Genomic DNA, 57,671 nt, shown 5'->3' on the forward strand with positions numbered 1-57,671 from the left:
ACTTTCTTTCAATGCTTCAGTTGAGGCTGCACGTGCAGGTGAGCATGGGAAGGGATTTTCAGTTGTAGCTGAAGAAATTGGAAAACTAGCATCAACGAGTGGAGAGAGTGCTGAGGCCATCAATGCGACCCTTCACGAAGCACAATTAAAACTAAATTCTCTTATTTCTAATATTCAAGAAAATAGTAAGAGTCTAAATGAAAGACTTGATCAAACTGCTGATTCTTGTGACAGCACTCTACAAGAGTTTAGACATAGCTTTAATCAGACAAATGATGAAACAGTTAAGATGAACGAGCAAATTCAAGAAGTAACAATTGCGGCAAAAGAGCAAGAGAATGGTGTTATCGAATTACGTGATGCAATTCATGCCATTAATAACTCAACTCAAAGAAGTGCACTCGTTGTATCTCAAACGCTTAACTTAGCAAATACAATTAGCCAGTACCTTGGTGAGCTTTCTGGATCGATTAATCATACAAAAGAATCACAGAATATTAGAATCAATGAAAATATTGAGCTGATTCCTTGGGAAGACAAGTACAACATTGGTATTTCTAAAGTAGATAGTGAACACCAAGAACTTCTACGTAAGATCAATGGACTTATTAACTCAATGAACACTGGAAAGGGAATGAAAGAGGCTTTCCAAACACTAAAAGAATATACTGTTTTCCACTTTGATGAAGAAGAAGAGTACATGCAAAGTATCAACTACCCTTCTTATGAGTCACATAAGAGAGTTCACGAGAAGCTTTTATCTGCAGTTGCACGCTTTGAACAACAACTACATAACGGAACTCTTGAAAAAGATAAATTAGCAAGTTTCTTAAAGAACTGGTTATTTACGCATATTATGGGAATTGACACTAAGTATGCAGCTCATGCAAAGAAGCAGCGAACAACTAAGTTCGCTGCCTAAATAGAGTTAAAACTCGGGATAGAATACTTTTGCAAATCTTGAGTAATTTTCAAATTGAGGCATATGCCCTAAACCATCTAATTCAATTAGCTTAAGTTTAGGGTTTTCCTTTTTTAAGTCCTTACCTAAATTCTGATATTGACCTAACTTCCTCTTGATACCTTTTCTCTTCCAACCTCGTCCAGGACCAGTTCGATCACGAGTCCCTAAGATTAAAACCGTTTTTGCCTTAATCTTTGGAAATTTAACAACAATATTATCATTAAAAATTGGGCCATAAGTTAAGGCCGCATTCCATGCAACATCATCATAATCAGGGCCATTTAACCACCCTTTAAAAGGAGTCAGAAGTTCTTCATATGGTTCGGCCCAGGCACCATCATAGTAATTCTTCTTTTGATAATTTCTAGCACCATCTACTGTTTTATTCTTTTCAATATTATAAAAGAATTCAGGATCTTTATATTCTGCATAATCAAGATATGCTTCTAGGCCAATAGGGTTTACAAGAATTACTTTCTTAATATCTCGATACATTGAGCCCATATTTACAGCAAGCATTCCTCCCATAGAATGCCCGACAAGAGTATATTTTTTAATACCAATAGACTTTAGAAGATCATGTGTATTCTTTGCTAGTTGAGGAAAGCTATAACTATAGTTCTTAGGTTTAGAACTTTTTCCAAAGCCAATTTGATCAGGGATGATAACTCGATAGCCTTTTTTTACCAGATCATTTGCTACTCGCTCCCAGTAGAATCCTGCAAAGTTTTTACCGTGAAGAAGAACGGCCACCTTATGTTTTGATTTACCAATATCCATATAGCGCATTTTTAACTTCTGTCTTTGAGAAGAAAGCTCATATGTTTTTACAGGAAAGGGATATTTAAATTGTGATAATTCAGCATCAAAGCTTAGTTTATTTTCAGTGCTGGTTGCACAAGAAACGAGAAGTAGCGCTAGAATTAGCGTCGAGATAATTTTCATTTTACATCCTTTGTTAGCATGTAAAATTCTAAAAACGACTAGCGTGGTTGTAAAGCCAACTAACAAAGAGTTAACAAATCAAATGTTTAAGTCGGATACTTAGATACGAATTCCAAAGCCTAATGATGACTGATATTCATGTTCATCATCAGTGAAGATAACGTTCATTCCTGCATTTAGCGTAAATACATTCATAAGATTAATTGCAAGACCTGTTCCTGCATATGGATTAACGTATGTGGCAGGCTCAACAGTTGTTGTCACTCCTGCTTCAGTTCTTTCATACTTACTATCACGTGCGTGTGCTCCGGCCCTTAAATACCAATTTAGAGCTCGCCCAACATTGAATGAACTTCTAAGCCCAAGCATATAATTAGTTGAATTATCACTGATATCAACACCTGTATCAAATGACTCATCTTCTTTTGCCTGTGTCACCTCTGCTTCAAGTGATAAGTACTTTGGGCCATAGTTTGCTCTTAGGCCGTAAAAGAGACGACTAGACGTATGAGGAGTTGGAAGAATCTTTTGTACACGCTCATACCCTACTACAGGCTCAATTTCCAAATTACCGCTCTTAAAGCCACCAAAGCTTCGTCCTTGAGCAAAAGTTGAAAGAGAGATAATAATTGTAAGTGCAGCTAGTAGTAGTTGAGTTTTCATAAAACTATTATCGCACGTCTATAGGGGCAATGTATCTGAGAGGTAAATTTGGCCTAAGGTAAAATTTAGGTACAAAAAAAGACCGCTTTTGCGATCTGACATTTAATTGGGAATTTTAAAATGGCGGAGAAGGCGAGATTTGAACTCGCGGTACCCGGAGGTACGACACCTTAGCAAGGTGCTGGATTCGGCCACTCTCCCACTTCTCCACTAAGAAAAAAAGTGGCGGAGGACACAGGATTCGAACCTGCGGAGCTCGCGCTCAACGGTTTTCAAAACCGCCGCTTTCGACCACTCAGCCAATCCTCCGCAAAATACAAATATTTTGCATTCGTGAGATATATTATTAAGATTCTTACACACATTTGTCAACGCTTTAATGCATTTATTAATGCAAGAATATTTTGACGGTCACGAGCAGCTGGGCTGAGCGTCAAATATCTTTGAAATTTATCAATAGCAAGGTTAGGTTGACCAAGCTCTTTATACAGAAATCCCATCATCTTGTTTAAGTCCGGATCGTTCGGATTAAGCCTGTTAGCGCGTTGAAAGAACTGTAGAGATGGTACGAACTCTCTTGTTTGAAATGTTAATTTCCCCATTGAGAAAATAGCATCAAAATAGTTTTTATTAATCTGTATTGCCTTAGATAAATTCTTTTTGGCCTCTTGGACTTTTTTGCCTATTAAATAAATTTCACCTAGCATATAGTAACCAAATTCTGAATTTGGATGCTTTTCAATTTCAACAAGTGCGGCTTTTTCGGCATCTCTGAATTTTCTTTGGCTAAAAAGAATCTTAGAACGATAATAATTAATCCTAGGGTAAGTAGGTAATCTCTTTTCTAAGATGTCTATATGCTGGTTAGCAAGGCCGTAGTTATTCATGTGAATATAAGTGATAATTAGCTTCTCTCTCACCAGAAGGTTTCCTGGCTCGTATACAAGGAGTTTTATCGCGTTCTCTACTAACTCTTTATAATTTCTTTCAATCTCAGATACTTCAACTAAGTAAGAGTATAGAGCTCCGTCTTTTTTATTCAGGCGATCCAGAACCTCTTTCATCTCGCGATAAGCTTCGTAGTTCTGATCACGATAGTAAAAGACTGCAATTTGGCCATATAGCTTAGGATTGTCTCTGTGCTCTAAGAGCTCTTGACGAAGGTAACCAATAGCAGTTGTAACACCATCAGTTTCGTAAAGGACCTTACTGTTTAAGATTTTATAATCAATATTAGATGGATTCAGTCCCATCGCCTCATTAAGAAAAATCTTTGTTTGCTTAAATTTTTTATTTTTGAAGGCGATCTTGGCCATTTCAAATTGTGCAATATCACTAAGAGGATTTACTCTTGCTGCGGCCTTAAATTTATCAAAGGCCATCTTATCATTTGCAATTAAATTATAATAAAGTCCTAAGAGCATATGAAATTCAAAAGTCTCTCTAAATTTCTCACTTGTCGATAAGGCCGATAGTAAACGTTTGGCCTCATCTTTTTTGTAAGACATAATATTTGCTTTAATAAGCGCATAATTAATTCGAGGATTAACCGGATGCAGTGCTCTTAGTTTAGTTAGTGTTGTTATCGCAAAATCAAAATACCCTCTTTTGACTTGTAGCTCTGCTAAGTAAAGTTTTGCATCAATACTCGTCTCATCTAATGAAACTGCTCTTAAGGCCAATTCAAATGCCCTATCCCAGTTTAAAAGAGCAACTTCGTCTTTTGATTGTCTTATTAGTACTTTAATTTTACTTGTTGAAATAACTTTTTGAGTAAGATCACTTCCTGCTACATCTAAAGTTGCAAGCGTATCTCTAAGAGATTCATCATCATATATCTTAAGTGATTGTTGGAATAACTTTGTGGCACCTTGAATGTCCTTATTATAGGCCTTAACAAAACCCATGAACTTCAAACCTTGAGCAAAGTTATATGGTGATCCACCACCATATTTTGCAATTAAGATCGAGGCTATCTTATTTAGCTCCCCCATTTTCTCTAACTCTAAGAGGAGGTCTCCATATATAATCAAGAATCGGTAATCACTTTGAAACTTTGCCTTATTCTCAGTAATAAGCTTAAGGGCTTCAGTACTATTTTCATTTAGAAGTAAGTAGTTAACCATTGCATCAATAGATTCAACTGTTCTTAATTTTGCATTAAATAACTTGTCGTAAACAATCTTGGCCTTATCAAGCTCACCTGCTTTTAAAAGATAGTTTAAGTAAATTGAAAACATCTTAATTGAAGGCTTATTCGATTTTAAATAATTATATCTCTCGATTGTAAAAATCGCAGTCTCATACTTTTGAAAGTAGGCATAGAATTGGGCGGCACCGATAACGACATCAATATCAGAGAGAAGTTTCGACTCTTCAATTCTGATAAGTTTTGAGAGAACTTGTCCGGCTGCAAATTTATTTTGAGTATCAATTAGTAAATCACTATAGGCATGAATTAATTTGCTAATTGCAGGATTTCCTGAAAACTTATATCGAAGTGACAGATTAAATTTATTGGCCGCACTAATACGATTTACAAAACCTTCTTGTTTAAATAAGGCCATACCTTCTTTATAGGCCAATTGTGCTTTTTGTGGCTGAGCTACTTCAGTTGCTACAGGAAATGAAATTTTTGGAACAACAACTGTTTCAATTTCTTTTTTCTCTTCTGGCAATAAAAAGATAATTGTTACTACAAGAAATAGTACAACAGCTAAGTTTCTTTTCTTATTACTAGAAACGGCTTTCTTTTCGACCTTCTTTTGAACAACTTTTTTCTTAGGTTTCTTTTTAAGTCTGCGCTCTTCCTGCATAATCTGAAGTTCGATATCACTATAATCTTCAGTCTTTGTTGGAAGCTCTTCTTTCTTCAGTTCTGCTAGATTAAACATCTGAGTTGCAGCATCGGCGTCAACGATTTCTTCAGGCTCCGGTTCTGGCGCTTTATCTTTGCCCTCCCCTTCTTCATCACCTTCAGACTCTTCATCATCGCTATCGAGATCAAATTCTTCTCTAAAGTTATTTACAACGACAGTTTTAGCAACATCCTCGTCTTCTTCTTGATCAGTATTTTGCTTTTTAAAATTAGAAACATTAACAAGAACTGTTTTATCAATTGGAGGAGGCCCTACATCCTCAACCTCATCCTTTACTTCGTCTTCTAATTCCTTTTTGGCCTTAAACTTCTCTTCAATCTCTTGATAATCAATGTCTATTTCTCTGTCCTTAGAGAACTTGAATTCATTAAAGGCAGTCTTATCTTCACCAATTAAAGTGTGATGTTTTTGCTCACTATCAGTTTGAGCGTACTTTACTTCTTTTTCTGTTTTTTCTTTAACTTGTGTTGGCTCCTCTATTTTAGAAAAGAGCTCACTTAGTTCTGGAATTGCATTTACAGGGGCCCAATCCCCAGTTGGAAACTTTTGAAATAGACACGAGTCATCGATTGCATCTTTATGACCCAACTCGATTAATTCTGAAAATACAAAGGGGCCCAAAACCTTATTCGATTTGGTTTTGACACGAAACTTTATCATGTCTTCATTATCCTAAGTATTTGAATTTAAATCAAATCTAGGCTGTGCGTGGATTATTTTTCACAATACCAAATATATTCTGTCTGTATGCAAGTGAAATAATCAAGAATATCGTCGAAAGTAATTGTAAATTCGTTAAATAATCCATGTGTAAATAAACGATATGTCCTATTAAGAATAAGTAGGCCACATGTACAATCCCCATTAGTTTAGAAACAAGTGGAGAATAATCTACTTTAATAGCAAATATTAATAAATAGATGACTAAGAATAACTGATAAAAACTATCAATACCGAATGTTGGAAGGTAGATAACTGCACTAGTCAAACAAATCGACATTAATTGAATGGCCTGATATCGAGTATCGACTTTTATAAACGAGAATATCACCTGTACACATAAGAATAGAAGGTAGAAATAAGGACTTAACTCTATATTCAAACTAATAAATCTTTCTAAGACAGATAAGCAGAATATATATTGTAGGATTGAAAGATACGGGCGCTTCTTTTCCTTAGGCATCAATAATGCTGTCGTTACAACAATTAAAATTTCATAAAAGAAGTTCCCTAACTCAACACCCTGGAATTCTTTAACAAAGAAGTAAACTACTGCAATAACTATCCATGCGAGGATATAAAATAGGCTATGCTCACTCTTTTTATCAGTATCAAAAAAACAAAGCGCACCAAGAAGTAGCACAATATCCGTAACACCAGTAAAGTTCCATATATTAAAAAGTGAAAACCATAACAGTGTAAAACCTTTGAATAAAGACCTTAAGTCACCCTTACTATTAAAAAAGAAAAAAGAAAAAGTTACTGCTGTTACAGCAAAATAACTTCTCTCTGTTGAAGAGAAGACAAAATCTTTAAATAGATAATAAAACACACCTAAGAAAATTACTGAAAGAATAGATGTACGTTGTTTTTCATTTATCCCTGAATACTTCTCTAAGATAGAGTTTAGAAAATATGTCACAGGGTAGAATAGTAATAGTGAATAAAAGCTAGCTTGCATGGTTTAACTCCATACTCTTGTTGCAGAAGTCGACAAACACTGTAAGCAGAACCATCAAAGGTATCAGCTTTGCTAGACCCGAAACAAATGAAATCGATAAAATTATCGTCAGCATTGAGATATTAGCTGTCATAATAAATTGCATACGATTTTGAGATCCTTTAATGAACTCAGATAATCCAAGTAAACTAAGTCCCGTAAGTAAAAGTGGCAATGTATGCACTTGAGTTAATAGCAATAGAGAAAGAGCAAGAATATTAATCGAGCTAGTAACTCTTGATCTAAAATGAAGTCCTATTAAAAGAAGTACAATAAAAGGAACAATAATAATTGCAGAACTTGAAACATAATCAGCGTAATTGATAAGTGTTAAATACTTTAAGATCATAAGAGAAAGTAAGACACTATCTTCTTTAGAAAAGAAAATGAACAATAAAGACGACACTACTAATGAATAGAATAGATAGTAGAATTGATCTTTAAAAATTAATAGTCCAATTAAATTTACAAATAAGTAAGCTAGAAATTTAAAATTATGTAATTTTGCGATCGAAAGAAGTGACATCGTAGCAAGTACAAAAGTTGCTAGATTTGTAGCACCGAAGATTACAAAAGCAAGAGGGGCCATTAATGACAAGCTTAGTGAATCAGACTTTCTTAAAAGATATAATGTAAATAAAGCACCAACGGCCGCTAAGAAATCGAATTCTATTCCTAGGGTTAGTCCTGAGAACCCTGTTGGATACATGATGCCACTAGATACAAAGCACAAAATAGCTGAAATAAGTATAGAAGCTATAAGTATAAGATGCTCTTTATTAAAACTCATTTCATTACCACCTGGATAATTAGTACGAGAAAATACGAGGCCATAAGAATCATACTTAATGTTCGTACACTACGATAAGATAGAGCAAATACACCAATATGTGATCGTCTCAAACTTAATTGAGAATTTACTTTATCTTTGGACGCGAAAATTTCATCAAGGAATGCAAATCGTTTCATATTACCTAAGTTAACTTTAGTCCCTATCATTGTTGTAAGTTCAGGAAGCTTGAGAGCAAGGCCAAAAACTAAAAGGTTTAAAGTAACATAAGAGCCAATTGCATAGTAAATAGGCCCTCGGCTTATATCACCAATAAAACCTTGGAAATAAATTAGCCCAAAAGAAATCAAGCTGAACGTAATTAAACTATAGAGAAATTCAAACCATTGAAGATTATGGAGATTTTTTTGAGTTGATTCAGTATTTAATAGAAATACTATCATTGCTACAAAGAACGTTAAGACAAGAATAGCTGTATTTTCAATTGTAAAGGCCAATGTAAATAGGCCTAGTAACCAAACCTGCTCAAATAACTCATATGAAAAGTACTTATGTAGTACTTGTATCTCTTGCACTAAGATATTCTTTGTTGCGATCAAAGACTTCCCTACATAGTAGAAAACAAGAATCGACATTAATAACGTTTCTAAATTCAATAAGACAGCAATAATTGAAGTTAGTAGAAAAACCGCCTTAAAGATACTGTCCTTACTAATTACAGCTAAGAAAAACAGTATTGATAGAGAGATAAGAAATACGTTAAGAGTCGGTGAAATATGTTGGATATTTGATAATAACAAAAACGACATAATAACACCGTCAGTAATAGCGAAGTCATCATCATTTGAATGTAAAAAGCTTAAAAATAGATACGTGGAAAATAGGTATTTAAAAGAAGCAGACTTATCAACAAGTGTAAGAAAGCAAATAATAGCTATTTTTAAAATTGCTAAAGATCGAAACTTAAAATCAATCCTTGAGAAATTAAATAAACTACATGTACTAAAACCTATGATCTTTAGATTTATATCGATAGGTAAAAGTAAGATACCAAATGGTAAAACTTCATAAACCTTACGTTTAGTTTGATCGATAACTAAGTAAGAAAAAACAAAAGGGATAATAGTATTGAAGAAATCAAATTCAACACCAGCAAAGTAATAAATAAAATTTAAAACTATTGGGAAAATACTAATAAAGGCCTTAGCGTAAATATTTATACGACTACTGAAATGTAGGCCAATTAATACAAGGATGAATAATGAAATATTAATATAAATCATTTTAAACCCTGCCTTACTTTAAACTCTTTGAATACAGCATTAGTGATAAGAAAAATAGGAGCGGAATAGATAAAAATCATAACTCCATCACCTAAGCTAATAGACTCTTGTACCCTTAGATCAATTAGTAGCAGAAAAATAGCTATAATAGTGAAAAGGGAGAAAAGCTTCTTTGTAAATCTCTTAGTAAAAAGATAAACACCTATATTGATAACGAACAGAGTTGATAATAATGTAAATGGATCGATACTATGCATTCTTATCTCCATCCAAATTAACAATTGATAAAAATGCTATAAATACTAGCAATACACTAAACTTTAATAATATTGTCCAATCAACATGTGTATCTACATTAAAGTTGTTAATTGAACCAATTAGTCCACCACTACTTTTAAGGTGATAAATATTGACTGAAAATACACCTAGTACAATTGTCGTAAATAAGAAGTAAGGCAGATATTCAAAACGCTTGAACCTAACCTCAGAAGTTGGAAAACAATATTCCACCACGCTTAAAATAAGAATAAGTAGTGATAAGAAAATAAATAAGAAATACATCAGTACAGTTGATGATACACCGAGAAAATTTAAGAGAAGCATCGTTAATGATACCGGGTATAGGATCATCGTGTATCTCTTCTTAGAGAAAGCGGCCAATAAGAAGAATATAATAATTAAGATATTAAAATACATTGAATACCTTTGTGATACATAAAATCATAATAATGACTAAGCTAAAGACGGCCCTACTACGAGCACTACTAAGTATAGTTGAATAGTCTTTGAGTGGTTGAAACTTTAAGTAAGTGTTACTCAAAATAATTAAAATTGTTTGAAAAAATAAAACAAAAAGAGTTATGACAAAATAATATAGAGCTACGGATTCAAACTTACTTTTAAATAGTATTGACCAGTCAGTATTAGTAAAAGTTAAATTGATAAAGAATAGAGCGATAAAGCTCTGATATAAAAGTCTTACATAAGAACACTGAATACTTATATATTTCTTATCTGAATAAATAGATCCCGCTTTAATGACTTCAATCTCAGTCGTGTAAAAAAGAACTAAAATCGGAAAACCAAAAAGTAATTTAATTAAGAAGGCATTCGACTGAATCAACGAGTGAATAATAAAAAGAGTACTCAAGATAATAAGTTGGCAGATAATAATTTGAGTCTTCTCAATAATCTCCGAGCGAATAAGTGAGAGTCTAAATCTAAATATCCCAACAAATACTGTAGCAGCAACTACTAGAGCATAAAATGGTAAGATATATCTAATCTCATTTGTGAGTAAGAAAAATGCAGATAGTGTCTGTCCAAAGATGGCCAAGAACAAAATAACGATAAAAGAGTTAAAACTTAAAGCATCAACACTTTCAACACTGTGTGAAGCTGCTAAATATTTCTTCAAGCTCAAAGTTGGTAAGATTTCTTTTGAGTTAAGAAGAGAACCCATTAATTGAATAACGATTAGCCAAAGCGGCAAAGCAATAATTAGTTCCAAGAACTATCCTCTTTAATTTTAGATAATTACAAAATAAGTAGTATTAAAATTGTAGCAAGACCAATCAATATTGAATACGCTTCTTTGAAAAAATCTAGAGTTTGAGCACCAAGAATCACAACTGTAATCATGGCAATAACCTGAAAAACAATAAGAAGCTTAAATGTCGTCTTAAATGAAGTTAAGTTTGATTTGGCCAAGTGAGACTCACGATTAAGTTTCTTGAAAGGAGCCTGGGCCATTTTGGGTTTGAAAAACAAGGGGTAGCCTAAGACTACCCCAAGAATAATAAAGAAAATTAAAGATGTTAGTAGTACTAATTCCATACTACTTAATTAGGAGCAAGGCTCCGTTAGCAAGAGCGATAAGCTTTTGCCAGAAAATACCAAGAAGTACAACTGGAAGCGTATAAGCACCAATTACTAGTTGGTTGATGAATCCGAAACCACCGATTTGCTCATCAGACTCAGCATCTTTAAGAATCATTACACGAACAACTTTCATGTAGTAATAAAGAGAGATTACAGAGTTAAGAGCAGTAATAACCGCTAGTACATAGAATTTCTTATCAATAATTGCAGCAAGAATGTTGAACTTAGCAACGAATCCCGATAATGGAGGAAGACCTGCTAATGAGAACATTGTAATCGTCATAGCAATTGCCATAACTGGATGCTTTTTAATAAGACCAGAGAAACGATCGATATGATCATTACCGTAGTGATCTTGAATAAATGAAGCAACATAGAATGCTACAAGAGTCATAAATAAGTAAGTTACAGAATAGAACAGAATTGCAGTCCAACCTGATTTACCAAGTACAATCGCACCAAGCATCATGACACCAGCGTGTGAAATTGAAGAGAAAGCAAGCATTCTCTTAATTGAGCGCTGTCCAATAGCCGATACGTTACCAACAGTCATTGTAAGAGCAGCTACGATACTTAGAAGAACTAGCCAAGAGTCCTTAAGAACACCAACATCTCCACCAAAGAATACCTGAGTTAGGCGAGCAAATGCTACAATCCCTGCAAACTTAGGTACTAGAGAGAAGAAAGCTGTAACTGGCAGAGGTGAACCTTCATAAACATCTGGTGACCACATGTGGAAAGGAACACAAGAAATCTTATAACCAATCCCTACAAAGAAAAGTAGGAATGAAGGAATAAGAATTGCTGTTTGCTCAGTTGATAGAGTTGATAGCATTGGCATAAGTTCAGAGAAGTTAATTGTCCCTAGAACACCAAAGATATGACTCATACCAAATAACATCATACCAGCTGTTACACCACCGTATAGAACATACTTAAGACCTGCTTCAGTTGAACGTTCATCGTTCTTCTTAAGCGCGGCCATTGCATATGAAAGTAGTGAAAGTGTTTCGATCCCTAAATAGAATAGAAGCATATTGTTTGCAGAAGCTAGAAGCATCCCACCAACTAAAACACCCATTGCTAGAATTGTGTATTCAGCTTTTGTTCCTTCATAAAGATCCTTAGAGATCTTAGAAAGATAAATAACACCAGCTGTACTTAGGATCATTACGATCTTTGCAAAACCTGAGAAGTGATCAATAACTAAAGACTTAGTAAAGATATGTGTCGGCTCAATACCAAGACCTTTAACCTGGTAGATAAGCGCACATAGTAGTCCAAGCATTGAACCCCAGTAAAACATGTTTTTTGAGCTACCTTTTTCATCATTTCCGTAAGTAGACTCGATGAGGATTAAGGCACCCATCGTGAAGCATACTAAAAGCTCCGGAATATAATGTGAGATACTCGCTAAATAATTTAAAGCCATCACTTCACCTATTGACTATTAAAAAGTCGCTAATAATGAAACTAGTTTACCTACAGAAGCCTTCATCATATCTAGTAATGGAGATGGCCAAATACCAAATAGGATTACTGCAACACATAGTGGAACCATGTAGAAGATTTCTCTAGCATTCATATCTGTATAAGATTTGTTTTCTTCAATAACTTCACCAAAGAACATTCTCTTGAACATCCATAGTAGGTAAGCAGCACCAAGAAGAAGACCAACAACTGCAAGAACAGTGATTGTTGTAAATCTATTGTAGATCCCTAGGAAGATTAGAGCTTCAGAGATGAAACCTGATAGTCCAGGAAGACCCATTGATGCGAACATCGCGATGATGAAAACAATTGAGAACTTTGGAAGTTGTGTATAAAGACCACCAAAACCTTTTGTTCCATCTGGTCTAACGATCCATCTGTGGTGTGATCTTTCATAAAGAATACCGATAAGAAGGAACATCATAGCTGTTGAAGTACCGTGGTTGAACATCTGAAGAACAGCACCATTCATACCTTGAACTGTCATAGCAGCAAGACCTAGCATTACGAATCCCATGTGAGAAACTGAAGAGTATGCAACAAGTTTCTTAACATCTGTTTGTGCCATGGCACAAAATGCTCCGTAAATAACGTTAATTAAACCTAGCCATGCAATTGCGTCTGCAAAGTAAACAGATGCTGATGGAAAGATTGGGAATGCAATTCTTAAGAAACCATAAGTACCCATTTTAAGTAGTACACCGGCAAGGATAACTGAGATCGCTGTTGGTGCCTGAACGTGAGCGTGTGGTAGCCACGTGTGGAATGGGAAAACTGGAACTTTGATCGCGAAACCAATGAAAAGTGCTACAAAGAATACTTTTGCAAAAGGAAGTGCCATACCAAAGATATTTACAGTTTCATTTACAAATTTACCGCCTGAAAGCGCTAGAATATTGAATGAATCAACACCTTGTCCTGTTACGAAGTATAGTGCAACCATACCAACAAGCATTAGGATTGAACCGAAGAATGTATATAAGAAGAATTTAACAGCTGCGTACTCTCTATTCTCACCACCCCAAATACCGATTAGGAAGAACATTGGGATTAGCATTACTTCCCAGTAAACATAAAATAGGAAGAAATCCATTGATAAGAATACACCGTAAACTGTTGATTGAAGCATTAGTAGTAATGCAAAGTAACCCTTAACTTGCTTTTTAACTGTCCATGAAGAAAGGATACAGATCGCAAAAAGTAGCGAAGTTAAAAGAACCATTGGTAATGAGATACCATCAATTCCTAGGTGATAAAAAATGTTAAACTGCGAAATCCAAGAATGCTTAATTGTAAACATTTCTTGCATACCTGGCACAGTGTTGTCGAATTTCATGTAAAGACAACCTGATAAAACAAGTGTGATCACAGTATTAATCAAAGACCATACTCTAATTGCCGTCTCTTTTGCCTTAGGTAATAAAAGTACCCCAAGAACACCGATCATAGGCATCCACAGAATCCAACTTAATAGATTAGAATGTGCGTTCACTGTAACTCCTTAATTCTCTTATAAAGCTAAAATATAACCAAATAGTACTAAAATAATCATTGCGATGTAGAACTGGATCTTTCCGTTTTGGATCGTTCTTAAGATAACGTTGAATAAACGTACACTTGCACCAGTACCATCTACCATCATCGTGTCGACAAATAAGTTATCGAACCACGCTGAAATTTTCATTACAAAACGTGTAACCGTTGCCCAACCATCAACTGCGTATCTGTCATAGACTCCCATGTCAAACTTAGCTAATAGGTTGTTAAATGGAAGAAGTCCCTTCTTGATGAAACCACCAATATAAAGATCATCCATAAAGTATTTGTTTTGTAGTGTTCTATAATAACGGTTAAATGAGTTAACCCAGAATCCTGGATTCCATTTACCCCATAGGTACATCATCATCGCAATGAATACACCAGAGAAAGCAATCACAATCGACATACCAGCACCGATATAGTGAACCTGGTGGATGTGGTGTGCTTCTTCCTCAGAAAGTCCGTAAGTTGAATCATACTTAGATGTCGTAAATGTACCTTTTTCGCGTACATCAATTGAACCAAGTTGTTCACGCTTATAATTTTCGAACTGACCTTTCTTAGGCTTTTGAATTAAAGTTTGGAACCACTCATACTTTCCGTTTGCTTTATCTGCTACTTTAACAAAACCTTGTCCTGTTAATGAACCAGAGAACCAAACACCTAGAGTAAATACAGCTAGAATAAGTAGAGGTACGTTTCTGTTCCAAGTAAGCTTTTCTTCATGACAGTGATCGTAAACTTCTTTGTCTCTTGGCTTACCGTGGAAAGCAAGGAACATCATACGACACATGTAGAAAGCTGTAAGTAGAGCACCCATGAAACCAAGAACTGCCGGAGCAACCATTACTGGTGAGTGAAGTGCTTCAATTAATGCATCTCCTAGGATTCTATCTTTTGATACGAAACCAGAGAAGAATGGAATACCTGCGATTGCAAGAGTACAACACCACATTGCAAACCAAGTAAATTTCATCTTATGTCTTAGACCACCCATTCTTGGCATCTCTTGTACGTGAGCATGCGTGTGGTGATCGTGAAGAGAGTGAATTACAGAACCAGCAGCTAGGAATAGACATGCCTTGAAAACAGCGTGTGTAATCAGGTGCATGAAAGCAGCATTATATGACCCAACACCAATACCTAGAACCATATATCCTAGTTGTGAGATCGTTGAGAAAGCTAGTACCGCTTTGAAGTCTGTTTGAACAAGTGCAATTGTTGCAGCACCGAAGGCAGTAATACCACCGATATAAGCAACTAGAGTCAGAAGTCCACCAGCATCAAGTAACGGGTAAATTCTTAGTGATAAATAAACACCAGCAGCAACCATTGTCGCAGCATGGATTAGCGCTGAACACGGAGTTGGACCGTTCATCGCATCTGGTAGCCAAACGTTTAAAGGGAATTGCGCCGACTTACCAATTGTTCCCATAAAGATACAGAAACCAGCAAATGTTGCTAAAGGGATACCAAGTACCGCTTGACCAGCTAATCCACCAGCATCGATTGCCTTATATAGGTCGACAAAACTTACTGAACCAACAACAGTCCAAAGAGCAACAATACCCAGAAGGAAGAAAACATCCCCTACCCTTGTTGTCATGAAGGCCTTAACGTTAGCTGCACCAGCAACTTCTTTTTCGTAGTAGTGACCAATTAGAGAGTATGAACAGAATCCCATAAGCTCCCAAAAGATAAATACTGAAAATAGGTTATCTGAAAGTGCAAGACCAAGCATTGCAGAAGTAAAGAGTGACATATAAGTAAAGAAACGTCCGTTTCTACCGTAATTCATGTCATCTTTCATATACCAAGTTGAGAAAACGTGGATAAGTGTAGCAACGGCCGTAACCATCATTAGAAGTACAGCAGTCATGTTATCAATATAGATACCCATGTTTACTACGAACTCTTGCCCACCACCAGTTAGGTCAAACCAAGTGAATACTTTGTGGATATGATAATTAGCAGAGTACGTTCCGAAAACGAAGTCGCTAAAAATTCTCCACGCATAAATTGTCGAACCTGCGATTGCTGCACAACTGATCGCTACAGCAGTTCTTGTAAAACGTGACGCAATAAAAGCATTAATCACGAAAGCAAAGAACGGTAGTAGAACAATTGGAGCAATACTTGAAATCGTATAATCCATTTTTTTCCCTTATATCTCTAATTAACTTTTTAGTTCAGTTGCATCATCAATATGAATCGAATCTTTAACCTGGAAGAAACGAATCACGATTGCTAAACCAACGGCCGCTTCAGCAGCAGCAACAATAATAATGAATAGTGACATGATATTTCCGTCAATATTCTGGTTTGCGTATCTTGTGTAAGCTGCAAAGTTAAGAGCAGCTGCGTTTAGAATAAGTTCAACACCAAGTAAGATAGCGATAATATTCTTTCTTGCTACCATTACTGCAATACCAGCTAGGAATAAAAAGAAAGAAATTAGTAAGTAAGAAGATAAAGTCATCATTTTTTTAATCTCCTTGGTCTAGAAATTACTGCAGCACCAACAAGAGCACCTAAAAGTAGGATTGAAGAAATTTCGAAAGCTAAAACATGATCCGTAATTAGCTTAGTTCCGATCTCTTCTACTGTTGATTGCATATCTTCCAGTTGCACATGTTTTTGAATCTTTAAAACAGGTGCTAGGATTTTCATTAATACAAAACTGATTACAAGCATCATGATTGCAGCAATAGTGTATGTCTTAGTCGTCCCCATAGCTGCTACTTTCTTGAGACCTAGCTTATTGTAAGCTTGCTCAACCCCACCAGTTAACATGATGGCAAATAGCATGAGAATGACAACACCACCTGCATATACAACTAATTGAGTAGCAGCTAAGAAGTCAGCTCCTAAAGTTGCATAAAGACCAGCTACTCCAAAAAGAGTAAGTAGGAGGTAGATACATGCATGCATTAAATTTTTTGAAACGGCGACAAGGAATGCTCCTATAACTGTAGCCGCTGCTGAAATTAAAAACATTGTGTTAATAAACATTTCAAATATCCTTAAATATTAGTGTCCGCCCGCACCAGCTGATGCAGATGCGATAACTTTTCCAAGAATTGCCCACATAGACTTACCATTAAACAGGTAAAGCCATACAGCACAACCAATCATATTAAATAGTGCAATTGGAGTTAGATATTTCCAACAAAGAACCATTAGAGAGTCAACTCTCATTCTTGGTAGTGTCCATCTAATCCAAATTACAACGTAATAAAGAGCAAGTGTCTTAGTTACGAAAGATCCAAGTTGTAAAAAGTTTCCAATTTGCTTACCGATCATTGGGTGAGCCGAAGGGATTAATTTATTTACAAATTCACCTGTACCAAGACCGAAAGGAACTTGATAACCACCTAAGAATAAAGCAGCACATACACCACAAACAACGAAAACTTCGATGTATTCTGCAAGTGCAAAGAATGCAAACTTCATACCAGTAAACTCTGTATGGTAACCAGATACTAACTCTGATTCTGCTTCAGGAAGATCAAATGGAGCTCTGTTTGTTTCAGCAAGTGCACCGATGAAAAGTACGAAGAACCCAATAAATGTAAATGGGTTATGAAGAACAAACCACTGGTGAGGTAAACCACCCTGAGCTTCTGTAATTGTTTTGAATGATAGTGAACCAGTCATGATTACAATTGCAAGAATTGAAAGTGTTACTGGAACTTCGTAAGAGATGATTTGAGAAGCACCCCTCATACCACCAAGCATTGACCACTTTGAGTTAGATGCGTAACCACCAAGGAAAATACCAACACCTACTAATGATGAAACACCTAGTAAGTAAAAAACACCAACATTAAGGTGAGTAAGAGTAAATCCACTTGAGAATGGTACAACAGCAAGTGACATGAAAACACCAACTAAAGCTAAAAGAGGTGCAATGTTAAATAAGAACTTGTCCGCATCACGTGGAACAACGTCCTCTTTAAGAATCATCTTCACACCATCAGCTAAAAACTGAAGAATACCAAAAGGACCAACACGGTTAGGACCTTGTCTCATTTGAAGGTCAGCTGAAATCTTTCTTTCAGCATAAGTACCAAGACCACCAATTGTTGCAAGAGCACCAACGATGATTAATGAGAAAACTAAGAAAAGTAAAAAAGTTACGATTCCAGTTGCATCAGTTCCTAAAAGTTTTGATAGTGCATCCACGGCCATTGAAAAGCCTGGTGCTTGTGATAAATACGATACAATCGTTGAATTCATTATTTATCCTTTCCATTAATATTTGCTTGGAATGACTTAACCCAATCAAGGTCACCTTTTTTCCAGCAATAAACTAAACCTAAACTTAAAATAACAATGAATAGAAGAAGTGATCCAAGAACTGCACCACCCTGTCCGATGTCGACAAAGCTTTTGTAAACTGTAGCAACAGGGAACATTAAAGCACCTTCAACATCAAAGATTAAAAATACTAGAGCGATAACATAGAAACGAACGTTAAAGTTTGACCAAGCAGTACCAGTTGGTTCCTCACCACATTCGTATGGCGTAAGTTTCAATTCTGTTGGATTATTTGGCCTTACAAGACGACCGACAAGTAATGTTCCAAAGAAAGCGACTACTGCTACAGCGGCTAAAATTAACACCGGCATATAGACGTCAAAGTTTTGCGACATCGATTTATCTCCATGTATAAGTAAAGTAAGTTCCCAAATATTACACGATTACTAGCACTTTGGAAATAAATTGGCCCCTCTTTTTTTGAGTAATATCTTCTATTTAGTAACGCATGGGCCAATGCATAAATTCTTTGTTCTCACTATATTTTATGTTAAAAAACGACATGGATTTATTTTCACCACTACGCACAAAACTAGAAACATGGTTAGACACTAAGCAACACGACCTTACCATCGACGGTATTAACAGGGAGCACTGGGCATTTGCCAAGTTCTTAATACAAGAAAAAAATGGTAAAATTAATCCATCGAATTTATTTATTTTTGAAAATTATGATGACGCAGAACAATTCTATGAGCTAGTAAAAACAAGCTTCTCTAAAACAAAACTTGTTTTCTATCCAGGACTAGATGCGTCACCTTATTCAGGTATGTTTGCCTCAGAAAGTGCACAACTTGCCCGACACTCAGCATTAGAAAAAATGATTCGTGCTGAAAATAAAGAATTAATAGTTATCACTTCAATAGAATCTCTTGGATTGAAAGTTCCACCGGCCAATTTTTTTAATGAAACTAAAATTGAAATTAATGAATCAGATATTATCTCTCCTGATGAGTTAGCTGGAAAATTAGTTCAACTTGGATACAGCTCATCTTTTACAGTAGAAGAACAAGGAACATTTTCTAAGAAGGGTGAGATTTTTGACATCTATCCTGTTGGTCATCATCCAGTACGTATTCATTATTTTGATGAAATGATTGAAGAGATTTATGAGATCGATAAAGAAACTTTAAAGACTATTAAAGATAAGAAACTTGAATCAATTATCATCGCACCTGGGCCAACAATATTTTGTGAGTCACAATACTCAAATAATTTACGAAATAATATCCCACGTCCTAGGGCCAATCAGAGAGAATTATTAGAAAAACGTAATGATATTTTTAGCAAGCTTTCCAGTGGAATGCTTTTTGAAAATCATCCAATCTATACGCCTTTATTTTTTAATGAAAATGAAACGGCAACACTTCTCGATTACATTGACGAAAGCTGGATTGTTTCAGTGTTTGATCGTGATAATGTTGAAGACTATTATTCAAATTACTGCGATGACCTCACTAGAGATTTTGAAGACTGTGAAGAACTACTTCCGGAACCAAAATATTTTTACGACTTATCAACAATTGAGCGCTTAAAAGACATTGCTTGTTTAAACCTCAATCATTTGAATATTACTGTTAATCTCGATAATGATAGCAATATCGTTGATCTTGGATTTAGACCTTTTAAATCCTACATCTCATATCACGACATTAATTACTTAGTTAAAAAAGAGTTTTTAACAGGACTCTTCAATCATATAAAAAGTGAATTTAAATACTCTGGAAAAATAATTTTCACGATTCAAAATGAAAATTCTCGAAAAGAAATTGAACACTTAATTGAAACATTTGAAGTTGATGGTGAAATTAAGAAGCGTATCGAATTTGTCCCTTTCAAATTAAGCGAAGGCTTCTTCTACCCTAGTGATAAATTACTCACAATTTCAGATAGTGATCTGTTCTCAATTAGAAGAGATAAGGCCAAGGTTTCAAAAATTCACGACTACGACCTCTTTGCTGAACAACTGGCCTCACTAAAAGAAGGTGACTACGTTATTCACTCTAAGCACGGTATTGGAAAGTACTTAGGTTTAGAAGCAATGGATATTGGTGGTTCCAAAACAGACTACCTAGTACTTCTTTATAAAGGTAATGATAAAGTATTCGTACCAATTTATAAGATGAATCTTATTCAAAAGCATGCCGGCGGAGAACTTAATGTTAATGTCGACAGCTTAAGAACAAATAAATTTTCGGCCCTAACTTCAAGAGCTCGTGAATCAATTAAGAAACTCGCATTTGATCTCTTAAAGCTTCAGGCAGAAAGAGCATCTGCCAAAGCCTTTCAATTCTCACCTCCGGATCATGACTTTAAAGAGTTTGAGCTTTCATTTCCATTCAATGAAACTCCAGATCAAAAGAACGCTATTGATTCGGTTATTGATAAGATGCAAGCCAGTACAGCGATGGACTTTCTTGTGTGTGGTGACGTTGGTTTTGGGAAAACAGAAGTTGCCATGCGTGCTGCTTTTAAAGCTGTTCTTGATGGAAAACAAGTTGCGGTTTTAGTTCCGACAACAGTTCTTGCCCTTCAACATTATAACTCATTTGTTAAGCGTTTCGAAAAATTCCCTGTTCGCATCGACTATCTTTCACGTTTTAAAACTGGAAAGGATGAGAAAGAAACAAAAGAAAAATTAGAAAAAGGTGAAATCGACATCATCGTTGGTACACATAAACTTCTTGGTAAAACGATTCGTTATAAGGACCTAGGACTTGTTATTGTTGATGAAGAACAACGCTTTGGTGTTGGCCATAAAAATCAACTTAAACTGCTAAAGTCTTCGGTTGATTTCTTAACATTAACAGCAACGCCAATTCCTAGAACACTACAATTATCTTTCTTAGGACTTAAGGATCTTGCTCTTATTAAAACAGCTCCTCCTAGAAGACAGTCTATTAAGACTTATGTAATTAAAGAAGATGATCATACGATTCAATCGGCCATTAATCGTGAACTTAAACGCGGTGGTCAAGTCTTTATTGTCCACAATCGCGTTCAAGATATTGAAAATTACACGGCCTATATTAGAGAGCTCGTTCCTGAAGCAAAGATTGTTTTTGCTCACGGACAAATGGCAGAAAAAGAACTTGAATCTCGCATCTCTGCTTTCTATAACGGTGCTTACCAGATTCTCATTTCTACGACTATTATCGAATCAGGAATTGATATTCCAAATGCAAATACGATGATTGTGGATCGTGCTGATCGATACGGCCTAGCTCAACTTCACCAGCTTCGTGGCCGAATTGGACGTTCAGATAAGAAGGCTTATTGTTACTTTGTCGTTCCAAATAATCGCAATATTACTGAAGTTGCGGCCAAGAGACTTAAGGCCCTACAAACTTATGCAGATATGGGAAGTGGTTTCCAAATTGCCAATTGTGACCTTGAAATTCGAGGTGCCGGAGATATTCTCGGGGCCCATCAATCAGGACATATTGAGGCAATCGGTCTTGAACTTTATATGGAGCTTCTAACAGAGGCCATTCAAGAGCTTCGTGGTGAGAAAAAAGTCATCACAAAAGATATTGAAATCAACACGCCATTTGCGGCCTTTATTCCGGCCCACTTTATTAGTGAATCAAGTGAGCGCTTAAAATATTATAAGCAATTATCAAATTCAAAATCCATTGATGAAATTACAGCATTAAAAGAGACAATCTTTGATATCTACGGACCTGGCCCTGAAGAGTTTAACCAACTAATAGCTATTCTTGAGGCCCGCTCTTACCTTATGCCTTGTGGTGTAAAGTCGGCGCAATTAATTGATAACACGCTCATTTTTCAATTTGATCAAAATGTCGTTGAGGCCAATGAACAGCTTCGAAATAATATTTTAAATAATTTCTTAGGAATGCCACGAAAATATCGTTTCACGCCAGATTTCAAACTAATTTTCACTAATAAAACCACAATATCTCCGAGTGGATTAGTCGAGTTCTGTCAGGAAATTGCGGAAAAAATAGTTCCATCTTAGTGAAATTTATAAGTTTTTAAGAATTTTTGGTACAATTAGATATAGTTTAAGAATTTGAATTCGATAATTTGAAAAGGATATCTATATGTACGGTAAAATCATCTTAGTTTTACTACTTGCACTAGGACTTGAAGCTGCACCAAAGAAAGTTGTAGCTGAAGTTAATGGTCAAAAAATCACGAAGGAAGAATTAGACCAAGCATACCTACTAAATAAGTATGTTGTTTCTGATGATCCTGTAACGATGAAAAGAGTTCTTACAGACCTAATCAACAAAAAACTAGGTGTTGAAAAAGCTAAGAAAGCAAAGCTTGATAAAGACCCTATCGTTGTAAGAAAACTAGAAGAAGTTATCTTTAACGCTCAAGTTTCAAAAGATCTGGAAGGTGAATTCCAAAAGATTAAAGTAACAGATGCAGATGTAAAGAAATTCTATAGTGAATACCCAGAGTATCGTACGGCACATATCTTACTAAGAGTAAGAGTTGCGCCATCTGAAAATGAAATTAATGCTGCTCAAAAGAAGATTTTCGAAATTCATGAGAAAGTAACTCAAGAGCCAGCTAAATTCGCTGAATTTGCTAATAAGTATTCACAATCACCAAACGCTCATACTGGTGGTGACGTAGGATATCAACCAGCTTTCTTTATGGCACCAGAGTATTTTGCGGCCATTAAGGGAAAGAAAGATGGATTTATCACTCGTCCGGTTCGTACTCAACTTGGTTACCATGTAATTAAGGTTCTTGGTGTGAAAAAGTACGAAGATATCAATATGGGCGCTTACAAAAAGTTTGTTTATGACAGGAAGCGCGATAAAATTATTGAAGATTATTTCGCAGGCTTACGTAAAAAAGCCAATATTAAAATTTTAGACAAAAATCTAAAGTAATTCAGATTAAATAATTTGCACAAGCCTCATGGGCACGATAAATTATTGTTCTATACTTCATCGATGAAAGAACAGTAATAAGAGGTGTTCATGAGGCTTTTTCTTTTTTTGGCCCTACTTTTTTCAACATTAAACCTACAAGCAAAAAACACAAAACTTTTAGATAAGATTACGGCAGTAGTTGATGAGCACGTCATCACAAAATCAATGATCGAACGTGTGAAGAAATCACTTCCTATTCGCCAAAATATTTCTCCATTTATCTATAAGAAAGATATGAAATATACAGATAAGGTAGTCGCTAATCTTATTATCAGAAAATATATCATTCGCTCAACTCTTGCTGAGCAAGGATATGTGATTTCAGACTCAACAGTAGAGAAAGAAATTAAGAGAAAAGAGCAAAGACTAGGCCTAAGCCGTAATGATCTTATCGCATTCCTTAAGAAATCAAATACGAATTTTGAAGAGTTTTTTGAATTAAATAAAGAAGCTATTGAGTTTAACCACTTCAACTCAGTTGTTATCATTCCACTTATCTCTGTAAGTGAACAAGAAATTAAAAACGAATTCTTCAAAGAGAATGTAAACAATAAGACTGTCTCTTATCGCTACACTCTTGTGGACTTTTCAATTGATGAATCAATTGTCACAAAGAAAGACTATGCCAACTTTAAAAAGACAATGGAATCTTTCCAAAAAGGTGGTCCACTTCCAAGTAAATACGGTTCAATTGAAACTTCAACTCTTGGGGATATCACGGCCGACGGCCTAACTGCAGAGTTACAAAAGCTTCTCAATAAAACACAAGAAGGACAATTCACTCAACCAATTAATATGATGGGTGAAACACATATCTTCTATGTAAAAACACGTGATGTTGTTGAGTCATCTCTATTTCAAAATGCTAAGAATAGAATTAGAGCTCAATTATATGAAGCAAAAGCAAAAGAAGTTACAAGAATGTGGTTTGAACGTGAGAAAGCGAATCACTACGTAAAAACATTATAGAAGAAATGATCTATGTTACTGCTGGCCATGAAAGAGGAATAGGACTTGAAGTTTTTTTAAAAGCTTGGAGCCTTCTATCATTAAGTCAGCAGTCTAAATTCCATCTCTTCGTTGGTGAAGAATTTAAAGACCAACTACCTGCCAAATTAAATCATACACTAGTCCAAAGTCCTTATTCACATAATGCTCTCCAACAAGCATGTGATCTTTGTGGACCTAACGATATTCTCGTAACCATGCCTACAACAAAGAATGAATTATTCTTTGAAGGTAAACCAGTTTCAGGACACACAGAATACTTTCGTAAAAGATATAAAAATGAAAATTTGGTGATGTTCTTTAAGTCGTATGATGCGAATGTTCTTTTGATTACAGATCACATTCCTCTTAAGGATGTGGCCACAAAAATAAATAGTGATCTTATTCACAACAAGATTAAGATTTGTGTTGATAATTACAAAAAATATTTTGGCCATTTAAGTGATGTCATTATTTCTGGTATTAATCCACATGCTGGAGAAGGTGGTATTCTTGGTAGCGAAGAAAAAGAAATTGTAAGAGCTATTAAAGAACTTGATATCGATGAAAGAATTATTGGCCCGCTGCCAGCAGATGGCCTCTTTTTAAATGATAGTTTTGCAAGTGATAAGCTCTACGTTTATATGTACCACGATCAAGGTCTTGCGCCATTTAAGACGATGTTTAAGTCTAAAGGTGCCAATATCACTTTAGGTATGCCCTATCTTCGCCTAAGTGTTGATCACGGTACGGCCTTTGACCTTTATGGAAAGGATCGTGCCAATTATATGGGCTGCTACTATGTTTTAAAGTTAGCTTTAAAGGTAATAAAAAATGAACAATGAAATCAAAGTCGTAAAAGCACGTGTTCACAATTTAAAAGACGTCACAATTGATATTCCAAAAAATCAATTAACTGTTATTACTGGGCCTTCGGGATCGGGAAAGAGCTCTCTTGCCTTTGATACAATCTACGCGGAAGGGCAAAGACGCTATATTGAATCTCTTTCATCATATGCAAGACAATTTCTTGGACAACAACAAGCACCAGATGTTGAGTCTATCACTGGACTCTCACCGGCCATTGCAATTGACCAAAAAACAACGAGTAAAAACCCTCGATCAACAGTGGGAACAATTACTGAAGTTTACGATTATATGAGAGTACTCTTTGCTCGTGTTGGTGATCTCTACGATCCAAATAATGGTGAAAAAGTTATTAGCTACACACCAGGACAGATCACGCGCGATCTTATGGAGCTACCTGAGAAAACAAAGCTTCATATTACAGTTGAAATAACTGACGAAACGAAGAAAGCCCTTGAGCAACAGATGGCAAAATACCTATCAATGGGGTTTTCTCGTTTTATTGTAAATGATGAAATCATGCTTCTTGATAGTAGTGAAATCAAATCTCTTAAAGCAACTGATGAAATACTTGTGGTTATTGATCGAATCCTCGTTAAAGCAGATATTGAAAAACGCTTAACAGATTCTGTCGAGTTAGGACTTAAACTTGGTAATGGAATTATTCACGTCATGATTGATGATGAGTACCATACATATTCTGAAATCAATATGTCTCACGTAACTGGTGAAGTCTTCCCTGATCTTGAACCAAGACTCTTCTCTTTCAACTCACCTGTAGGTGCTTGTGGGAAATGTAATGGCCTTGGAGAATCAAAAGAATTTGTTCTTAGTGAGATTATTTTTGATGACTCTCTCCCTGTACTTAAGGGAGCTATCCCACTCTTAACTAAAAAGAATAACTTTCTTCATAAAATGGTTGAGTGCATGCTTAAAGAAGAAGGCTTTGATTTAAAGCTTCCTCTTTCAAAGATGCCAAAGAAAATATTCAAAATTCTAACTGAAGGAACTGATAAGGTTTATACCTATAAATTTAAATCAGAAAATTCAGTTTTTGAATTCTCTAAACCATTTCCTGGACTAATTAGTTGGCTCGACAAAAAGTATCAAGAGTCTACTTCTGAGAGAGTGCGCTCTGAGCTTGAAAAGAGTATGCGTGTACAAAAGTGTTCAGAATGTAATGGACGCCGTCTTAATACAATTGCCTTAAGCACTAAAGTTGGTGACAAAAATATTATTGAGCTTTGTGAAGTACCACTTAGTGAAACTTATGAATACTTTAAGAGCTTAAAACTTGAAGGTATCAAAGAAAAGATTGGTGCAAAGCTATTAATTGAAATTACTTCTCGTCTCAAATTCTTAAATGATGTAGGTCTTGATTATTTAACACTTAATCGTTCTGCTGGAACATTAAGTGGTGGTGAGTCACAGCGTATTCGCCTCGCAACTCAAATTGGTTCAGCACTTTCTGGTGTTCTCTATGTCTTAGATGAACCTAGTATCGGACTTCATCAAAGAGATAACGTAAGACTAATTCATACATTAAAAGAGTTGCGTGATCTTGGTAACACCGTTCTTGTTGTTGAGCACGATGAAGACACGATGAAGGCCAGTGATTATATCATTGATATGGGACCTGGTGCCGGAGTTCACGGTGGAGAGATCGTGGCCCATGCCACAACTAAAAACTTCTTAAAGAAGAAGTCTCTTACGGCCGACTATCTTAACCATAAAGTAAAGATTGAAGTCCCTAGTGAACGTCGTAAACTCACAGAATTTATTAAACTCAGAGGTGCTGAGCATAATAACTTAAAGAAGGTCGATGTTGACTTCCCTCTTGGTGGACTAGTTTGTATTAGTGGTGTTTCGGGTTCTGGAAAATCTACACTTGTCCATGAGGTTTTAATCCCAGCGGTTAAAAGTAAACTGACTCGAATTAATCGATCAATCTACGAGAAAGCAAATTACAAATCAATTACAGGTCTAGATAAAATCAAAACTGTTATTGAGCTAGATCAGTCCCCTATTGGCCGAACTCCTCATTCAAACCCTGCTACTTACTCAGGCCTATTTGATGATGTGAGAAAGCTATTTGCGGCGACAAGTGAATCTCAAATTCGTGGCTACAAACCTGGTCGTTTCAGCTTTAATGTAAAGGGTGGACGCTGTGAAGAGTGTGAAGGAAATGGCACACAAAAAATAGAAATGCACTTTCTTCCAGATGTTTATGTAACTTGTAATGAGTGTAATGGACGTCGTTATAACAACGAAACTCTATCAGTTCTCTACAAAGGAAAGTCAGTCGCTGACGTTCTTGAAATGACAATTGAAGAAGGTTATGAATTCTTTAAAAATCACCGCAGACTTGGAAAGATCCTAAAGACAATGAATGACGTTGGTCTTGGCTATATGACTCTTGGTCAACCAGCAACAACACTTTCTGGTGGAGAGGCCCAAAGACTAAAGCTTGCAAGAGAGCTTGCAAAGTCTACAAAAGGTCATACGCTTTATGTTCTTGATGAGCCTACGACTGGTCTTCACTTTGAAGATATTAAAGTTTTAATGAAAGCAATTAATGAACTTGTCGAAAGTGATAACTCAGTTCTTATTATCGAACACAACCTAGATGTACTTAAAGTAGCTGATCAAATAATTGACCTAGGACCAGAAGGTGGACACCGTGGTGGAACAATTGTCGGTACTGGTACACCAGAAGAGATTGCAAAGATTAAGGCATCTCATACTGGTAAGTTTTTAAAGGAAATTCTAAAGTGATAAATGGTTTTGAAGAATTCTATAATTTAAAAGATAAGAATCTGATTAAAGAAGATTATTGTATCGCTGAAACTGAAAAGGTAGTTTGCAAAGCACTACGTTCAAATCACAAAGTAGACAAAATCATTGCGACTCAAGAGTTCTATGATTCAAATAAAGAATTAATCGACGAAAACTGCGAGCATGTTCTAATTAAAGATAAGAAAGAACTAGAAGAAATCACAGGCTTTAAACTTCATCATGGAATTCTTGCCAAGGTTAGAACTAATGGCCTTAAAAAGATTGATGAATTAGGAGATAGAATTCTTATCTTTAATGGTGTGACGTCGCCTGAAAATGTTGGAACCATGACAAGAGCTGCGATGGCATTTGATTTTGATAATATTATCTATGATGCAAAGAGTGCATCACCTTATCTAAGACGTTGTATTAGAGTATCAATGGGTAATGCCTTTGAAGCAAATATATGTAAGTCACTTAACCTTATCGCTGATATTGCAACACTTCAAAACCTTGGCTATAGCGTATGTGCAACAGCTAATGAAGAAGGAGCAATTTCAATAACTGATTATAAATATCCAAAAAAAATAGCGCTAATTATTGGAAATGAGGGCAATGGTATGGATCGTGAAGTTATTGACGCCTGCGATAAGAAGCTCTTTATTCCTATTACTAACTATGTTGCTCACTTGAATGCTGCGAGTGCAGCTTCAATTTTTCTTTATCACTCTATCTTTTAATTAGATTTTTATTTATATTTTTTAACCTGACAGCGGTGTTGATAGTCTATAACTTAGGCCCATAAGCTCATCACCACACACCGACAGAGTTTGTATCTTTTTCGTTTTTTCCAATAAAAAAGGCCACTATCATAGTGGCCTTTTCTTTTTCTATATTTTCAAATTAGCTTATTCGATTGATTTAAGAAGTGTTGCCATTTCGATTGCAGACATTGCAGCTTCCCAACCTTTGTTTCCAGCTTTTGTTCCAGCTCTTTCAATCGCTTGCTCAATTGTATCAACTGTAAGAACACCAAAAGTTACAGGAATTCCTGTCTCAAGTGATACTTTTGAAATACCTTTAGCAACTTCATTTGAAACAAAGTCAAAGTGTGGAGTCGATCCACGAATAACTGCACCAAGAGTAATAACAGCATCATACTTTTTAGATGTAGCAAGTTTTTGAGCAATTAGTGGAATTTCGAAGGCACCAGGTACCCAAGCAATATCCATTTCATCAACGTTTCCGTCATGTCTTTTAATGCAATCAATTGCACCACCTAATAGTTTGCTTGTAATAAGTTCGTTAAAACGTCCTGCTACAATAGCAAATTTCTTTCCAGATGCATTTAAGTTACCTTCTAGATTTCTAGGCATGTGTTTCTCCTCTATATTTTTTTAAATCTTTAATTGTTATAAATTTTAGGCCATGTTTTTCAGCGATCATTGAAAGCTCTGGCGCCTTGGCCATCGTCCCATCTTCACTCATGATTTCACAGATAACACCAGCAGGATAACATCCAGCAAGTCTGGCCATATCAACAGCAGCTTCAGTGTGACCATCTCTTTCTAGTACTCCACCATCTTTTGCAATTAGTGGAAAAATATGACCTGGACGCATAAAGCTATCTGGCGTTGATTTCTTATCTGCCAGTAAAGAGATTGTCAGTGCACGATCCTGGCATGAAATTCCAGTTCCACCATTTGCAGCGTCAATAGAAACAGTGAATGCCGTGTGGTGAACAGAATCATTTTCTCTTACCATCAAAGGTAGATCTAGTTCTTCAGCACGCTCTTTTGTGATTGGTGCACAAATTAAGCCGCGTCCTACAGTTGCCATAAAGTTAATGGCCTCAGGAGTAATACGATCTGCCGCCATAACAAAGTCACCTTCATTTTCACGGTCTTCATCATCAATTACAATTACCATTTTACCGAGACGAATATCTTCAATGGCCTCTTCAATTTTATCAAATTTAATCATTTAGAAATGACTCCAAATTTTGTGTGCTTGCTCCATTACTACGTCTAGCACCGTTAAAAAGCAAGTTTTCTATATATTTTCCCAGGATATCCACTTCAATATTCACTAAACTCTGAACACTGCGATTTCTTAAAACCGTGTTCTCCCAAGTATGTGGAATGATAGATAACTGGAATGACGAATCGGCCTTAAAGACATCCGCCACAGTTAGTGAAATCCCATCAATTGTTATTGATCCTTCTTTCACAATATATTTCATTTGCTTTGAGTTTACTTTGATCGTCACAAGATAGTTATTACCGCGACTTTGGATTTGAACAATTTGTCCTACATCATTCACGTGACCTTGAACGATATGGCCACCAAGTCGATCACTTGCACGAAGCGCAAGCTCTAGATTTACTTCTTCACCTGATCTTAAACTACCAAGGGTCGTCTTCTCTAAACTCGTGTGTACAGTTTGAACAACAAAAGTTGAATCCGTAACTTTCACGGCCGTCTGACAAGCACCGTTAATTGCAACTGAATCATCAATAGCAATCTCAGATAGTAATTCTTTACAGCTCACTTCAATAAGTTTTCCCTCAGCATTTGAGCGGACACTTACAACTTTTCCAATTTCTTTTACTAGTCCAGTAAACACTATGACCTCGTATCAATCTCAAACATTGCTTGAGATCCTATATTTTTAACTTTTACATTTTTAAAATTTAAAGCATCGGCCATTGAGTCGAGTTGCTCATCATAGTAGCCAATACCATTTCCTAAAATCTTAGGGGCCACAAAAATTGTCATCTTATCAGCAAGCTGCTTTTTCAAGATTGTCGAAGCAAGCATACCGCCTCCTTCAACTAGAATTGATTGAACACCGATGGCCTTCAGCTGTGCCATTGCATCTTCGATTACAATTTCATTATTCTCACACTTAGCAAACACAATGCGAATTTGCTTTTCAGTAAAGAACTTCACAACATCATCAGGTGCAGATTGATAGTCTGCTCCCGTTGTTACGATAATTGTTTTCTTTGTATGTTGGTCATTGAATACTTTTGAAAGTGGATCCATTTTTGAAATTGAACCCATTACAATTCGATATGGGATTTTCCCACTATCATCAAGGCCAAAGCGAATATTTAAACTTGGATCGTCATTATTAAGAGTCTTGCGACCAACCATTACGCCGTCATATCTTTTTCTAAAAGCGTGAACCATCTTGCGCGCTTTCTCATCTGTGATCCATTTAGAATCACCTGTCATTGTCGAGAGTTTTCCATCAAGAGTTTGAGCAAGTTTCAAATGAACAAATGGCAGCTTACTTTGCATTGATTTAAAGAACACACGGTTAAGATCTTTTGACTCTTCTTCAAGTACACCAACTTTGCACTCAATACCTGCAGCTTCTAAAATCTTGATTCCATTTCCCGCTACTTGTGGATTTGGATCAAGGCATGCAACAACAACACGTGCAAAACCATGCTTTAATAATTCGTGTGCACATGGAGGTGTTCTTTTATTTGTGTGGCAGCAAGGCTCAAGAGTTACATAAATTGTTGCGCCCTTAAGTTCAGACTTTTGTTCTTCGGCCACATCAGAGATTGCTTCAGGTTCTGCATGTGGAAGCCCGGCCTTTTTATGCCAACCTTTTCCAAGTACAATTCCGTCTTTTACAATCACAGCACCAACCATCGGATTGGGAGAAGTTGTTCCCTCACCCAATTTCGCTAGATTAAGCGCCATTTGCATATAAGCAATATCTCTAGAAGCCTGATTTTCCATGCCTTTTCATAACATATCTGGCCATAAGTCGCACTCATTTATTAGGTACGTCGATACTTTTGACAGTACTGGGCCCATAGAACCGAACCTATTAGATTATATATAATATTAATAACTTAGAAACCGTTCGACTTCTTTACACCCTATAAATAAATTTCACTAAGAAGCAATAATTCTCAAATATTAGTTAAATTAGATCTATGAACAAGTTAATCGCACCACTTATTTTAATCTTAGCTTTCTCGATGGCCTCGTGCTCAAAGGATGCGCAGAAAATTATTAATTCGAATTCTCCAAGTACAACACAACTGGAGCCAACGGATGGTAATTCAAACAAGGTCATTCTAAATGCCAAAGTTGGTAATTTCTGTGAAGGCCAACAGTGTCCAGATGGAATTGTCGCGGTAAAAACTAACGACAAATCAATTACTTGTGCCGGCATTGTCGAGTCAGCAACAGAAGTGCTGATCTCTCAAAACTGCGCCGAACCCAGCAATACATTTCACATCCAAACAACGGCCGGTGAAATCATCAAGGTCACGTCAGTTGAGGAAGTTCTATCGAACGAATTTAACGACAAAGTTCTTAAACTTACGACTTCCAAAGAAATAGAAACTCAAGCTTCAATTTCTATTCCTGATTCAGAAAATAACTCAGTAGAAATCTTAAGCTTTAACAAGTTTGGCGAACTACAAAAGCAAATTTGTGAACTGACGTATGCCTCACTAGCTTATGCTAACTCATTCGATAACGAGTCCCAGCTTCTTAACATCAAGAATTGCGATGGTGTAAAAGACGGCTCGCTAATTTCTCAAGATGGTAATGTAATTGGTTTTCTAACTAAGAAGCATGAAGAGATTGCGCTGTATGAGGGGATTAGTCTTGAGGGTGAAAAAGTTGAAATAGATATAATATCTAAGATTGATAATATAACTATAAATCTTGATTCTTCAGACGCTTTCGCTATTGGAATGTTTGCTATGGAATATCCGCTGATGGAACTTGAAGACTCATTACTTGAAATTAACTTTATTAAACCAAATAGATTCGAAACTAAAACGAAATGTTTTACAAAAGCACCTCAAAGTACAAGTATTGATTCTAACTATTACATCAATTTTGATAATAATATTTTTGAAATAAATGAAAAGACAACTTTATCTTCTATTAGTCATAGAGCCTATATCGTACGCTCAGATATTTTCATTTTTAATAATGCTGGTTTTAAAGATTATGATTACTACCTCTACGATGGTGATATTGAAGATGTTAAGTTGGACTTTTCAAAAACTGAAATCGATGGTCCTATTCTTAGAAGCTTTAATGAGAACACAACAAGACAAGAAAGAATAAAATATCTATATAACCCTAAAACTTTTAACAAATATGACTTAGAATTCTGTAAATAAAAAAGGAGAGGTAAAACCTCTCCTACTTTCAATATTTAAAATCATCAAATTTATAATCCTTAAACTTAACTTTCATTTTCAATCTTTTTTCTAAAAGCTTTGCTGGAACTTTGTTTTTATACTTATTTTTAAAATCATTAGATACGTTTAGCACTTCTGTTTGCTTTTCCGTGTACATATCAACCATTTCAATACTGTCTACACTAAGTACTCTTGTCTTAGTCTTCAATATCCATCTATTTAAATAAGAATCATAACTATAATCTCCAATATTCCATTTATCTTTATCAAAGTCATATATTTCTTTTATTCTTTCAATTGGTAAGGTATTTGAATTTCCACCTGTTTCTCCTACGAAGCTTAAATTCAATGCATTAACATTAATAAATTGAAATACAGCTATAAAACTTAAAATTATCTTTTTCATATTATTTTCCTATTTAACATGTCTTATTAAATTATTTATAAAAACGACGTCATTACCTTTATACTCTTCTTTGTTCATTATTCTTCGAATCTGATATATATATTCATCCGTTAACTGTGTGAATTCTGAACTAACCTTCTTCAAGTCAACAGAAGCATACCAAGTATTTCTAAGAGTACTAACAGGAGAACCTAGTTCATTTATTTCATTACACATATCTGTATGAACAAAAGTTAATAACTTATTCAACGTATAATCTGATAATAGTCCGCTATCCTTTGAAGCATAAAAATTGCCATTTTTATTTGTAAGAATCCCTTTTGCAGCAAGCTTCATAAACTTTGCATGCCCTTTACGTCCATATTCTTGCAAAACATAATTCTCAGATAAGCCTGCCTTTGTTGTCGCAAGAATCATCATTCTATATGTTGAATTATCATGAAAATATCTTTCTTCAGACTCATCAAAAGCTTCAAGTGTTTGTGACTCCTGAAAATGCCCATACAAACTCTCATGCACCTCAGGAAAATACTCACGTACAAACTCAGCAGTCTCTTTTTTTGAGCACAGGCCATTGAGGACTGTGACACAAATGTCGAGGCCAGGGTTTTTAACGTCACCCATTTCTAGGCGGTGAAATGTTGAAGGTGGAAGCCCAAGCCTTCTAGCAATTTGATTGCTACTTAAGCGGGAATGCTCTTTCTTGTACTTTCTGATCTTGTCCCGCAAAACTTCGTTTACCGAAGGTCTTTCTAAAAAAACCTTATCCATTTTGCTCTCCTCTCTCTAAATTATCCCAATGTTGTTTTTCAATAGTTTTCATACACCAGAATCCAATAGAATTTATGAACACTGTAAAATCTATTAATAAAACTTATTGTTAAGTAGTTGATGAGACATAAATAAAATTTCATAAGTGAAATTTCCCGATTTTTTCGAAGATGAAATGATTTATTCCATATTGGAATAATCAAAGAGCTAAATCTTTGTATTTACGAAGCATGCACTATAAAATAAATACATTGATCTTAATAAGACACTGAAATCACGAAAAGGACCCGCGTACCTATGCTTCTTTTGGCCACAGTTTTATTTATTGCCTACTACATTTTGACTATCAAAAAAGGCCAGCAGATCTCATTGTCTTATCCAATTATTCTCATCAATACGTTATTTATTGCAGGTTATTACGTGGCCAATAGCCTAACTGGCGATGGCCTAAACGAGGCGGTAAAGTTTCAACTTCTCACAAGTTGGGAAGGAACAGGGTATGGAGAATTCATCCCTCAGTTAATAATTGGTTTCTTCTACATACTCTTAACAATTTCACTTGTTCTCTACGCGGCAAAGAAACGTACAAAGAAAAATAACGTTTTTGTAACTTTCGTCGGAGTAATTGCAATTCTTGTAAATCCAGCAACAAAAGATTTCTACGAGTGGTTTAGGCCATATTCACACTTCAAAGAAGTTGAAACCATCTCTAGCAAAAATTTAAAAAATGATTTTAAGATCGAGACAGTTAAAAATCCAAAGAGCTTCATTTATATTTACGCCGAAAGCTTGGAAAGAACCTTCTTTAATGAAGAGATTTTTCCTGGTTTGATTACTGAGCTTAAAACAAGAGATTCTAAATACATTGATTTCACTAATGTAGAACAAGTCTATGCAACAGGTGCAACGATGATGGGAATGGTGGCTTCCCAGTGTGGTGTCTTTGCAGTTCCGAGTATGAGTGATGAATTTATGCCAGGAATAAAGTGTATTGGAAATAAGCTAACTGAGGCAGGATACGAACTTCACTACCTCCAAGGAGGAGCACTAGATTTTGCAAACACTCGAAAATTTTATAAGTCTCATGGGTTTAAAAACTTAAGTGGCCTTTCATATTTTCAAAAGAAATATAAAAGTGAAAAGTACTTTAGTCAGTGGGGGCTTTACGATGAATACCTGCTTCAAGAAGCTTTTGATAAATACAAAATTCTTAAGTCCAGCGATAAACCATTTGGTTTAGTCTTAGTTACTCTCGATACTCATTATCCCAAAGGACATAAGTCTCCTCTTTGTAACCTAAATTATAAAGACGGCAAGAATCCATATCTAAATGCAATCAAGTGTAGTGATTATAATATCGCTGAGTTTATCAAAAAGATTTTAAAAGAAGACAATGGAGAGACTGTGATTGTACTGGCTTCTGACCATCTTTCATTTCAAACAACAGCAAGTAAACTCCTTAAAAAATTACCACGAAGAAACCTACTTCGTTTCTACAATGTTGATAGGAAAATAAATAATTTAAAACCAGCATCTACTTTAGATATAGGAACAACACTACTAAGTGCTTTAGGCTATAATCATAAAATTGGATTAGGTGTCGATCTCTTTAGTAATGAAAGAACACTTCTTGAGAAGTTTGAAAGAAATACTAATAACTTCCTTCGAAGCCTTACTCCTAAAATAGAGGAAGCATCACTCACTAGCAGAAAGTAGTTTTCTCTTCGTTGAATTTAAATTCAAAAAACGATTTTCACTGAAAATGATGTAATCCATTTTGTCCCATAGTTTAGCTGTAATTTCTGGTTTATCAGAAATTGGACTCTCTTCCTTTGGGTCTGTCATTAAATTAAAAAGTAATTTTCGATCAGACTTCTTCTGCCATACTAACTTATAAGGCCACTCAACAGCAGCAAGAGTTACACCATTGTATGGTTGAACAAGTAGTGCGGTCGAACCTTGCTCATTAAGCATTGATACACCGGCCGTTTCGATTTTTTCAGAAATGCCCATTAGGTCCAAAATAGTAGGAAGAATATCAACTTGTGAAAAAGTTTTACCTTTAATTACCTGAGGAACAATTTCACCCTTCCAAATAGCTAAAAATGGTATTTTGAAGAACTCTTGGAAATAAGATGTTTGTGCATCATAGAATCCATGCTCTCCATTAGGATAACTGTGATCGGCCGTAATTATGATTAGTGAGTCTTCATATAAACCATTTACTTTCAATTCTTTAATCAGCGTCCCTAGATACTTATCTGATACATTTAAAGAATTAAGAAATGCTTCTTCTTTCGATCTTTGCTCAGGGAAAAGTTCACGTTGTTCTTTTGGAACATTACCAAACTTCATATGATGTGAAACTGTATGGATTGTAGCAAATATTGGTTTGTTACTCTTTGAAGTAATATTCTTAATATTTTTTACAAATTGCTTATAAGAAATATCATCCTGAACTCCCCAGCCCCAAACATTGTGTGTTCTTTCATACTCAGTCATTTGAGACATATCAGTTTTAAGAATATGATCAAAACCAATATCGACCATAAAGTTATGAGTATTATCAAAGCTTAAGTCTTGAAAACACTTGTGAAAATATGATTGATATCCAATTTCTGAAAATACTTTCGGTAGGCATTTGATCAAAGTGTTATCGAGTTGGTATGAAGCCTTCCCTCTGATAAGAGGTACTTGGGAACAATAAGTTGCAAATTGACCTTTAACTGTTTGAACAGAGTTTCCATAGAAGTCATCAATTGAGAGCCCTTCTTTTAATAATGAATTAAAGACTGGAGTGACTTCTTTTCCATCCTTCGTTTTCTTATTAACATAGAGGCCATTAAAGGATTCCATTGAAACTAGAATAATATTTGGTTTTCTTACCTGTTGAAAATGCGATGATATCTCTCTTTCTACCTCGTAAGTATGTTTTGCTTCTAGTGGCCTAAATGATTCCACGACAGACTTAACTGAATATGAAATTTCTCCAAATGGATATGGTAGAGCAAAAATCAATGCAAGATATGAAGTAAGTAGCCCTAGTCCTTTCAAAGGCGTCAGTTGATTTTTAAGATTAAAAACCTTGAATTTAAATTGTGCAAAAAGAAGTAATGGAACAAGTGCTAAAGTCTCGTAAAAATCTTTAAGCTTCATTGTGTTTAGAATTACATCTCCACTGGCAGCATTAAATGTTTCTCTAAAATTTGAAATGAAAACCACTAAATCAAAGCTTGTCTTTACTCGAAAATGATACTTACCAGCAATATAGTATAAGCAAATAAGAAAAATACTTAGTAGCACACGTAGAAATACTGGCTTCACAAGTTTATTCATTGCTTCACTATAGAGGTAGATTAAACCAAAGCCTGCAGCTATAACCAAGTAGTCTGTTAAGTGTAGCGAATTGTATAAGCGCCATTTCAAAATTAGCCATGTATTAAAGTAAAAATATAGAAACCAAAGTGCTTTTGTAGTGAAGAACATAGTTAACTATCTTAACACTTTCTTAACATAGAAAAAAGAGTGCAATTAAATCAAAAGTTTAACGCTTTTTATTGCGAATAGTTAAAATACTTAGTGGCCACTAAAAGTGAAATTAATAACTCTCTGCGTTCATCTTTAAACTGCTCAACCCACGCGTGCGCATTCTCGATAATGGCCTTAGCCTCATCAGGGTTCTCAATATAATACTGAAGTTTTTCAGGTAGATCTGAATAGTCATCCTTAACTTCAACATAGTGTTTGCCAGCAACGAGCCTACCTTCCATGAACCAAGTTTCATATTTTGGCTTAGACATGACAGCAACAGAGTTAGATGACATTACCCATTTTAGATTCGTGGCCACATCATTGCCTTCAATACAAAGGATAAACTTATATTGAAGTTGTTCATCTATACTGAGAAAACCTTTTTCCCAAGGATTGCCTTCAATTGGTGTCGTTTGACCAATATCACAAAGAGGGTGATTATAGAATTGTTCAACAACAACTTGTCTATGTGGAACCAGGTTGGCCCCTCGCCAAACTGCAATGTTTTTTTTCTCTTCATAGCTTAGAGGATCACTAATGAATTTAAAATGGCGAATTTTATTAAGTTTCAATAAGACAGAGTTTTGGTTATTGCTAACAGGTCTACTTTTTACAATTGAAGGAAGTTCTGGAACATCTGTGACATCTCCAGAGATATAGCGGAATTTTAATTTTTTTGGAAAGTACTTAATAATGTCGAGAATATCGAAATAATAAGTTGTCCCATCCATCTTCTTAAAATCTTTGATTCTAAATGTTCGAGGAATATTTTTTATTTTATTATTTTGATTTTCATCTTCAGGTAAAGAGAAATCTTTTTCTAGTTTATTATAATAATTTAAGCGATCTTCTATATATGAATCTTTTGATTTCTCGTATGCGGCCAATAACTGCTGTGCTTTCCTTTCGTAAATAAACTTAGGAACAAACCAGTTAAGTGCATTTTTAATATAGTAAATCTGCTTCATATGATCTCTATAGCATTCCGAAAATTTTTCTAAGCCTTAAATTAATGACGTTAAAGAAGGCTTCAAAAATAATTCCACCACCCATTTTTGATTGCCCATCACGACGCTCATAAAAGATAATTGGAACTTCTTTAACCGATAGGCCCTTTGCCCAAACTTTATAATTTAGTTCTAGTTGAAAGATATAACCGTTAGAAATTATGCCATCAAGATTAAGTGCTGATAATGCCTTACGTGTAAAACATTTAAAACCACCAGTTGTATCTTGAACAGGAATGCCAGTCATAAAACGAGTATAAATTGAAGCACAGTAAGAAAGAAGTAATCTTCTAAATGGCCAATTGATAATTCTAATCCCATCAATGTAACGAGAGCCGATAACAAGATCATTTTCTTGAGCTGCCGCTAATAAATCTTTTACCGAATCAGGGTCATGAGAAAAATCACAGTCCATTTCAAAGACAAAGTCATATTCTCTTTCAAGTGCCCACTTAAAACCTGTGATATAAGCTGTCCCTAATCCAAGCTTTCCTTGTCGCTCAATGATATGAAGATTTGAATTCGTCTCCATCTTCTTTTTTACAACATCGGCCGTTCCATCAGGAGATCCATCTTCAATAATTAAAAGAGATACCTCTGGGTATTTCTCAAAAATTGTATCGATCATGCGTTCGATATTCATGATCTCATTATAAGTTGGAATGATAATTAACGACTTGTTCCAAGGAAGTTGATTCACTGATTTCTCCATAATTTCTTAGGGATTCAAGATAGCGTCTATTGCACCAATTTTCCAGAGTTTTTAGGATGAAACACGATCTCCATCTCAAGCCCACACGCCTTTGCATACTTATTTAAAGTGGATAGTTTCAGATCAAGGCGATTCTCAATTTTAGATACATCCGGCTGGTCAATTCCAACAAGATCCGTTTGCTTCAAGCCAAGTGATTTTCTTAAGGCCTTTAGGTCAATGTCATAGTAGTCGTTTTGTTTGATTGCCGTCTTGGCGTACTCAAAAAACTCGAGGTCTAAGTTGTCATAACTCATTAAGTTTCTCCCTGTTTCATCCGTAAAACAGATATTGATTTATATAAATTATAACATGAATCAAAATTTGCGCGACTATTCCTTCAAATGCATATCGAAGAGGTCAGGTATTCACTTGAGTGAATATCAGAAACCGGATCCATAAAACTATGCACTTAAGTGCATATATCAACAGTTTATTCACAAAATATTCACTTGTGTGCATAAGTCTGAATTTCGCGCTAGTAATATGCAGTCAAGGGCATAAAAGATATGCTTTCAAGTGAATATTTTTTTCAAATTTGAATATTCGTATTTCATTTCCGAAAATTTTGTATGTTTTTTCAAAATCTCTCTATAAACCAACAAAGCTTAATAAGGAGACTAATATGAAAAAGCTAATTATCATTCTTCCACTACTAATTTCAATCACATCTTGCGCAACGCAACCAAAACCAAACCCTCAAAAAAACAATGCAAAAGTAACATCTTACGATTCATTTACCGTTAAAAAGCACCTAGTAAAAGGAGTAACAACACAAGCTGAAGTACTAAAAACCTTCGGTGGCCCGACTAACTCCACAATGAGTGCTGATAATACTGAGGTTTGGGCCTACTCATCATCGAAACTTTCTATCCAGAATGAAAGCAGTGGAGGAGGAGCTCTTTTAGGTTTAATTCCTGGTCCACTAGGTATTATTGGTGGAGTGTTTTCAGAATCTGAAAGCACTGATTTTTCAGGAACATCAAGATCTCTCATTATCAGCTTTAAAGATAATATTGTTACTGATTATGAATTAACTCAGAATATGTAATGAATGAAATAATGCTCTCGCTAAGAGGGCATTATTTTTATGATTTCTTCTTTAACCAAAGCTCACGAAGCTTGGCATATTTTAAAAAAGCATAGAGTCCCTTGATATAACAAACCATAAAGCCACGAGCACCATCTAAGAATCCGGCCCTAAGAATATAATCCCTAAGAAATACGAGTGCGGGACGCGTCACTATTTGAAACATTGTCGATTTCTTACCCAGCTCAAAGTAGGCTTTCGCTGCTATTGTTGAAAACTTATCTTGCTGAACAATATGTTGTTCAATTGAGAAGTAAGTATAGTGAAGAAGATCTCCATCAAGAAATTTAGTCCTGGAATTTGGAGACATTTCAATAATGTCGTGAGGATTCACCCCACCCCATTTGGCCTTGTCTTTGTGAAAGATTCGAAGCTTACGATCTGGATACCAACCGCAGTGATAAATCCAGCGATCGATATACCAATTACGACGATTGAAATTATATCCGTCATAATCACTAAGCGACTCTTTTATTGCCAAAATCGAATCACGAAGCTCGCTTGAGATGGCCTCATCGGCATCCAGAGAAAGGATATATTCGTGACTTGCTTGAGAAATGGCGAAGTTTTTTTGCTGAATATGGCCTTCAAATGTATTTTTGATAAAGCGAACACCTTCAAAGGATTCACATATTTCTTGTGTGCGGTCAGTCGAAAATGAATCCACCACAATAATTTCATCAACGAGGCCATCAAGTGACTTTAAGCATCGCTCGATATTTTTTTCTTCGTTGAATGTGATCACTGTTGCTGAAATCTTCACTTCTAGATTTTATCATGTAGTAAATATTAAAGATTAAAAATTCTCTCAAATTATGTCATACTCTAGACTTATGAATTTAAAAGAATTTATCACTAGCCCTATCGAACTAGAATATTTTGAAGGTTTACTTTCAAATCTCAATGAAAAGTCTGAAAAACTAGTAATTGCTACCCCTGAAAATGACACAGGTGTCTACCCTACAGCAATTGCTCCTAGAAAACTTCTTCGAGATGAGCTACCTTTTCATTCATATGAAGATATCAAACAACGCTACTCAACAAAAGATAAAATTGATTGTACTCTATGGCTTCGTAAGATGCATGGAGGACTTGGCTCAAGCCTTGATCGTAGTGACTATTTGAAAAAGTACGGCCGTACAACACCTGGTTCAAAATCTACTGACCTTTATATTGAAACAGAAAAATTTGGAACAATAAGCCTAGCGGAAGCTCAAATTATTCAAGCATCAAAGAAGACTAGCTCATTTAGAAAAGTGGTCCTACAGGACCTAGTTAATAATGATGTCAAACCAATCCTCGATGAAATGTGGAAGAAACATGAACATCTCTTAAGCGAGAACTTCTCTCGATTAGAATCAGTTGTTCAACAAAAACTTCCAACAATTAAGAATGGTAAACTTACAACTGAACGCCTTGCTCCTGCTGGACATGGTATCTTTGGCTATGAAGTATTTAAAGGAACACGTCCAGAAGGTAAAAATCTTATTGCTTGCATAGGAAATGGTGAAGACTTAAGTTCAACTCCTGATCGCGCAATCGTTAATTGGATGCTCACAGAGAATATTCCAGTTGTTATGGTTACGACGACTAAAACAGAAAGAGATATGAAAGGTGGTCAAATTGCGCTTAAGACAGAGGGCAAAAAAACCTATCTTACAATTATTGAAAAAGCCCAAGCTGAACAAGCTGGACAATTAGAGTATTTTGAAAGACTTGGTCTTCGCGAAGAGGATGAAGATGCATTCTTTAATACGAATTTAGTGCTAATTAACTTTGATGCCCTTAACGACTGTAAGATTGCTCTTCCAGATTTGATAAAGAATCAAAAAGAGGAATTCATACAACTCGAAGGTGCGATGGGCTCTGTTCTTTTAAATTCAGATCGACTTGCACGAGAAAATGGAAGAAAATTAGTTCATATTCTTAATGTTAATAAAGAGAATAGAACAAAGTTTTTCAACCCTATTAAAAAAATGGATGATTTTGATTACATCTTAGAAAGTCAGAGCTTTAATGAAATGATCTTCCATTTCAATTATAAAAAATTATGAGAAGATTACGTAAGTATTTCACATCAGAAAATATAACACTTTGTCTATTTTCTCTTTTATTTTACTACTTAGGCTATATCTATTTCTTTGATTTCAATCAGGGATCATCTCTTGCACCAAAACATATCAAGGCAATTAAAGATCTAATTATTGTTTCTATTTTAATATTAAACGTAAAATATATATTAAAACCATTCACTAATCTTTTTTCGATTTCAATTATTATTCCAACATTAGCAAATCTAGCAGTTACATTAAATTTGAATATTTTTTTACATCAAAGAAACTTTCTCTACTCAATCTTTTTAGGAAATATACTAAATTGTTTTGATAGAAAAAAAGTTTTCAAATTTTTAGCATTTAATTTTAGGCTCTCTATATTGCTTGGATTAGTACTATTCCCTTTTTCACCATGGGAATCTCAAGATATGATTGGAGCTCTAGGTTCTCCTTCGAATTTCTATTTTATCTTGCTTTTTTACACAACTCTTAAACTTAATTATAACTTAGAACTTGATGCGAGAGGTATAAGTTTAAATTATCTTGATTTGATTATTCTAAATATTGCTATAGTAAGTTGCGGGTCACTAGCAGCTATTATTATTTATCTAGCAGTATTTCATCTATTCATAATAAAACTACAACTAACTAATAATAATTTCTCTAAGAATCTCGGCCTCTATTTTAAACTCTTAACACTTATAATATCAGTTATAATTTTAATTCATGTATCATTTCCACATTTATTCAATATGTACTTAATAAAAATATTATTAAGTAAGATACCATTTATTGGTAATTTAATTGATCTTGAATATACTACTTCACTTAGCCTCAGCAATAGAACTGCACAATTAAGTTCAGTTAATTTAATCAATTTTAAATTTATCAACTTTTCGGAAAAATATATTCAATCAGATTTTCAGTATTTTGAAATACTAGTAAACCAAGGAATTATACCATTCATTATATTTTACGGAATACTCGTAAGAGAATTAATTATTAGTATTAGAAATTTTGTTTTCAAAGATACGGCCTTATTAGCAGTTATTTTACTAACAATGATATTCACGCCTATTATGAGATACATTCCTAGTGGACCAATAATATGTTATTACATACTTGGTCTCACTAAGAAATCCCAAAAACTATAAATCACCTCTTTTCATAAGAGACCTAATCCAATCAATAGGTTTATAAATAAACCTACGATTTATCTTAACAAAATCATCACCAATCGTATTTGATTTTCGATTATAACTAAAGTCACCTTTTAGAATAGCGTCAACAAACTCTTCTTCATCTTTTGTAGAATCGCTATAATTTTCATCATTCGGAGTAATGTCATTATTCTCTAAGAAATACTTCAACTTTGACATAACACTTTCATCAAATTTATAGATATATTCAGTTGTTGTGATAGCTTTAACACTATCATTAAACTGTGCATATCTAAATCCATGAGTATAGATAAAACGTGCAGCCTTAGCTAATGTATCAGCATGATTATAATTAGTTATACAACTCAAATCTAATTTATCGATTTCTTCTTCAGTAAAAACATTCTTACTTATTCCGGCACTATAATAAAAGCAAGGAGAAACTAGTATCGCAGGAGTCCCAAGAAATGCAGCTTCAAATACAGAAGAGCTACCGTTAAGAAGAACCACATCTGCTTGCTTAATCAATCCTAAGGTATCTGCTGAATCATGAGATTCTATATAATTAATTCCAACCTCTTTCGCCCATTTTTTAAAATCATCATTAATATGCATACCTTCTGCAGAACCAATTCTCTCTGACCAATTAGGATGACCACGTAAAATAACATTATGTCTTTCAATACCTAATTTATCGATACACTTTAAAAAAACATCTTTATAGCTATCAGCATGAGGGTTTTTCCAATCAGGATGACCTAAAACTTCATTTTTACTTGAAGGTAATATTAAACACTTTAAACCAGATACAGATGTGCTCCAATCGTATTCAGATCTATTTCTATTATAGTTTCTCCATTCATTATTATCTTCATTACTAAATCGTGGTAGGAATGCACTTTTTACTTTTTCAAGTTGAAATTTTGTTAATGGCTTATCTTTGAATTGCTCATGAATAAATGTAATATCTTTCAAATTTAAACAATTTCCTCTAAAGTTTAGCTGTATACCATCACCAAACCAAGTACGCTCAACTGTATTCACAGGTATATTCAAATCATGGCAAGCCTCAAGAGAAGCTCGTAAAATATCCATTCTTCCATTAAAAACCATTACATATTCAATATTGTTTTTCTTGATCCACTCTTTTGTTTGCTCATAAACAGTTGCTACTGAAAGAAGTAACTCATCATATAATTTATTAGACTTCTCCATAAAGATTTCTTCAAAACCTTCTTCAACTCTAAATGCCGTATAACTAGAAGATCTTGGCCAATCTAACATCTTATCTTCAATTGTCACTCTTTTATCAATATCAATATATGATATATTTGAATCATCATATGATTTAAAGCCACCTAATTTACATTGAAGACATGCTAGCTTATCTGACTTTTGAGAAATTATCTTATAATAACACTTCGATTCTCCACCAGCACAAGATAAATAATGAACCTTATGCCCAAGCTTAGATAAACATTTTGATATGAAATACATATGTTCCACATGCGGACGCATTGGAAAAAAATTGATTAATCCTACTTTCATTACTATTTAATATCCCTATAAACTTCAAAAGCTTCTACATAATTATGACCAACACATGAACCTCGATATTTACGTTGCCTAATAATATTCGTTACAGATCTAGAGTGAGGCTCAATTCTCATCTCTTCCTTATAAATATCTAAAGATTTCTCCAGCTTATCCATATGTTCTTTATCTAGTACATTGAACATAACAGGGTTAAACTGTTCAGTATTCCACTCAGTCGAAGATAAAACCTCAAAGCCATAAATAGCTTTAACAGTACTATTTGGTTGTGGTCTAAATGCTGTCATTACTGCTCTCATCGTAATTTGATGATCAATATTTAAATCTTTGTTCGAATGTGTGTATATGATTTGAGGATTCTTATCTTTAGCAAAATCTTCTATTCCTTTAACAATAGATAATAAGCTAATACTATCCATTTCATTATCAGGATATGACAATTGTTTATACTCCATTACTCCAAGATTTCTACAAGATGAAGAAAGAGCCGTCTCACGAACATCTGCATCTTCAGAACTTCCACGAGCACTTACTCCATCAGTCATCACTAATAATGAAACAGAATCACCACTGGCAATATGCTTGGCAATTGTTCCACCACATCCTATTACTTCATCATCAGAATGAGCAACGATAACTAATACTTCCATGTTAATCCTCTTTTATCTTAAAGATAACTTCAGCTCGAATTTCACCACTTTCCATTTGAGCTTTTTTGAATGTTAAAACATAATCATTAAATTCTAAGAATGCATTAGGGTAACCTTCAGCATCTAACATTCGAATATAATCATAAATTTGAGAAATATCCTTACAATTCTCTAAATTGCCATCTTCTGGCTTCCTTCTTTTAAAGCTTGTTACTTCTCCAACCTGATCAACTGGAATTGGATTTTCTTCTACTATCATAGGTATTAATTTTCTAAATATTATTTCAGAAGCTCTTGTAAATATCTCCTGGGCCGTTCCAGCAAGACTCAAATCATATTTAGTATATACAGGACCAGCATCTAGTTCCTTAACAACCTTAATTGCTGAAATTTTCGTTTCAGATTTACCATTTACAATTAAGTTTTGTAATGGGCTCCCTCCCCTTCCGTAAGGTAGGTCTGTCATATGGAAAACAATACAATTATAATTATCATAAATTGACTTAGGAATGATATGCGACCAATGAGGAAAGAAAACGTACTTAGGATTTATTGATTCTAAGAATTCTTGAGTTAATTCATGTTTTTCTTTAATTAAGATATATCTATCGTCATTGGAGAAGTATTTTTCAAAGTTTTCAACATTCCACTCCCCCCAAGTTGCTATAATAAATTTATCCAATTTTTCTCCCTATGAAACAGCTCGTCATCTATATTTTTCAAAATATTTAATATATAATCATCATACACAGAGGTTAATAGTATGAAAATCAACAATAGAGAAATCGGTCCAAATAATAATCCATATATTATCGCAGAAGTGTCTGCAAATCATAACGGTGACATTGATAAAGCAAAAGAACTCATCAAACTTGCAAAAGAGTCTGGTGCAGATGCGGTAAAAATTCAAACATATACCGCTGATACAATGACATTAGATATGGACACAGATGAGTTCAAAATAACTGGCGGCTTATGGGACGGCTATACTCTCTATAATCTTTACAAAGAAGCATATACTCCATGGGAATGGCACAAGGAGTTATTTAACTATGCTCAAAAGCTTGATATTACAATTTTCAGTACTCCATTCGACGAAAGTGCTGTTGACTTTCTAGAAGAGCTTAATGTGCCCGCTTATAAAGTTGCTTCATTTGAAATGACTGATTTAGTTCTTATTGATTATATTGCTCAAAAAATGAAACCTATAATTATTTCTACTGGAATGTCCACACTTGAAGAAATCAAGGAGGCTCATGCTACAATAACAAAGTATCACAATAATGTTGTTTTTTTACATTGTGTAAGTAGCTATCCAACAAAAGCTGAAAACTTTAATCTCAGAATGATGAATACTATTAAAGAAATGTTAAATGTAGATATCGGTTTATCTGATCACTCCTTAAGTAACACAGCAGCTATCGCAAGCGTCACACTAGGAGCAACAGTTATTGAGAAACACTTTATTAAAGATAGAAGTGACAAGGGTCCTGATTCAGATTTCTCTTTAGAACCAAGTGAACTAAGATCTCTATGCAAAGAAACAAAAGTAGCATGGGAGTCTCTTGGGAAAGATGATTTTTCAAACAGAGAAAAAGAATCAGCAAGCAAAAAGCACAGAAGATCGATTTATTTTGTAAACGATCTAAAAGCAGGAGACTTGATAAAAGAAGAAGATATTAGACGAGTTAGACCAGGAAATGGTCTTCCTCCAAAATATTTCCATGAGTTAATTGGAAAAAGAGTTAGCAAAGATGTTTCATTCGGAGAAGCTGTAAAATGGGAGTCGATTTCTTAAGGAAAATCGGCTCTAAATCTTTTATACTTTTTCTCTAGAGCCAACCAATTTGACTTAAACAATCTATACTTACATAACACAATTTCTTTATCACTTTTAATAACCTTATATTCATTATTAAGTTTTTCATAACCATGTTTGTTATGTATTTTAATTACCGCTTTATTGTTTTTGAAAACTTCTGCATCTATATACTCTAAATCTTTGTATCTATCTAAAAATATATAATTATAAAAATATGGAAGCACCATTGGGCCTAATAAGGTATATTTTTTCTCTCCTATATAAAAACCCCAAGACATGTCTTTTTCGTCAAGATATATACTCCCTATTCTTTTATTGTCATAATTAATAATCCAAAACTTATATTCATCATTTTTTAAATAGGCTTGAAACCACTTCTTTTGATTTTCAATTGAATTTTGAATATCTGTATTCATAAACTTAGTTACATGTTCAGATGTTCTCCATTTAAGAACTAATTCAAGATCGTTTTCAGAAATTTCTTTAAAATTAAACATTTTCATTATCCCTATTTACTCATGTATACTAAACCTAATGAAAAAAATAATAATTGTAACAGTAAGTGATAAAAATAGAGGCTTAGGCCATATATCTAGATGCGTCAGCTTATATCATATGATGAAGGATCATTTTAATATCTCCTTTATAGTAAATGACATTGATTTTTCTATCAATAGTTTTAATGAACTTAAATATTGCAATATAGACTCATTCACTTCATTCCAAAGTCCTGACTTTATAATAGATCATCAATCTATTTATGTTCTTGATGGTTATGACTTCACTTTAGAATTTCAAAAAAAATTAAAAGAAAACTGCCAAAAACTAATAATGATAGATGATTTAAATGATCGAGACATTAATTGTGACGCTATTATAAACTATAACTTAAATGGTCCTAATGAAATTTATAAAATTAAAGAACAGTACAAGGGGATTAAGTACGCCCTTCTTAGACCTATATTTTTAAATAATATTAAAAAAAAATCAAACAATTATAATTTAAATTTTAAAAATGCATTAATCACTCTTGGCGGAGGGATTAAATATAATGGAATAGTAAAAATAGTGAAAGCACTCCATGAGTTAAATATAAAGATTTCCGTTATTATAAATCCATTACATCCCGAGTATAGACAACTTAAAGAAATGAATGTTGAACTTTACTGGAACTTGAATGAAGTTGAGATATATAATATTTTTGAAAATAAAGACTTCGTTATAAGCGCGCCCAGCGTTACATCTTTTGAACTGTTGTCCATGTTAAAACCATTCTTTGTAATACAGACTGCGGACAACCAAGAAAAAAACTTTAAAGAACTAATAAATCAAAAACTCGCATTTAATCTTGGACATATAAATGATTTATGCACTAGCAAACTAAAAAAAACAATATCAACTGTTTTAAGAGATAAACTAAGTATACATAAAACAAGAGAAAGGCAAAAATCGATAATAAAAGAAATCAATCCAGATAATTATATAGAAGTATTCAACTAACGTTTACGCTTAAACCTATCACCTGAAAAACCAGAATCAGTAAACTCAATATAAACTGGTCTTTTAAACTTTTCCAACTTTTCTTTACATAGAATTTTAATCTTTGATTTTATCTCTTTCTGACTGTTAAGATCATCAATTTGAACCTTGCATGCAACAACATTTCCGACAAGACTATTCTCTTTAGAAAATACAATAACATCTCTCACTTCATCTAGTGAAAGGATCACACTTTCGACTTCTGATGGATATACTTTCTCTCCACCAACGTTAATAATTTCTGAAATACGACCCAGGATTTTATAAAAGTTACCATCCTTAAGTACTTTATCTTGAGTATTAAACCAACCATTTTCATCAAATGGAGAAGGGGCATTCAAATAACCAAGCATGGCCATTGAAGACTTAATAAAGATAATATCATCAACAACTTTAAAACTATGATGACTATCTTCTAAAATTTCAATCCATAGAGAATTATTAGACTTTGATCTTGTTCTTAATATACCAACTTCAGATAAGCCATAAGTTTGTTTCATCTTAACATTTGGAAAAACATTAACAAATGAGTTCAATGTTGACTGTGGCATTGGTTCAGTACCATAAGTAACAACTTTTAATGATGAAAGGTCGTACTGTGAAAATGCTTTTGAAACAAGAAGCATATTGATAAAAGTTGGTGAGGTAGGAAGTACTTCAATTTTATAATCTTGAATTAACTTAGAAATATAACTTGGGTTTCTATTCTGAGGTAATACTAAGGTTCCACCATTAGCTAATGTATAAAGTAAAGTATTTACTCCACCAATATGATCAAATAATAAAAAGGCTATCGAATTGATTGCCTTACCACCATCTAAATACTTATTAAGCATAGGTGAAAAGTTGTGAACAGATGCCTTTGGCTCACCTGTAGTTCCAGAAGAAAAAAGTATCAATCCTGGATTCATACTTCTCTTTAAACCAACTAAAATTTCATGACTCGTTTGTGTATTTAAGTCTTCAAATTTATTAGTTTCAAAATCGTAAAAAAATTCAACTTCAGCAATCCTTAGTTTATCTCTTACGTCTTTTACAGTGTTAGCTAAAGGTACATATATACAATTTATTTTAATCAAAGCAAGCATAAGACCAATAGAGTCGATTGAATAATCTCCTCTTACAGAAAAAACGCTTCCATTAGGAATTTTCTTTTCTTCTAAAATATTTTTCCACTTTTTATAAGAATCAAGTACTTCTCGATAAGTGATCTCTGTGTCTTTTACAAGAGCAACTTTATTTTTATTAAGCTCAAATATTTTCTCAATATGACTAGAAAACACTAATTAACTCCACCTAAGTATAAAATTTGTCCATTTATAAATGTACTTCTCTCACTAATAAAGAAATCTAGAACATTTAAAACATCATCAAATTTGCCTTTTCTTTTAATCGTTTGAGATTTTAATAAAAGTTCAATCTTTTCTTCTGGAACACCTGCAATCAATGATGTATCAACTGGAGTAGGTCCAATTGCATTAACTCTAATTTTCATCGAAGACAGTTCTTTAGATATAACTCTTGTTAAAGATTCTACTGCTGATTTTGAAGCAACATAAAGAGCCTCACCTTCTAAATTAAGAGGTACGGCTACAGTTGTAAAATTCACTATAGAAGGATTTTGCGATTTTCTCATAATTTTTGAGCACTCTCTGCACATCAAAAATGTTCCTAAAGTGTTTACGGAAAACAGTTTATCGTATGTCGATTTTGGTGTTAACAAGAAATGGTTCATAGATGCCATTCCCGCATTATTAATCAAAACATCTAAATAAGAGTATTGTTTTTTTATACTCCTGATCATTGTTTTAATATCATCTTCATTTGTAACGTCACAAATGTAATGACTATAGTTTTTATCTTCGATTATATTATCAAAAGATCTGCTACAACCAATAACTGTGAAACCTTTAGAGAGATAATACTCTGCAGTAGCACGACCTATCCCCCTACTTGTACCAGTTACTAAAATATTCATTATACAAGCTCGCTAACAAATTCAGTTAAACGATTCACATTAGAAAAAGGGCTATTCTTCATTGAAAAAGCCTTCTCATTTACAATCGATATATCTTTATCAAATTCATCTGCAATTCTTGATTCAATTTCAACTAAGGCATTAACAAGGTCCATAGAATCCAGAATACCTTTGTCTCCAAAAAGTATATCTTCACTATTAAGTTTATGATCAATACCATTATCTTCTAAAACTTCATTTAATGCTTCTAGAATGATTGTTTCTATTTTATCTTTCATACTAATTCCTTTTCTCTTAAATATTTAAATTTAATTTCTGCAAGATCCCAGTCTGATAGTTCGTCAATATCTTGAACAAATAAATTGTCCCTTAATACATAAGTGGTATTTTTACTTACGAGACCCATATTGTCTAAAATTACATTCTCTTTAAAGAAATAGTATTGACCACAGTCATGATATAAAGGAGTCAGATCTTGAGATCTCTTTTGAAAACTTTCATTATCATCAATTAATATTTTATTTTCTTTTAAAAAAAATGCTCTTTGCGGAGGGAATGAAAACTTTGTAATAGGGATCAGACTATCAAATTTATCTTTAGTAAACTCTTTGAAAGCTTTTAAAAGATGATCACCTGTTACAAATGGCGCAGTAGGATAAAGACAACAGTAGTGATCGTAATTCTCACCTAATTCTTTCAAGTTTAATATTACTTCTTTAAGAACATCTGCAGTTGTAGCGAAGTCATCTGAGTTCTTATCGCTTCTCATAAATGGAACTTCTGCTCCATATTCTTCACTCACTCTCTTAATTTCTTCATCATCAGTTGATACAATTACACGAGAAAAAATACCAGAATTCAGCGCTGCCTCGATTGAGTAAGCAATAATTGGCTTCCCACAAAAGTATTTTATATTCTTTTTACGAATCCTTTTACTTCCACCTCTTGCAGTAATGATAGCGATTGCAGACATAACTACTCCTTAATTACATTTTTCAGAGTATCGCATATATAATCAATTTCTTCTTGCTTAAGTAGTGGATACATTGGAATAGAAATAATTTGTTTATATGTCGACTCAGATATACCTAAGTTAGAATACTCTGCAATTTCTTGATAATAAGGCTGCTTATGAACAGGGAAGTAATGAATTTGAGCACCAATATTTAAAGAATGTAGTTTTTCAAATATCTCTTTACGTCTTTCGGCTGCAACTTTAATTACAAATAAGTGATAAGAGCTCTTACGATCTTCCCTAACCTTTATAAAATCAATTTTCTCTTTTTTTAAAAATGAAATATAGATATTAGCAATTTCATTTCTTCTTTGAATAAATTCTTCTAAGCGTGTTAATTGAGAAATACCAAGAGCAGCTTGAAGCTCAGTCATACGGTAGTTATAACCTAGTTCATGTTGCTCATAATACCAAGGCCCTTCATTAAAGTTGTGAAGATTTTCTTTTGTTGCCCCGTGTGTTCTTAATAGTTTAACCTTCTTATCAATTTCTGAATCATTTGTAAGAAGAGCGCCACCCTCAGCAGTTGTTATAATTTTAACAGGATGAAAACTATAGATGCTGATATCACTATACTTACATGAGCCTACTTTTTTATCTAAGTATTCACCACCGACAGCATGGGAAGCATCTTCAATAATTTTAAAGCCATATTCTTTAGAGAGCTCAAAAATTTCTTTCATATCGCAACTCTGACCACACATATGAACAGGTGTTACTACCTTAGGAAGCTTATTAGCTAATTTCGCCTTATTTAATTTTTCCTCAAGGGCCTTAACACTCATGTTTAATGTATCTGTTTCAATATCGACAAAATCAACTTTCGCACCACACATTAATGCAGCATTTGATGTAGCAACAAAAGTAATCGGCGTAGTCCAAACGATATCATCTTGCCCAACACTTAATGCCAAATATGCCAAGTGAAGTGCACTAGTTGCAGAGTTCACGACTGAACAATATTTTGCACCAGTATATTTAACGAGACCCTCTTCAAATTCTGGTACACACTTTCCTTGTGTAAGGAAAGGCGATTTTAATACTTCAATTACAGCTTCAATATCAGCACAGCTAATATCTTGCTTACCATATGGTATCATTCAACTACCTTAAAATTTGGATCAACGTGATCCTTAATAAGTTCTCTTAATTCTTCAACAGTAACCCATTCGGTATTTGTTCCTGAGTTATACTTGAATCCTTTTTCTACGAACTTAGCGTTAAAATGTTTCATATATTCATTAACATCCCATGGAAGAACAGATGGTAAGATTACATAATATTTTCCACAGTCAATTGTTGAGAATGAATCAGTTTCTGTAATCATTTCCTCGTGAAGTTTTTCGCCAGGTCTAATTCCAATAACTGGTTTTTCAGAGTTAGGAGCAATCGAGTTTGCAACATCAAGAATTTTATAAGAAGGGATTTTAGGAACAAAAATTTCTCCACCCCATGCGTGCTCCATAGCATAAAGAACCATGTCAACACCTTGATCTAAAGTAATATTAAATCTAGTCATATCTAAATCTGTAATAGGAAGTACACCTTCAGCTGCTTTTTGCATAAAGAATGGTATTACAGAACCACGTGACCCCATTACGTTTCCGTAACGAACTACTGAGAAGTCTACCTCTCTATTACCTCGCATATTATTTGCAGCAACAATTAACTTATCTGAGCATAACTTAGTTGCACCATATAAGTTAATTGGTGCGGCTGCTTTATCTGTAGATAAAGCTACAACTTTTTTAACACCACAATCTAATGCAGCATTAACAACATTCTCAGCACCTAGAATATTAGTCTTAATACATTCCATAGGATTATATTCTGCAGCTGGTACTTGTTTTAGTGCAGCAGCATGAACGATAACATCAATTCCTTCACAAGCTCTTCTTAGTCTTTCTCCATCTCTTACGTTTCCAATGAAGAATCTTAGTTTCTTTGTATGCTTTTTAAACTCTGGAAGGTTGGCCATTTCAAATTGCTTTAATTCATCACGAGAAAATATAACAATTCTTTCTACTCCAGGATAATCCTCAAGAATTCTAGAAATGAATCTCTTACCAAAAGATCCTGTACCACCTGTTACTAATATTGACTTATAATTCATAGATAACTCACTTTTATTCTAAATAAATTTCTCGTAATGTGTAGAAAGTACCGCATTATCACTTAATAAACAAGGTATGTTACTGATAATTGGATAAACATACCCACCATTTTTTGAATAATATACATCATCGGCCCTAGTTAATGGATAATTACTTATAGGACATCGGAAGTATTCACCTTTTTTATCAATGTTGCATGCATCTTTTTCAATAATTATTAACCCTGTCGGATTTAAAGGATTTGAACAAGTTTCAAATTTTCGATGTTCAATAACTTTATAACCTAATTCACATACTGTTTTATATAAATCAATCACATAACCATGTGAAACCATTCTTTCTTTAGCTACATCATCTGCAAATTCATATGTAGGTTCTAAAAGAACAATATATTTATTTGTAATTCTATACAGCTCTTTTAAAATCTTTTCTTCTGAACCACCATTGGGCTCTAGGCTATGCGACGAATAAACAACATCAACAGAATTATCTAGTAACGGAATATTAAACAGATCACCAGTAAAAAGATATCCATTATTTTCTAAATCTTGAAGATATTGATTTCCATATAATAAACGCGATAATGAGATATCAAATCCAAAATAATCTACTGGAGTATTTAGTTTTTTAACTACATTTTTCAAAGTTGTTGCTTCACCACAGCCAACTTCAAGAATATTATCAAATTTAAATTGTTCTAATTCTTTTGCTATAAGACCTGTATAAAGATCTAAAAAATCTTTATTAGAGTTTGCGTAGTTAATGTAACTTCCGGCTTGTAGATCGTAACTTATTTTTATGATTTCAGTTTTCTTTAAGTGGCTATAATATTTTTCTAGATACTGTATTATATTTACATTTTGATTATAGAGCTCCCTTAGCTCCGCCATATTAACTTTTGATTGCACAGTTGCTCCGTAAAAAATATTAACTTAAATATTATATAGTTATATTCTAACTTTTAAACAAAAATATAAGGTTAGAGCCTTCCTACTTAAAAAACATTTTATATTTTGATATTTTTAAAATTGATAGTTGAATCACTAGGTACTTACGACTCTTTTTGGTTAATAAGTTTGAAAAGACACTAAAGAAAAAGTATGAAATTAAAGTTGCATAAACAGCCCCTTCAGTACCAAATTTTGGAATTAGATATATATTTAATAACACATTGGAAATTAACCCAATGCATAGTCTTAAAACAGAAAAATATAGGTAGTTGTTCTTTTGTTCCCAAATTTGTTGCACTAGATTAAGAAATAAGAAAGGTGTTGAAAGAATATAAATATTCAAAAGCTTTATACTCTCATTATACTTCTGATCGAAAACAAATTCTAATACAGGTGCTGAGAACAATAATGTTACGACAGCAATAAATAAACTGATAATTATCAGAATTTTATTAACAAAATTATACGAGGTATTAACTAATAGCTCATCTTCCTTACTCATACTTATCAATTTAGGAAAAACTGATACCACAATTGAAGAAGCTAAAAACATCCAAGGTTCAGCAAATTTAACAGCAACACTGTAGTCAGCAACATCTTCAAAAGATAGATAGTTTTTTAATATAAAAACATCTATTCGTTGCGTTAATTGTACTAGTAGTACAGAGATAAATAGTGGAAATGATTTAACAAAAATATTTTTAATAATACTAAAACTAGGAAGTTTTATATCTTTGAAATTATTAATCTTTGCTTTAAACGTAAATATATTAATGATTGAAACAATAACAAATTGTAGAGAGAAAACCGCACATTGAAATGTTAAACTTATAGGATTTAATAATCTTATTAAATTAAACGACAAGCTCCCTACTAATTGAGATGTTGAACCATATTTAGATAGCAAGAGACTGTCAAAATAATAAGAAATTGGACTAAACGATCTAAAGAATAATGCAATCATAAAAAAAGACCACAAATACCACTCTTGACTCTCTCTAAACCAGAAAATACTCATCATCAAAGCAAGTAGACAAAAGGACATGCTAATAAATATTGAAGAAAACAATCTACTAGTGTCATTCTCCTCACTTTCAAGAAAGTATTCTTTTAAGATATTGCTATGTGTAAGGTGTTCAAACATTAAAAATATATAAAAATATGATGTTAGATATTGAAATGTCCCAAAATCTGCTTTAGACATTTGATTAGCAACGTACATCGTTCCAATAAAAGAAATACCTATTCTCAAGACACTTGGAAAGAATTGCCATATAATATTAGAATAAATTTTTGTATTGAGAGAATTCATTTATGAATAAAATATCACAAAAAGTTTTTAATGTAATAACTTACAATTTAAACCAAATACTTTTTTGGGTAAGAAATCCACATAGACTAAAAATGAAGTGTAATGGATATAAGAATGTTAGAATCCCATTCTGGATGGGAATAGGTAAAGATACAGAAATCAGAATTTTTAATAAACAAAAGAATCATATAAGTGTCTCTTTCGGAAAAGGGTGCTGGGTAGGAAAAAGGGTAAGTCTTACGACTACTGGGAATCAAAAAATAAGCCTTGGTGATAATTCTAGTATTCAAGATGGTACACATTTAATTGGTGACATCGAGATAGGATCAAATGTGTTATTTGCACCAAATGTTTTTGCTTCCTCTGGAACACATATTTTCAAAGAAGAACCGATGATGCCTATAAAGCATCAAGATGCAAAGTATAGTCATATAAAAGACAAGTATAATAAAAAAATAAAAATAGGTGATGATGTTTGGATAGGTACTGGTACTTACATTTCTCAAGGCGTTACTATTGAAACAGGTGTAATAATTGGTGCCAACTCTGTTATCACAAAAGATATCCCAAGCTACAGCATTGTAGTTGGTAATAATAAGATTATTGGAAATAGAAAGGATATGTAGATGTCTCGATTTTTATATTTGCTACATAGAGCTTTATTTATAGTAACAGGTGGACTTTGGAATGATTTTCTAAGCCTTCTAATTAAAACTTTTAAAAAGAAGCGAGAGTTAAATATTTTACAAGATGATCCT

The 57,671-nt window shown here is 34.1% G+C and carries 55 protein-coding genes, 2 tRNA genes and 1 pseudogene (2 of these 58 running past the window's edge); 16 read left to right on the plus strand and 42 right to left on the minus strand.

Annotation, left to right across the window (positions count from 1 at the left end; all coding sequences use genetic code 11):
- A protein-coding gene (locus ACRXC1_RS15580) for a bacteriohemerythrin (protein ID WP_433660170.1) crosses the window boundary here: on the plus strand, positions 1 to 922 show its 3' portion. The gene continues 575 nt to the left of window position 1, outside the view; only the last 922 of its 1,497 coding nucleotides appear in the window; its start codon lies off the left edge, out of view; its stop codon occupies positions 920 to 922.
- 6 nt (positions 923 to 928) lie between these two features.
- Here ACRXC1_RS15580 and ACRXC1_RS15585 read toward each other — a convergent pair whose 3' ends face one another.
- From ACRXC1_RS15585 to ACRXC1_RS15675, 19 genes are all read right to left on the minus strand, one after another.
- Complete coding sequence (locus ACRXC1_RS15585; RefSeq protein WP_433660172.1) at positions 929 to 1,909, minus strand: alpha/beta fold hydrolase; 981 nt, start codon at positions 1,907 to 1,909, stop codon at positions 929 to 931.
- Between the two features lie 99 nt (positions 1,910 to 2,008).
- A complete protein-coding gene (locus ACRXC1_RS15590) occupies positions 2,009 to 2,572 on the minus strand; it encodes an outer membrane beta-barrel protein (RefSeq protein ID WP_392910899.1) in 564 nt (187 codons plus the stop codon).
- A 121-nt stretch (positions 2,573 to 2,693) separates the two neighbouring features.
- Positions 2,694 to 2,781 (minus strand) — tRNA-Ser (locus ACRXC1_RS15595).
- 14 nt (positions 2,782 to 2,795) lie between these two features.
- Positions 2,796 to 2,881, minus strand: a tRNA-Ser gene (locus ACRXC1_RS15600).
- Positions 2,882 to 2,940: 59 nt separating this feature from the next.
- The gene (locus ACRXC1_RS15605) at positions 2,941 to 6,111 is read right to left on the minus strand and encodes a hypothetical protein (RefSeq protein WP_433660174.1); all 3,171 of its coding nucleotides are present in this window, start codon (positions 6,109 to 6,111) and stop codon (positions 2,941 to 2,943) included.
- Positions 6,112 to 6,148: 37 nt separating this feature from the next.
- Entirely contained in the window at positions 6,149 to 7,132 is a 984-nt protein-coding gene (locus ACRXC1_RS15610; protein ID WP_433660176.1) for a hypothetical protein, read from the minus strand.
- Positions 7,122 to 7,961 carry a hypothetical protein gene (locus tag ACRXC1_RS15615; RefSeq protein ID WP_433660178.1) on the minus strand — a complete coding sequence of 280 codons (840 nt, stop codon included), beginning with the start codon at positions 7,959 to 7,961 and terminating at the stop codon, positions 7,122 to 7,124. The genes ACRXC1_RS15610 and ACRXC1_RS15615 overlap by 11 nt, the downstream gene beginning before the upstream one ends.
- Positions 7,958 to 9,244 carry a hypothetical protein gene (locus tag ACRXC1_RS15620; protein WP_433660180.1) on the minus strand — a complete coding sequence of 429 codons (1,287 nt, stop codon included), beginning with the start codon at positions 9,242 to 9,244 and terminating at the stop codon, positions 7,958 to 7,960. The genes ACRXC1_RS15615 and ACRXC1_RS15620 overlap by 4 nt, the downstream gene beginning before the upstream one ends.
- Positions 9,241 to 9,501, minus strand: coding sequence for a hypothetical protein (locus ACRXC1_RS15625; RefSeq protein ID WP_433660182.1), 261 nt, complete (start codon positions 9,499 to 9,501; stop codon positions 9,241 to 9,243). The genes ACRXC1_RS15620 and ACRXC1_RS15625 overlap by 4 nt, the downstream gene beginning before the upstream one ends.
- Complete coding sequence (locus tag ACRXC1_RS15630; RefSeq protein ID WP_433660184.1) at positions 9,494 to 9,940, minus strand: hypothetical protein; 447 nt, start codon at positions 9,938 to 9,940, stop codon at positions 9,494 to 9,496. Before ACRXC1_RS15630 ends, ACRXC1_RS15625 begins: the two co-directional genes overlap by 8 nt.
- Positions 9,930 to 10,754 carry a hypothetical protein gene (locus ACRXC1_RS15635; protein ID WP_433660186.1) on the minus strand — a complete coding sequence of 275 codons (825 nt, stop codon included), beginning with the start codon at positions 10,752 to 10,754 and terminating at the stop codon, positions 9,930 to 9,932. The genes ACRXC1_RS15630 and ACRXC1_RS15635 overlap by 11 nt, the downstream gene beginning before the upstream one ends.
- A gap of 26 nt (positions 10,755 to 10,780) precedes the next feature.
- Positions 10,781 to 11,080 (minus strand): hypothetical protein, encoded by a 300-nt coding sequence (locus tag ACRXC1_RS15640; RefSeq protein ID WP_392910885.1) that lies wholly within the window; start codon positions 11,078 to 11,080, stop codon positions 10,781 to 10,783.
- 1 nt (position 11,081) lies between these two features.
- Positions 11,082 to 12,557 (minus strand): NADH-quinone oxidoreductase subunit N, encoded by a 1,476-nt coding sequence (locus ACRXC1_RS15645; protein ID WP_433660188.1) that lies wholly within the window; start codon positions 12,555 to 12,557, stop codon positions 11,082 to 11,084.
- Between the two features lie 18 nt (positions 12,558 to 12,575).
- On the minus strand, positions 12,576 to 14,108 hold the full coding sequence (locus ACRXC1_RS15650; RefSeq protein ID WP_392910881.1) for a complex I subunit 4 family protein: 1,533 nt from the start codon (positions 14,106 to 14,108) through the stop codon (positions 12,576 to 12,578).
- An 18-nt stretch (positions 14,109 to 14,126) separates the two neighbouring features.
- On the minus strand, positions 14,127 to 16,310 hold the full coding sequence (locus ACRXC1_RS15655) for an NADH-quinone oxidoreductase subunit 5 family protein (protein ID WP_433660191.1): 2,184 nt from the start codon (positions 16,308 to 16,310) through the stop codon (positions 14,127 to 14,129).
- A gap of 21 nt (positions 16,311 to 16,331) precedes the next feature.
- Positions 16,332 to 16,637 (minus strand): NADH-quinone oxidoreductase subunit NuoK, encoded by a 306-nt coding sequence (nuoK, locus tag ACRXC1_RS15660; protein WP_103218558.1) that lies wholly within the window; start codon positions 16,635 to 16,637, stop codon positions 16,332 to 16,334.
- Positions 16,634 to 17,167 (minus strand): NADH-quinone oxidoreductase subunit J family protein, encoded by a 534-nt coding sequence (locus ACRXC1_RS15665; protein WP_433660193.1) that lies wholly within the window; start codon positions 17,165 to 17,167, stop codon positions 16,634 to 16,636. Before ACRXC1_RS15665 ends, nuoK begins: the two co-directional genes overlap by 4 nt.
- A gap of 18 nt (positions 17,168 to 17,185) precedes the next feature.
- On the minus strand, positions 17,186 to 18,394 hold the full coding sequence (nuoH, locus tag ACRXC1_RS15670; protein ID WP_433660195.1) for an NADH-quinone oxidoreductase subunit NuoH: 1,209 nt from the start codon (positions 18,392 to 18,394) through the stop codon (positions 17,186 to 17,188).
- On the minus strand, positions 18,394 to 18,810 hold the full coding sequence (locus ACRXC1_RS15675) for an NADH-quinone oxidoreductase subunit A (protein ID WP_392910874.1): 417 nt from the start codon (positions 18,808 to 18,810) through the stop codon (positions 18,394 to 18,396). Before ACRXC1_RS15675 ends, nuoH begins: the two co-directional genes overlap by 1 nt.
- 167 nt (positions 18,811 to 18,977) lie before the next feature.
- Here ACRXC1_RS15675 and mfd point away from each other — a divergent pair, with 167 nt between their 5' ends.
- The 6 genes from mfd to ACRXC1_RS15705 all read left to right on the plus strand — a co-directional run bounded on the left by mfd (position 18,978) and on the right by ACRXC1_RS15705 (position 28,760).
- Positions 18,978 to 22,457: a transcription-repair coupling factor gene (gene mfd, locus ACRXC1_RS15680; RefSeq protein ID WP_433660198.1), complete on the plus strand. Its 3,480-nt coding sequence runs from the start codon at positions 18,978 to 18,980 to the stop codon at positions 22,455 to 22,457.
- An 85-nt stretch (positions 22,458 to 22,542) separates the two neighbouring features.
- Positions 22,543 to 23,349, plus strand: a complete 807-nt coding sequence (locus ACRXC1_RS15685) for a peptidylprolyl isomerase (protein ID WP_433660200.1) — start codon at positions 22,543 to 22,545, stop codon at positions 23,347 to 23,349.
- A gap of 90 nt (positions 23,350 to 23,439) precedes the next feature.
- Positions 23,440 to 24,360, plus strand: coding sequence for a peptidylprolyl isomerase (locus tag ACRXC1_RS15690; RefSeq protein ID WP_433660202.1), 921 nt, complete (start codon positions 23,440 to 23,442; stop codon positions 24,358 to 24,360).
- 5 nt (positions 24,361 to 24,365) lie between these two features.
- Positions 24,366 to 25,223: a PdxA family dehydrogenase gene (locus ACRXC1_RS15695; RefSeq protein ID WP_433660204.1), complete on the plus strand. Its 858-nt coding sequence runs from the start codon at positions 24,366 to 24,368 to the stop codon at positions 25,221 to 25,223.
- Positions 25,213 to 28,020: an excinuclease ABC subunit UvrA gene (gene uvrA / locus ACRXC1_RS15700; RefSeq protein WP_433660206.1), complete on the plus strand. Its 2,808-nt coding sequence runs from the start codon at positions 25,213 to 25,215 to the stop codon at positions 28,018 to 28,020. Before ACRXC1_RS15695 ends, uvrA begins: the two co-directional genes overlap by 11 nt.
- Entirely contained in the window at positions 28,017 to 28,760 is a 744-nt protein-coding gene (locus ACRXC1_RS15705) for a TrmH family RNA methyltransferase (protein ID WP_433660208.1), read from the plus strand. Before uvrA ends, ACRXC1_RS15705 begins: the two co-directional genes overlap by 4 nt.
- A gap of 168 nt (positions 28,761 to 28,928) precedes the next feature.
- Here ACRXC1_RS15705 and ribH read toward each other — a convergent pair whose 3' ends face one another.
- The 4 genes and pseudogenes from ribH to ribD form a co-directional block, all read right to left on the minus strand.
- Positions 28,929 to 29,396 (minus strand): 6,7-dimethyl-8-ribityllumazine synthase, encoded by a 468-nt coding sequence (gene ribH, locus ACRXC1_RS15710; protein WP_433660210.1) that lies wholly within the window; start codon positions 29,394 to 29,396, stop codon positions 28,929 to 28,931.
- Between the two features lie 10 nt (positions 29,397 to 29,406).
- Positions 29,407 to 30,003: pseudogene (gene ribB / locus ACRXC1_RS15715) on the minus strand (3,4-dihydroxy-2-butanone-4-phosphate synthase); the annotation flags it as partial.
- The gene (locus tag ACRXC1_RS15720; protein ID WP_433660212.1) at positions 29,996 to 30,646 is read right to left on the minus strand and encodes a riboflavin synthase; all 651 of its coding nucleotides are present in this window, start codon (positions 30,644 to 30,646) and stop codon (positions 29,996 to 29,998) included. The gene ACRXC1_RS15720 and the pseudogene ribB, both read right to left, overlap by 8 nt.
- A complete protein-coding gene (gene ribD / locus ACRXC1_RS15725; RefSeq protein WP_433660214.1) occupies positions 30,646 to 31,779 on the minus strand; it encodes a bifunctional diaminohydroxyphosphoribosylaminopyrimidine deaminase/5-amino-6-(5-phosphoribosylamino)uracil reductase RibD in 1,134 nt (377 codons plus the stop codon). Before ribD ends, ACRXC1_RS15720 begins: the two co-directional genes overlap by 1 nt.
- A 200-nt stretch (positions 31,780 to 31,979) precedes the next feature.
- Here ribD and ACRXC1_RS15730 point away from each other — a divergent pair, with 200 nt between their 5' ends.
- Positions 31,980 to 33,188 carry a hypothetical protein gene (locus tag ACRXC1_RS15730; RefSeq protein WP_433660217.1) on the plus strand — a complete coding sequence of 403 codons (1,209 nt, stop codon included), beginning with the start codon at positions 31,980 to 31,982 and terminating at the stop codon, positions 33,186 to 33,188.
- Positions 33,189 to 33,216: 28 nt separating this feature from the next.
- Here ACRXC1_RS15730 and ACRXC1_RS15735 read toward each other — a convergent pair whose 3' ends face one another.
- Together ACRXC1_RS15735 and ACRXC1_RS15740 are read right to left on the minus strand one after the other, a co-directional pair.
- Positions 33,217 to 33,615, minus strand: coding sequence for a hypothetical protein (locus ACRXC1_RS15735; RefSeq protein ID WP_433660219.1), 399 nt, complete (start codon positions 33,613 to 33,615; stop codon positions 33,217 to 33,219).
- 9 nt (positions 33,616 to 33,624) lie between these two features.
- The gene (locus ACRXC1_RS15740) at positions 33,625 to 34,386 is read right to left on the minus strand and encodes a hypothetical protein (protein WP_433660221.1); all 762 of its coding nucleotides are present in this window, start codon (positions 34,384 to 34,386) and stop codon (positions 33,625 to 33,627) included.
- Between the two features lie 369 nt (positions 34,387 to 34,755).
- Between ACRXC1_RS15740 and ACRXC1_RS15745 the strand changes: the two genes are divergently transcribed.
- Positions 34,756 to 36,102 (plus strand): sulfatase-like hydrolase/transferase, encoded by a 1,347-nt coding sequence (locus tag ACRXC1_RS15745; RefSeq protein ID WP_433660223.1) that lies wholly within the window; start codon positions 34,756 to 34,758, stop codon positions 36,100 to 36,102.
- Here ACRXC1_RS15745 and ACRXC1_RS15750 read toward each other — a convergent pair.
- The 4 genes from ACRXC1_RS15750 to ACRXC1_RS15765 form a co-directional block, all read right to left on the minus strand.
- Positions 36,082 to 37,812 (minus strand): LTA synthase family protein, encoded by a 1,731-nt coding sequence (locus ACRXC1_RS15750; RefSeq protein ID WP_433660225.1) that lies wholly within the window; start codon positions 37,810 to 37,812, stop codon positions 36,082 to 36,084. The two genes, ACRXC1_RS15745 and ACRXC1_RS15750, sit on opposite strands and share 21 nt — an antisense overlap.
- Before the next feature lie 128 nt (positions 37,813 to 37,940).
- Positions 37,941 to 38,885, minus strand: a complete 945-nt coding sequence (locus tag ACRXC1_RS15755; RefSeq protein WP_433660228.1) for a glycosyl transferase family 90 — start codon at positions 38,883 to 38,885, stop codon at positions 37,941 to 37,943.
- Between the two features lie 7 nt (positions 38,886 to 38,892).
- Positions 38,893 to 39,636, minus strand: coding sequence for a polyprenol monophosphomannose synthase (locus tag ACRXC1_RS15760; protein WP_433660230.1), 744 nt, complete (start codon positions 39,634 to 39,636; stop codon positions 38,893 to 38,895).
- 26 nt (positions 39,637 to 39,662) lie between these two features.
- Positions 39,663 to 39,932 (minus strand): helix-turn-helix domain-containing protein, encoded by a 270-nt coding sequence (locus ACRXC1_RS15765; RefSeq protein WP_393093260.1) that lies wholly within the window; start codon positions 39,930 to 39,932, stop codon positions 39,663 to 39,665.
- Between the two features lie 368 nt (positions 39,933 to 40,300).
- Here ACRXC1_RS15765 and ACRXC1_RS15770 point away from each other — a divergent pair, with 368 nt between their 5' ends.
- Complete coding sequence (locus tag ACRXC1_RS15770) at positions 40,301 to 40,726, plus strand: hypothetical protein (protein ID WP_433660233.1); 426 nt, start codon at positions 40,301 to 40,303, stop codon at positions 40,724 to 40,726.
- Between the two features lie 37 nt (positions 40,727 to 40,763).
- On the opposite strand, the gene ACRXC1_RS15775 is transcribed toward ACRXC1_RS15770, so the two are convergent.
- A complete protein-coding gene (locus ACRXC1_RS15775) occupies positions 40,764 to 41,528 on the minus strand; it encodes a glycosyltransferase family 2 protein (protein WP_433660235.1) in 765 nt (254 codons plus the stop codon).
- Positions 41,529 to 41,598: 70 nt separating this feature from the next.
- On the opposite strand from ACRXC1_RS15775, the gene ACRXC1_RS15780 reads away from it, so the two are divergent.
- Together ACRXC1_RS15780 and ACRXC1_RS15785 are read left to right on the plus strand one after the other, a co-directional pair.
- Positions 41,599 to 42,819: a UTP--glucose-1-phosphate uridylyltransferase gene (locus ACRXC1_RS15780; protein ID WP_433660237.1), complete on the plus strand. Its 1,221-nt coding sequence runs from the start codon at positions 41,599 to 41,601 to the stop codon at positions 42,817 to 42,819.
- A complete protein-coding gene (locus tag ACRXC1_RS15785; protein WP_433660239.1) occupies positions 42,816 to 43,973 on the plus strand; it encodes a hypothetical protein in 1,158 nt (385 codons plus the stop codon). Before ACRXC1_RS15780 ends, ACRXC1_RS15785 begins: the two co-directional genes overlap by 4 nt.
- On the opposite strand, the gene ACRXC1_RS15790 is transcribed toward ACRXC1_RS15785, so the two are convergent.
- Genes ACRXC1_RS15790 through ACRXC1_RS15800 form a run of 3 tightly spaced genes read right to left on the minus strand, consistent with a single transcriptional unit; the run spans position 43,968 to position 46,865 of the window.
- Positions 43,968 to 45,527, minus strand: coding sequence for a hypothetical protein (locus ACRXC1_RS15790; RefSeq protein WP_433660241.1), 1,560 nt, complete (start codon positions 45,525 to 45,527; stop codon positions 43,968 to 43,970). The genes ACRXC1_RS15785 and ACRXC1_RS15790 overlap by 6 nt on opposite strands.
- A gap of 2 nt (positions 45,528 to 45,529) precedes the next feature.
- Positions 45,530 to 46,183: a PIG-L deacetylase family protein gene (locus tag ACRXC1_RS15795; RefSeq protein ID WP_433660243.1), complete on the minus strand. Its 654-nt coding sequence runs from the start codon at positions 46,181 to 46,183 to the stop codon at positions 45,530 to 45,532.
- 1 nt (position 46,184) lies between these two features.
- Positions 46,185 to 46,865, minus strand: coding sequence for a methionyl-tRNA formyltransferase (locus tag ACRXC1_RS15800; protein WP_393098898.1), 681 nt, complete (start codon positions 46,863 to 46,865; stop codon positions 46,185 to 46,187).
- 81 nt (positions 46,866 to 46,946) lie between these two features.
- Between ACRXC1_RS15800 and pseI the strand changes: the two genes are divergently transcribed.
- A complete protein-coding gene (gene pseI / locus ACRXC1_RS15805) occupies positions 46,947 to 47,981 on the plus strand; it encodes a pseudaminic acid synthase (protein ID WP_393098901.1) in 1,035 nt (344 codons plus the stop codon).
- Here pseI and ACRXC1_RS15810 read toward each other — a convergent pair.
- Positions 47,978 to 48,508, minus strand: a complete 531-nt coding sequence (locus ACRXC1_RS15810) for a GNAT family N-acetyltransferase (protein ID WP_433660246.1) — start codon at positions 48,506 to 48,508, stop codon at positions 47,978 to 47,980. The genes pseI and ACRXC1_RS15810 overlap by 4 nt on opposite strands.
- 31 nt (positions 48,509 to 48,539) lie before the next feature.
- Between ACRXC1_RS15810 and ACRXC1_RS15815 the strand changes: the two genes are divergently transcribed.
- Positions 48,540 to 49,505, plus strand: coding sequence for a PseG/SpsG family protein (locus ACRXC1_RS15815; protein ID WP_433660248.1), 966 nt, complete (start codon positions 48,540 to 48,542; stop codon positions 49,503 to 49,505).
- On the opposite strand, the gene ACRXC1_RS15820 is transcribed toward ACRXC1_RS15815, so the two are convergent.
- The 8 genes from ACRXC1_RS15820 to ACRXC1_RS15855 form a co-directional block, all read right to left on the minus strand.
- Positions 49,502 to 50,827, minus strand: coding sequence for an ANL family adenylate-forming protein (locus tag ACRXC1_RS15820; protein ID WP_433660250.1), 1,326 nt, complete (start codon positions 50,825 to 50,827; stop codon positions 49,502 to 49,504). The two genes, ACRXC1_RS15815 and ACRXC1_RS15820, sit on opposite strands and share 4 nt — an antisense overlap.
- Entirely contained in the window at positions 50,827 to 51,522 is a 696-nt protein-coding gene (locus ACRXC1_RS15825; protein WP_433660252.1) for an SDR family oxidoreductase, read from the minus strand. The genes ACRXC1_RS15820 and ACRXC1_RS15825 overlap by 1 nt, the downstream gene beginning before the upstream one ends.
- Complete coding sequence (locus tag ACRXC1_RS15830; protein ID WP_021267409.1) at positions 51,522 to 51,800, minus strand: hypothetical protein; 279 nt, start codon at positions 51,798 to 51,800, stop codon at positions 51,522 to 51,524. Before ACRXC1_RS15830 ends, ACRXC1_RS15825 begins: the two co-directional genes overlap by 1 nt.
- Positions 51,797 to 52,495, minus strand: a complete 699-nt coding sequence (gene pseF / locus ACRXC1_RS15835; protein WP_433660255.1) for a pseudaminic acid cytidylyltransferase — start codon at positions 52,493 to 52,495, stop codon at positions 51,797 to 51,799. Before pseF ends, ACRXC1_RS15830 begins: the two co-directional genes overlap by 4 nt.
- 2 nt (positions 52,496 to 52,497) lie before the next feature.
- Complete coding sequence (gene pseC / locus ACRXC1_RS15840; RefSeq protein WP_433660257.1) at positions 52,498 to 53,637, minus strand: UDP-4-amino-4,6-dideoxy-N-acetyl-beta-L-altrosamine transaminase; 1,140 nt, start codon at positions 53,635 to 53,637, stop codon at positions 52,498 to 52,500.
- A complete protein-coding gene (gene pseB / locus ACRXC1_RS15845) occupies positions 53,634 to 54,650 on the minus strand; it encodes a UDP-N-acetylglucosamine 4,6-dehydratase (inverting) (protein WP_433660259.1) in 1,017 nt (338 codons plus the stop codon). The genes pseC and pseB overlap by 4 nt, the downstream gene beginning before the upstream one ends.
- An 18-nt stretch (positions 54,651 to 54,668) precedes the next feature.
- Positions 54,669 to 55,559 carry a methyltransferase domain-containing protein gene (locus tag ACRXC1_RS15850; protein WP_433660261.1) on the minus strand — a complete coding sequence of 297 codons (891 nt, stop codon included), beginning with the start codon at positions 55,557 to 55,559 and terminating at the stop codon, positions 54,669 to 54,671.
- Between the two features lie 82 nt (positions 55,560 to 55,641).
- Entirely contained in the window at positions 55,642 to 56,913 is a 1,272-nt protein-coding gene (locus ACRXC1_RS15855) for an oligosaccharide flippase family protein (RefSeq protein ID WP_433660263.1), read from the minus strand.
- Positions 56,914 to 56,915: 2 nt separating this feature from the next.
- Between ACRXC1_RS15855 and ACRXC1_RS15860 the strand changes: the two genes are divergently transcribed.
- A complete protein-coding gene (locus ACRXC1_RS15860; protein ID WP_433660265.1) occupies positions 56,916 to 57,539 on the plus strand; it encodes an acyltransferase in 624 nt (207 codons plus the stop codon).
- Positions 57,540 to 57,671 carry the beginning of a phytanoyl-CoA dioxygenase family protein gene (locus ACRXC1_RS15865; RefSeq protein WP_433660267.1) on the plus strand. 792 nt of this gene lie beyond the right edge of the window, so only the first 132 of its 924 coding nucleotides appear in the window; its start codon is at positions 57,540 to 57,542; its stop codon lies beyond the right edge, outside the window.

It is taken from the genome of Halobacteriovorax sp. GFR8 (assembly GCF_050955245.1).
Lineage (GTDB): Bacteria > Bdellovibrionota > Bacteriovoracia > Bacteriovoracales > Bacteriovoracaceae > Halobacteriovorax_A.

Coding starts and splice junctions, on each gene's coding strand:
- ACRXC1_RS15585 (WP_433660172.1), bottom strand. CDS start 1,909: ATGAAAATTATCTCGACGCTAATTCTAGCGCTACTTCTCGTTTCTTGT.
- ACRXC1_RS15590 (WP_392910899.1), bottom strand. CDS start 2,572: ATGAAAACTCAACTACTACTAGCTGCACTTACAATTATTATCTCTCTT.
- ACRXC1_RS15605 (WP_433660174.1), bottom strand. CDS start 6,111: ATGATAAAGTTTCGTGTCAAAACCAAATCGAATAAGGTTTTGGGCCCC.
- ACRXC1_RS15610 (WP_433660176.1), bottom strand. CDS start 7,132: ATGCAAGCTAGCTTTTATTCACTATTACTATTCTACCCTGTGACATAT.
- ACRXC1_RS15615 (WP_433660178.1), bottom strand. CDS start 7,961: ATGAGTTTTAATAAAGAGCATCTTATACTTATAGCTTCTATACTTATT.
- ACRXC1_RS15620 (WP_433660180.1), bottom strand. CDS start 9,244: ATGATTTATATTAATATTTCATTATTCATCCTTGTATTAATTGGCCTA.
- ACRXC1_RS15625 (WP_433660182.1), bottom strand. CDS start 9,501: ATGCATAGTATCGATCCATTTACATTATTATCAACTCTGTTCGTTATC.
- ACRXC1_RS15630 (WP_433660184.1), bottom strand. CDS start 9,940: ATGTATTTTAATATCTTAATTATTATATTCTTCTTATTGGCCGCTTTC.
- ACRXC1_RS15640 (WP_392910885.1), bottom strand. CDS start 11,080: ATGGAATTAGTACTACTAACATCTTTAATTTTCTTTATTATTCTTGGG.
- ACRXC1_RS15645 (WP_433660188.1), bottom strand. CDS start 12,557: ATGGCTTTAAATTATTTAGCGAGTATCTCACATTATATTCCGGAGCTT.
- ACRXC1_RS15655 (WP_433660191.1), bottom strand. CDS start 16,310: ATGGATTATACGATTTCAAGTATTGCTCCAATTGTTCTACTACCGTTC.
- nuoK (WP_103218558.1), bottom strand. CDS start 16,637: ATGATGACTTTATCTTCTTACTTACTAATTTCTTTCTTTTTATTCCTA.
- ACRXC1_RS15665 (WP_433660193.1), bottom strand. CDS start 17,167: ATGTTTATTAACACAATGTTTTTAATTTCAGCAGCGGCTACAGTTATA.
- nuoH (WP_433660195.1), bottom strand. CDS start 18,394: ATGAATTCAACGATTGTATCGTATTTATCACAAGCACCAGGCTTTTCA.
- ACRXC1_RS15675 (WP_392910874.1), bottom strand. CDS start 18,810: ATGTCGCAAAACTTTGACGTCTATATGCCGGTGTTAATTTTAGCCGCT.
- mfd (WP_433660198.1), top strand. CDS start 18,978: ATGGATTTATTTTCACCACTACGCACAAAACTAGAAACATGGTTAGAC.
- ACRXC1_RS15685 (WP_433660200.1), top strand. CDS start 22,543: ATGTACGGTAAAATCATCTTAGTTTTACTACTTGCACTAGGACTTGAA.
- ACRXC1_RS15690 (WP_433660202.1), top strand. CDS start 23,440: ATGAGGCTTTTTCTTTTTTTGGCCCTACTTTTTTCAACATTAAACCTA.
- ACRXC1_RS15695 (WP_433660204.1), top strand. CDS start 24,366: ATGATCTATGTTACTGCTGGCCATGAAAGAGGAATAGGACTTGAAGTT.
- uvrA (WP_433660206.1), top strand. CDS start 25,213: ATGAACAATGAAATCAAAGTCGTAAAAGCACGTGTTCACAATTTAAAA.
- ribH (WP_433660210.1), bottom strand. CDS start 29,396: ATGCCTAGAAATCTAGAAGGTAACTTAAATGCATCTGGAAAGAAATTT.
- ribD (WP_433660214.1), bottom strand. CDS start 31,779: ATGGAAAATCAGGCTTCTAGAGATATTGCTTATATGCAAATGGCGCTT.
- ACRXC1_RS15730 (WP_433660217.1), top strand. CDS start 31,980: ATGAACAAGTTAATCGCACCACTTATTTTAATCTTAGCTTTCTCGATG.
- ACRXC1_RS15735 (WP_433660219.1), bottom strand. CDS start 33,615: ATGAAAAAGATAATTTTAAGTTTTATAGCTGTATTTCAATTTATTAAT.
- ACRXC1_RS15740 (WP_433660221.1), bottom strand. CDS start 34,386: ATGGATAAGGTTTTTTTAGAAAGACCTTCGGTAAACGAAGTTTTGCGG.
- ACRXC1_RS15755 (WP_433660228.1), bottom strand. CDS start 38,885: ATGAAGCAGATTTACTATATTAAAAATGCACTTAACTGGTTTGTTCCT.
- ACRXC1_RS15760 (WP_433660230.1), bottom strand. CDS start 39,636: ATGGAGAAATCAGTGAATCAACTTCCTTGGAACAAGTCGTTAATTATC.
- ACRXC1_RS15765 (WP_393093260.1), bottom strand. CDS start 39,932: ATGAGTTATGACAACTTAGACCTCGAGTTTTTTGAGTACGCCAAGACG.
- ACRXC1_RS15770 (WP_433660233.1), top strand. CDS start 40,301: ATGAAAAAGCTAATTATCATTCTTCCACTACTAATTTCAATCACATCT.
- ACRXC1_RS15780 (WP_433660237.1), top strand. CDS start 41,599: ATGAATTTAAAAGAATTTATCACTAGCCCTATCGAACTAGAATATTTT.
- ACRXC1_RS15785 (WP_433660239.1), top strand. CDS start 42,816: ATGAGAAGATTACGTAAGTATTTCACATCAGAAAATATAACACTTTGT.
- ACRXC1_RS15790 (WP_433660241.1), bottom strand. CDS start 45,527: ATGAAAGTAGGATTAATCAATTTTTTTCCAATGCGTCCGCATGTGGAA.
- ACRXC1_RS15795 (WP_433660243.1), bottom strand. CDS start 46,183: ATGGAAGTATTAGTTATCGTTGCTCATTCTGATGATGAAGTAATAGGA.
- pseI (WP_393098901.1), top strand. CDS start 46,947: ATGAAAATCAACAATAGAGAAATCGGTCCAAATAATAATCCATATATT.
- ACRXC1_RS15810 (WP_433660246.1), bottom strand. CDS start 48,508: ATGAAAATGTTTAATTTTAAAGAAATTTCTGAAAACGATCTTGAATTA.
- ACRXC1_RS15815 (WP_433660248.1), top strand. CDS start 48,540: ATGAAAAAAATAATAATTGTAACAGTAAGTGATAAAAATAGAGGCTTA.
- ACRXC1_RS15825 (WP_433660252.1), bottom strand. CDS start 51,522: ATGAATATTTTAGTAACTGGTACAAGTAGGGGGATAGGTCGTGCTACT.
- ACRXC1_RS15830 (WP_021267409.1), bottom strand. CDS start 51,800: ATGAAAGATAAAATAGAAACAATCATTCTAGAAGCATTAAATGAAGTT.
- pseF (WP_433660255.1), bottom strand. CDS start 52,495: ATGTCTGCAATCGCTATCATTACTGCAAGAGGTGGAAGTAAAAGGATT.
- pseC (WP_433660257.1), bottom strand. CDS start 53,637: ATGATACCATATGGTAAGCAAGATATTAGCTGTGCTGATATTGAAGCT.
- pseB (WP_433660259.1), bottom strand. CDS start 54,650: ATGAATTATAAGTCAATATTAGTAACAGGTGGTACAGGATCTTTTGGT.
- ACRXC1_RS15855 (WP_433660263.1), bottom strand. CDS start 56,913: ATGAATTCTCTCAATACAAAAATTTATTCTAATATTATATGGCAATTC.
- ACRXC1_RS15860 (WP_433660265.1), top strand. CDS start 56,916: ATGAATAAAATATCACAAAAAGTTTTTAATGTAATAACTTACAATTTA.